This is a genomic window from Parablautia sp. Marseille-Q6255 (assembly GCF_951230155.1).
Classification (GTDB): domain Bacteria; phylum Bacillota; class Clostridia; order Lachnospirales; family Lachnospiraceae; genus Choladousia.
Genome location: NZ_CATNVD010000006.1, coordinates 115343 through 173013, shown reverse-complemented (window position 1 = coordinate 173013; position 57671 = coordinate 115343). Strand labels below are relative to the sequence as shown.

55 protein-coding genes and 1 pseudogene (2 of these 56 running past the window's edge) are annotated in these 57671 nt (G+C 49.2%); 11 read left to right on the top strand and 45 right to left on the bottom strand.

Translation table 11 applies throughout. The features are described 5' to 3' along the window. The 11 genes and pseudogenes from QOX44_RS06350 to QOX44_RS06300 all read right to left on the bottom strand — a co-directional run. Positions 1 to 221, bottom strand: partial view of a SpoVA/SpoVAEb family sporulation membrane protein gene (locus QOX44_RS06350; protein ID WP_283682169.1) — the 5' portion only. It extends 247 nt beyond the left edge of the window; 221 of the gene's 468 nt are visible here — the first part of the coding sequence; the start codon lies at positions 219 to 221; the stop codon falls past the left edge of the window. A gap of 183 nt (positions 222 to 404) precedes the next feature. Next, positions 405 to 665 carry a glyoxalase gene (locus tag QOX44_RS06345; protein WP_283682168.1) on the bottom strand — a complete coding sequence of 87 codons (261 nt, stop codon included), beginning with the start codon at positions 663 to 665 and terminating at the stop codon, positions 405 to 407. Positions 666 to 902: 237 nt separating this feature from the next. Continuing rightward, on the bottom strand, positions 903 to 1208 hold the full coding sequence (trxA, locus tag QOX44_RS06340; RefSeq protein WP_283682167.1) for a thioredoxin: 306 nt from the start codon (positions 1206 to 1208) through the stop codon (positions 903 to 905). A gap of 222 nt (positions 1209 to 1430) precedes the next feature. Beyond that, the gene (locus QOX44_RS06335) at positions 1431 to 3320 is read right to left on the bottom strand and encodes an extracellular solute-binding protein (RefSeq protein WP_283682166.1); all 1890 of its coding nucleotides are present in this window, start codon (positions 3318 to 3320) and stop codon (positions 1431 to 1433) included. A gap of 4 nt (positions 3321 to 3324) precedes the next feature. After that, the gene (locus QOX44_RS06330) at positions 3325 to 4110 is read right to left on the bottom strand and encodes an ABC transporter permease (protein WP_283682165.1); all 786 of its coding nucleotides are present in this window, start codon (positions 4108 to 4110) and stop codon (positions 3325 to 3327) included. A 549-nt stretch (positions 4111 to 4659) separates the two neighbouring features. Next, positions 4660 to 5739, bottom strand: a pseudogene (locus QOX44_RS18075) (ABC transporter ATP-binding protein); the annotation flags it as partial. Positions 5740 to 5765: 26 nt separating this feature from the next. Continuing rightward, on the bottom strand, positions 5766 to 6299 hold the full coding sequence (locus QOX44_RS06320) for a helix-turn-helix domain-containing protein (RefSeq protein WP_283682164.1): 534 nt from the start codon (positions 6297 to 6299) through the stop codon (positions 5766 to 5768). 312 nt (positions 6300 to 6611) lie between these two features. Next, positions 6612 to 8300: a [FeFe] hydrogenase, group A gene (locus QOX44_RS06315; RefSeq protein ID WP_283682163.1), complete on the bottom strand. Its 1689-nt coding sequence runs from the start codon at positions 8298 to 8300 to the stop codon at positions 6612 to 6614. Between the two features lie 14 nt (positions 8301 to 8314). Next, positions 8315 to 10195, bottom strand: coding sequence for an NADH-quinone oxidoreductase subunit NuoF (locus tag QOX44_RS06310; RefSeq protein WP_283682162.1), 1881 nt, complete (start codon positions 10193 to 10195; stop codon positions 8315 to 8317). Further along, entirely contained in the window at positions 10192 to 10674 is a 483-nt protein-coding gene (locus QOX44_RS06305; protein WP_176851272.1) for a complex I 24 kDa subunit family protein, read from the bottom strand. Before QOX44_RS06305 ends, QOX44_RS06310 begins: the two co-directional genes overlap by 4 nt. Positions 10675 to 10955: 281 nt before the next feature. Then, entirely contained in the window at positions 10956 to 11495 is a 540-nt protein-coding gene (locus QOX44_RS06300) for a DUF5104 domain-containing protein (RefSeq protein ID WP_283682161.1), read from the bottom strand. Between the two features lie 295 nt (positions 11496 to 11790). Between QOX44_RS06300 and QOX44_RS06295 the strand changes: the two genes are divergently transcribed. Next, complete coding sequence (locus tag QOX44_RS06295; RefSeq protein ID WP_283682160.1) at positions 11791 to 12369, top strand: TetR/AcrR family transcriptional regulator; 579 nt, start codon at positions 11791 to 11793, stop codon at positions 12367 to 12369. A 211-nt stretch (positions 12370 to 12580) separates the two neighbouring features. Continuing rightward, the gene (locus QOX44_RS06290) at positions 12581 to 13405 is read left to right on the top strand and encodes an MBL fold metallo-hydrolase (RefSeq protein WP_283682159.1); all 825 of its coding nucleotides are present in this window, start codon (positions 12581 to 12583) and stop codon (positions 13403 to 13405) included. A gap of 176 nt (positions 13406 to 13581) precedes the next feature. Here QOX44_RS06290 and QOX44_RS06285 read toward each other — a convergent pair whose 3' ends face one another. The 11 genes from QOX44_RS06285 to QOX44_RS06235 form a co-directional block, all read right to left on the bottom strand. Further along, positions 13582 to 14181 carry a hypothetical protein gene (locus tag QOX44_RS06285; RefSeq protein WP_283682158.1) on the bottom strand — a complete coding sequence of 200 codons (600 nt, stop codon included), beginning with the start codon at positions 14179 to 14181 and terminating at the stop codon, positions 13582 to 13584. Continuing rightward, positions 14169 to 15146, bottom strand: a complete 978-nt coding sequence (locus tag QOX44_RS06280; protein ID WP_283682157.1) for a hypothetical protein — start codon at positions 15144 to 15146, stop codon at positions 14169 to 14171. Before QOX44_RS06280 ends, QOX44_RS06285 begins: the two co-directional genes overlap by 13 nt. Continuing rightward, complete coding sequence (locus QOX44_RS06275; protein ID WP_283682156.1) at positions 15139 to 15846, bottom strand: ABC transporter ATP-binding protein; 708 nt, start codon at positions 15844 to 15846, stop codon at positions 15139 to 15141. The genes QOX44_RS06280 and QOX44_RS06275 overlap by 8 nt, the downstream gene beginning before the upstream one ends. 21 nt (positions 15847 to 15867) lie before the next feature. Next, on the bottom strand, positions 15868 to 17304 hold the full coding sequence (gene glnA, locus QOX44_RS06270) for a type I glutamate--ammonia ligase (protein ID WP_283682155.1): 1437 nt from the start codon (positions 17302 to 17304) through the stop codon (positions 15868 to 15870). Positions 17305 to 17550: 246 nt separating this feature from the next. Beyond that, the gene (locus tag QOX44_RS06265) at positions 17551 to 18042 is read right to left on the bottom strand and encodes a hypothetical protein (RefSeq protein ID WP_283682154.1); all 492 of its coding nucleotides are present in this window, start codon (positions 18040 to 18042) and stop codon (positions 17551 to 17553) included. A gap of 32 nt (positions 18043 to 18074) precedes the next feature. Further along, on the bottom strand, positions 18075 to 18722 hold the full coding sequence (locus QOX44_RS06260; RefSeq protein ID WP_283682153.1) for a DUF3786 domain-containing protein: 648 nt from the start codon (positions 18720 to 18722) through the stop codon (positions 18075 to 18077). 66 nt (positions 18723 to 18788) lie between these two features. Beyond that, positions 18789 to 19349, bottom strand: a complete 561-nt coding sequence (locus QOX44_RS06255) for an FmdE family protein (protein WP_283682152.1) — start codon at positions 19347 to 19349, stop codon at positions 18789 to 18791. Next, positions 19286 to 20107, bottom strand: a complete 822-nt coding sequence (locus QOX44_RS06250; protein WP_283682151.1) for a class I SAM-dependent methyltransferase — start codon at positions 20105 to 20107, stop codon at positions 19286 to 19288. The genes QOX44_RS06255 and QOX44_RS06250 overlap by 64 nt, the downstream gene beginning before the upstream one ends. A 16-nt stretch (positions 20108 to 20123) precedes the next feature. Then, positions 20124 to 20876 (bottom strand): ABC transporter ATP-binding protein, encoded by a 753-nt coding sequence (locus tag QOX44_RS06245; RefSeq protein WP_283682150.1) that lies wholly within the window; start codon positions 20874 to 20876, stop codon positions 20124 to 20126. Continuing rightward, positions 20870 to 21934 carry a FecCD family ABC transporter permease gene (locus QOX44_RS06240; RefSeq protein ID WP_283682149.1) on the bottom strand — a complete coding sequence of 355 codons (1065 nt, stop codon included), beginning with the start codon at positions 21932 to 21934 and terminating at the stop codon, positions 20870 to 20872. The genes QOX44_RS06245 and QOX44_RS06240 overlap by 7 nt, the downstream gene beginning before the upstream one ends. A gap of 15 nt (positions 21935 to 21949) precedes the next feature. Next, a complete protein-coding gene (locus QOX44_RS06235; RefSeq protein WP_283682148.1) occupies positions 21950 to 23035 on the bottom strand; it encodes an iron ABC transporter substrate-binding protein in 1086 nt (361 codons plus the stop codon). Between the two features lie 572 nt (positions 23036 to 23607). On the opposite strand from QOX44_RS06235, the gene QOX44_RS06230 reads away from it, so the two are divergent. Beyond that, entirely contained in the window at positions 23608 to 24330 is a 723-nt protein-coding gene (locus QOX44_RS06230; RefSeq protein ID WP_283682147.1) for a lysozyme family protein, read from the top strand. Here QOX44_RS06230 and QOX44_RS06225 read toward each other — a convergent pair. Continuing rightward, positions 24291 to 25205 carry a LysR family transcriptional regulator gene (locus QOX44_RS06225; RefSeq protein WP_283682146.1) on the bottom strand — a complete coding sequence of 305 codons (915 nt, stop codon included), beginning with the start codon at positions 25203 to 25205 and terminating at the stop codon, positions 24291 to 24293. The two genes, QOX44_RS06230 and QOX44_RS06225, sit on opposite strands and share 40 nt — an antisense overlap. 132 nt (positions 25206 to 25337) lie before the next feature. Between QOX44_RS06225 and QOX44_RS06220 the strand changes: the two genes are divergently transcribed. Then, the gene (locus tag QOX44_RS06220; RefSeq protein WP_283682145.1) at positions 25338 to 25907 is read left to right on the top strand and encodes a chromate transporter; all 570 of its coding nucleotides are present in this window, start codon (positions 25338 to 25340) and stop codon (positions 25905 to 25907) included. Between the two features lie 21 nt (positions 25908 to 25928). Further along, positions 25929 to 26483 carry a chromate transporter gene (locus QOX44_RS06215; RefSeq protein ID WP_283682144.1) on the top strand — a complete coding sequence of 185 codons (555 nt, stop codon included), beginning with the start codon at positions 25929 to 25931 and terminating at the stop codon, positions 26481 to 26483. Positions 26484 to 26515: 32 nt separating this feature from the next. Here QOX44_RS06215 and QOX44_RS06210 read toward each other — a convergent pair whose 3' ends face one another. From QOX44_RS06210 to QOX44_RS06195, 4 genes are all read right to left on the bottom strand, one after another. Further along, positions 26516 to 27304: an HAD family hydrolase gene (locus QOX44_RS06210; protein WP_283682143.1), complete on the bottom strand. Its 789-nt coding sequence runs from the start codon at positions 27302 to 27304 to the stop codon at positions 26516 to 26518. Positions 27305 to 27354: 50 nt separating this feature from the next. After that, complete coding sequence (locus tag QOX44_RS06205) at positions 27355 to 27948, bottom strand: YdcF family protein (RefSeq protein ID WP_283682142.1); 594 nt, start codon at positions 27946 to 27948, stop codon at positions 27355 to 27357. Between the two features lie 35 nt (positions 27949 to 27983). Continuing rightward, entirely contained in the window at positions 27984 to 29384 is a 1401-nt protein-coding gene (gene pdxR, locus QOX44_RS06200; RefSeq protein WP_283682141.1) for a MocR-like pyridoxine biosynthesis transcription factor PdxR, read from the bottom strand. Positions 29385 to 29462: 78 nt separating this feature from the next. Beyond that, entirely contained in the window at positions 29463 to 31127 is a 1665-nt protein-coding gene (locus QOX44_RS06195; protein ID WP_283682178.1) for a glutamine--tRNA ligase/YqeY domain fusion protein, read from the bottom strand. A 176-nt stretch (positions 31128 to 31303) separates the two neighbouring features. Here QOX44_RS06195 and QOX44_RS06190 point away from each other — a divergent pair, with 176 nt between their 5' ends. Continuing rightward, positions 31304 to 32227, top strand: coding sequence for a diacylglycerol/lipid kinase family protein (locus QOX44_RS06190; protein ID WP_283682140.1), 924 nt, complete (start codon positions 31304 to 31306; stop codon positions 32225 to 32227). A 46-nt stretch (positions 32228 to 32273) separates the two neighbouring features. Here the strand turns inward: QOX44_RS06190 and QOX44_RS06185 are convergent, their stop codons facing one another. The 4 genes from QOX44_RS06185 to QOX44_RS06170 form a co-directional block, all read right to left on the bottom strand. Next, the gene (locus QOX44_RS06185) at positions 32274 to 33296 is read right to left on the bottom strand and encodes a glycosyltransferase family 2 protein (protein ID WP_283682139.1); all 1023 of its coding nucleotides are present in this window, start codon (positions 33294 to 33296) and stop codon (positions 32274 to 32276) included. Positions 33297 to 33343: 47 nt separating this feature from the next. Then, complete coding sequence (gene mutY / locus QOX44_RS06180; RefSeq protein ID WP_283682138.1) at positions 33344 to 34447, bottom strand: A/G-specific adenine glycosylase; 1104 nt, start codon at positions 34445 to 34447, stop codon at positions 33344 to 33346. Between the two features lie 112 nt (positions 34448 to 34559). Beyond that, a complete protein-coding gene (locus tag QOX44_RS06175; protein WP_283682137.1) occupies positions 34560 to 35336 on the bottom strand; it encodes an N-acetylmuramoyl-L-alanine amidase in 777 nt (258 codons plus the stop codon). Between the two features lie 67 nt (positions 35337 to 35403). Then, on the bottom strand, positions 35404 to 36888 hold the full coding sequence (locus QOX44_RS06170; RefSeq protein ID WP_283682136.1) for an alanine/glycine:cation symporter family protein: 1485 nt from the start codon (positions 36886 to 36888) through the stop codon (positions 35404 to 35406). A gap of 169 nt (positions 36889 to 37057) precedes the next feature. Between QOX44_RS06170 and QOX44_RS06165 the strand changes: the two genes are divergently transcribed. The 5 genes from QOX44_RS06165 (at position 37058) to QOX44_RS06145 (ending at position 42558) form a co-directional block, all read left to right on the top strand. Next, positions 37058 to 37933, top strand: a complete 876-nt coding sequence (locus tag QOX44_RS06165; RefSeq protein ID WP_283682135.1) for a LysR family transcriptional regulator — start codon at positions 37058 to 37060, stop codon at positions 37931 to 37933. 148 nt (positions 37934 to 38081) lie between these two features. Beyond that, entirely contained in the window at positions 38082 to 39452 is a 1371-nt protein-coding gene (locus QOX44_RS06160; protein ID WP_283682134.1) for an NAD(P)/FAD-dependent oxidoreductase, read from the top strand. A gap of 319 nt (positions 39453 to 39771) precedes the next feature. Beyond that, entirely contained in the window at positions 39772 to 40740 is a 969-nt protein-coding gene (locus tag QOX44_RS06155; RefSeq protein ID WP_283682133.1) for an ABC transporter substrate-binding protein, read from the top strand. A 104-nt stretch (positions 40741 to 40844) separates the two neighbouring features. Next, positions 40845 to 41771 (top strand): ABC transporter permease, encoded by a 927-nt coding sequence (locus QOX44_RS06150; RefSeq protein ID WP_283682132.1) that lies wholly within the window; start codon positions 40845 to 40847, stop codon positions 41769 to 41771. After that, on the top strand, positions 41764 to 42558 hold the full coding sequence (locus QOX44_RS06145; protein ID WP_283682131.1) for an ABC transporter ATP-binding protein: 795 nt from the start codon (positions 41764 to 41766) through the stop codon (positions 42556 to 42558). The genes QOX44_RS06150 and QOX44_RS06145 overlap by 8 nt, the downstream gene beginning before the upstream one ends. 77 nt (positions 42559 to 42635) lie before the next feature. Here the strand turns inward: QOX44_RS06145 and QOX44_RS06140 are convergent, their stop codons facing one another. The 14 genes from QOX44_RS06140 to QOX44_RS06075 all read right to left on the bottom strand — a co-directional run. Next, the gene (locus tag QOX44_RS06140) at positions 42636 to 43235 is read right to left on the bottom strand and encodes an HD domain-containing protein (protein ID WP_283682130.1); all 600 of its coding nucleotides are present in this window, start codon (positions 43233 to 43235) and stop codon (positions 42636 to 42638) included. A 483-nt stretch (positions 43236 to 43718) separates the two neighbouring features. Continuing rightward, positions 43719 to 45374 carry a ribulokinase gene (locus tag QOX44_RS06135; protein WP_283682129.1) on the bottom strand — a complete coding sequence of 552 codons (1656 nt, stop codon included), beginning with the start codon at positions 45372 to 45374 and terminating at the stop codon, positions 43719 to 43721. Positions 45375 to 45401: 27 nt separating this feature from the next. Then, positions 45402 to 46343: a transketolase family protein gene (locus tag QOX44_RS06130; RefSeq protein WP_283682128.1), complete on the bottom strand. Its 942-nt coding sequence runs from the start codon at positions 46341 to 46343 to the stop codon at positions 45402 to 45404. 3 nt (positions 46344 to 46346) lie between these two features. Then, complete coding sequence (locus QOX44_RS06125) at positions 46347 to 47186, bottom strand: transketolase (protein WP_283682127.1); 840 nt, start codon at positions 47184 to 47186, stop codon at positions 46347 to 46349. Between the two features lie 24 nt (positions 47187 to 47210). Then, positions 47211 to 48197, bottom strand: a complete 987-nt coding sequence (locus QOX44_RS06120; protein WP_283682126.1) for an ABC transporter permease — start codon at positions 48195 to 48197, stop codon at positions 47211 to 47213. Continuing rightward, on the bottom strand, positions 48190 to 49689 hold the full coding sequence (locus QOX44_RS06115) for a sugar ABC transporter ATP-binding protein (protein WP_283682125.1): 1500 nt from the start codon (positions 49687 to 49689) through the stop codon (positions 48190 to 48192). The genes QOX44_RS06120 and QOX44_RS06115 overlap by 8 nt, the downstream gene beginning before the upstream one ends. A gap of 111 nt (positions 49690 to 49800) precedes the next feature. Beyond that, complete coding sequence (locus QOX44_RS06110) at positions 49801 to 50748, bottom strand: substrate-binding domain-containing protein (protein WP_283682124.1); 948 nt, start codon at positions 50746 to 50748, stop codon at positions 49801 to 49803. Positions 50749 to 50867: 119 nt separating this feature from the next. Next, complete coding sequence (locus QOX44_RS06105) at positions 50868 to 52106, bottom strand: ROK family transcriptional regulator (protein ID WP_283682123.1); 1239 nt, start codon at positions 52104 to 52106, stop codon at positions 50868 to 50870. Between the two features lie 422 nt (positions 52107 to 52528). Then, on the bottom strand, positions 52529 to 52975 hold the full coding sequence (locus QOX44_RS06100) for a YhcH/YjgK/YiaL family protein (RefSeq protein ID WP_283682122.1): 447 nt from the start codon (positions 52973 to 52975) through the stop codon (positions 52529 to 52531). A 36-nt stretch (positions 52976 to 53011) separates the two neighbouring features. Beyond that, complete coding sequence (locus QOX44_RS06095) at positions 53012 to 54313, bottom strand: TRAP transporter large permease (protein ID WP_283682121.1); 1302 nt, start codon at positions 54311 to 54313, stop codon at positions 53012 to 53014. Further along, complete coding sequence (locus QOX44_RS06090) at positions 54313 to 54909, bottom strand: TRAP transporter small permease (RefSeq protein WP_283682120.1); 597 nt, start codon at positions 54907 to 54909, stop codon at positions 54313 to 54315. Before QOX44_RS06090 ends, QOX44_RS06095 begins: the two co-directional genes overlap by 1 nt. 107 nt (positions 54910 to 55016) lie before the next feature. Next, positions 55017 to 56078, bottom strand: coding sequence for a sialic acid TRAP transporter substrate-binding protein SiaP (locus QOX44_RS06085; protein ID WP_283682119.1), 1062 nt, complete (start codon positions 56076 to 56078; stop codon positions 55017 to 55019). A gap of 44 nt (positions 56079 to 56122) precedes the next feature. Next, a complete protein-coding gene (locus QOX44_RS06080; RefSeq protein WP_283682118.1) occupies positions 56123 to 56881 on the bottom strand; it encodes a FadR/GntR family transcriptional regulator in 759 nt (252 codons plus the stop codon). Further along, a protein-coding gene (locus tag QOX44_RS06075; RefSeq protein WP_283682117.1) for an HpcH/HpaI aldolase family protein crosses the window boundary here: on the bottom strand, positions 56878 to 57671 show its 3' portion. The gene runs 10 nt beyond the window's last position; 794 of the gene's 804 nt are visible here — the last part of the coding sequence; its start codon lies off the right edge, out of view; the stop codon is at positions 56878 to 56880. Before QOX44_RS06075 ends, QOX44_RS06080 begins: the two co-directional genes overlap by 4 nt.

Below are 57671 nucleotides of genomic sequence, written 5' to 3'. Positions count from 1 at the left end.
ACACTGAGTAAAACAAGCCCCAGAGAACACCATGCGCCTGCAGCGTCCTTCTCCAGTCCCATACGTTCACACCAGTTCAGTATAAGCTGACCGAGCACGCAGATCGCCCCGCCCGTCACAAAGGCCTTGACCATATTCAGCAGCAGATTATGCGTCGGCGTAACCCGCTTAACGTATTCCTGATACTCCTGTTGTTTTTTCTGTTTCGCAATATCTGTCATAGGACCACTCTTCCTTCCTTCGCATCAGCGTCCCAAAAGCATGCCGCTTATCTGCGCTGACACTGTCTTCCTGCTGACAGTATGCCCGGATCCGGACAATATGATACATCCGCATCCGGCTATAAAAACAGACGTTTCCGTAAAATGCAGAATTATTGCAGAATATCCTCCGCCTTTGCTGCTTTATCCTTCCACGATCAGATATTTTCCATCCGGCATCTGAAAGACTTCTGCCTGTGACAGGAGCTCTTCCCTGTCCATCTCAGAGGTGTCTGCTCCGTTTTCCTCGAAGTATTCCCTCACATCCTTATATCCAGAAGCAACGTACGCCATACACTCATCCAGAAACTCGTCTGCCTCTTCCAGTGTCTCTGCCACCGGCTCATCAAAAAGCTGTCCCTGATTTTTTAAAAATACTTCTACATACTCTTTTTTGTATACCATCTCAGTTTCTCCTCTCTGTCTGACAAACTCTCTCGCGCGCGATGCGTTCGTATCAGAACATCGCCTTTGTGTTTTCTTCTATTCTAACAGATAACCTTTCTTCCTGCCACCTCTTTTCGCAAACTGCTTCTGTTTTTGTATATGACACCTTTGCAGATAAAAGGAAGCGCCAGAACACAGAAGCTCCTTTTTCCGTGCGCTGACGCTGTCCTTCTATATGCGATTTTTCAAAGCCTTTTACAGCATTGCCAGGATATCCTGCTTGGAGCCTGCGCCCGTTCTCTTTTTGATCACCTCGCCGTTTTTGAGTACAACGAGTGTCGGTATGCTCATGATTCCAAACTGCTCTGCCAGGGCCGGCTGCTCATCTACATTTACCTTCCCGACCTTGACCTGTGTCTGCTCATCGGCGATCTCATCGATCAGCGGGGAGACCATCCTGCACGGACCGCACCAGCTTGCCCAGAAGTCGAGCAATACCGGTTTGCTGCTGTTTACTACCTCTTCCTGATAATTTTCTGCTGTGATCTTATATGCTGCCATATCGTTACCTCCTATATTATCTGCTTTACCGGGCAGCGGTCCGCCTCATCTCATGTGAGGTTCCTGCAACAGCCTTCCTCTGCCCGACTGCTGTCTTTTTTGTTATGACAGGAGCTTACCATATTCTTCTGCATTGTTCTGTGACAAAATCACCAAAGCACTGCAGCGTTTTCCGACATCTCACACAGCCTCCGGAGGACCTTTTACGCAGCACCTGCTATTTTACGCATTGCTCGCGGCTATCTTTACCCGACTCCACAGATTGCTGATGATCTGCTTCGTGTCCTCATTATAGACAAATACCTCATCCATCTCATTGCCTGCGCGCGGAATATAGGAATCAATGCCTTCATAATCGCCGCCCGTTCCATACAGCACATCCATGACCTCCTGATTTGCAGAAGTATACCCTACGTAGCTCGAGTTGTCATATGCACCGTCATATTCTGTGGCAAAATTAATAAATTCATGCGCAAGCTCCGGATTTTTTGCGTTTTTCGGAATGACCATTGCATCTGACCAGAGGTTTGTCCCGCTTTCCGGCAGGTAGTAGCCCATATTTTCATTCTCCGCGATCACATACGTGGCATCTCCAGAGTAGATCAGACCAAGGGCTTTTCTGCCCTGTGCCATATTGTCAATGATCTCATCCGTCACGATCTCCGGCTCCATCGTCTGCACACACTGCAGCAGCCAGTCATACGCCGCATTGATCTCCTGCTCATTTTCCGTATTCATCGAATATCCGAGCGCCTTGAGCGCCATCATAAAGGAATCACGCTCTGAATCATACAGATAAATGTCGCCTTTGTATTTCTCATTCAGGAAAATATTGTAGCCCTGCTCTTCTAAATCTGCCAGATCTACCTTAGTCTTATCATATACGATTCCCACTGTTCCCCAGAAATACGGTACAGAATACTCATTCTGCGGATCATACGGAAGTCCTCTGACCGCATCGCTGAGCAAATCCATACAGTCAAGCCTGGAGTGATCCAGTTTCTGGAGAAGGTCTTCCTCTATCAGCCTCTGGATCATGTAATCGCTCGGCACGAGTATATCATAGGATTCTCCATTTGCCACCTTAATATACATCTGTTCGTTGGAATCAAAATTTTCCATCACGACAGTCGCGCCTGTCTTTTCCTCAAAATCTCTGAGAATATTTTCACCGGTATATTCGCCCCAGTTGTATATATGCAGCGTCTGTCCCGCATATGGCTTTTCCACGCCGCCTCCGCCAAATCGCGCAACAGACACTGCCACGATCAGCACGGCAAAAGCTGCCGCGGCAGCCGGCAGGATCCTTCTTTTCCCTGTCGTCTCGCTCTTTTCTCGCTTTGCGGCGATCACAGGTACAATGTTGATCAGCAGCAGGACGATCGTGATGATCACGACAACAAGCGTTGAGATCGCATTGATGCTTGGGTTGACACGCTTGCTCATCGTATAGACCATGATACTCAGGTTCTTGACTCCGCGCCCCGTCACAAAATACGAAATAATAAAGTCGTCCACAGACATCGTAAAAGCGATCAGCGCTCCCGAAACGATCCCCGGAGTGATCTGCGGAACAACTACCTTTACCAGCGCTTTCCACGGAGTCGCGCCAAGATCCATCGCCGCATCTGCCAGATTCGGATCAAGCGAACGGATCTTCGGCATTACAGAAAGCATCACATACGGAATACAAAATGCGATATGCGCCAGCAGCATGGTCATAAAGCCCTTCTCGATCCGGAACGTGATGAACAGCAGCATCAGGCCGATCGCTGTCACGATCTCCGGATTCATCATCGGCAGATTGTTCACCTGCTCTACAAGCTGCCGGACAAGCTTTTTTGATCTGCTAAGGCCGATCGCCGATATGGTTCCGACCACGGTTGAGACGAGCGTTGCGATCAGCGCCACGCCAAACGTCGTATAAAGCGCCTCCATCATATCGCCGGACTCCAGCATATGCTGATACCAGCGCAGCGAAAAGCCTGTAAATTTTGTCAGAGATTTTCCGTCATTAAAGGAAAATACGATCATATACGCAATGGGAAGGTAAAAAAACACGATCATAAGCGCCATTAAAACCTTCCCGAAGGAACGTTTGCTCTTTTTCATCCTGTCATTCCCCCTTTCCACCCTGATTGCGCACCTCTGCGCGGCGCACTGCCATCATCAAAAGCATCATGATAACCGCCATGATCATCGAGATCGCACTTCCGAAATTCCATTCTCCTACAGTAATAAACTGGTTTTCGATCATATTTCCGATCAGGAAATACTGTCCTCCGCCAAGCAGCTTCGGGATAAAGAACGAGCTGACTGCCGGGAGAAAGACCAGCGTAATGCCGTTTATCACCCCCGGCATAGACAGCGGCAGTGTGACGCGCCGGAAGGTCTGCGCCGGCCTTGCGCCCAGATCTGCACTTGCCTGGAGCAAGGAATGATCCATTTTGCTAAGTGACGTCTGGATCTGCAGGATCATAAATGGCAGAAAATTGTAGACCATGCCAAGCAGAACTGCACCTTCTGTGTACAGCAGCTGCGTATCTCCAAGCCCGAACAGTCCCAAAAAGCGCTGGACCAGACCATCCTCGCTCAAAAGGCCGATCCATGCATACGTCCTTACAAGCATATTGATCCACATAGGAAGCGTAATACACAGGATCAGGATATTCTGCACCTTTTCCCTGCTGCGCGCAATAAAATACGCAGCAGGATACCCCAGAAGCAGACAGATGACTGTTGTTTTCACTGCAATAACGATCGAACGCCAGAGGATCAGCAAAAAGTCACGGTCGGTAAAAAATGTGACGTAATGCTCCAGCGTAAATCGGAACGAAACAATGCTGTTTCCATCCTCCATAAAGGAGTAGACCGCGATCAGCCCCATCGGGAGGAGCAGCATCAGAATCGCCCACACAATATACGGCAGCGCAAGCTGCGAAAATATTTTTCATCAGTATCCCACCCTTGACATAACATGAATATCCTCCGGAAAGAAGGTCAGGCCGACCTCCCGGCCTTCTTCCGAATAATCTGTCGTGTGGATTTTCATTTCGCGGCCTGTCGTCCAGAACGTGATCTTATAAAGCCCCTCCGTCACTTGCTCCGGATCGAAATCATAATCGACGCTCAGATCCACACTCTGGTTTTCATCACTCAGCTTCCAGCCCTGTGCGTTTGCCCATGTTTTCAGATCTGTATCGAGCGCCTGAGACTCCTGGATCTCATCCACTGTCTTCTGAAAATTAAATGCCATGACCGCCTCGTTTGCCTTTTCATTCTTTACAAATGGCTGATCGACGACATAGATCGTCCGTTCAATCTTCGTTCCATTTACAGTCGTAAAGGTAACCGGATACTGCCCTTCCTCCTTTGCCACCTCATACTCTACCTTCGCAATGGAGACGTACTCATCATCTGCGACTCTCCATGCCTGTGCATTGGAAAGTGCGATAACCTCCTTATCATCCAGCTCCTCTACATCATCCACATCCACATAGAAATTGTTGGCGCTGATCTTTTCTGTGCCGTCCTCGCTCGTGACATCCTGGCTGCGGATCACGCGCATATTGACCGTCACACTCGTACCGGGAACCGTCTCTACGATAATCTCATAGTGGACTCCCTTAAACAGAACACTGAGCACCTCTCCTGTCAGTTTTCCGTCCTTTACATCCACAATATCTATGTCCTCCGGGCGGATCACCACATCTACCTGCTCATTCTTTTTAAATCCAAAGTCCACACAGTCAAAGGTCTTATCATCAAACTGCACCTTATAATCCTCCAGCATGATCCCCGGAAGGATATTGCTCTCACCGATAAAGTTGGCGACAAACCGGTTGGCCGGCTCATTATAAATATCCTGCGGAGAACCGACCTGCTGGATCTCTCCATTATTCATAACTACGATCTTGTCCGACATCGTAAGCGCCTCTTCCTGATCATGCGTGACAAAAATAAAGGTGATCCCGACCTCCTGCTGGATGCGCTTGAGCTCATACTGCATCTCCTTTCGCAGCTTCAGGTCAAGCGCCGCCAAAGGCTCGTCAAGCAGAAGCACCTTCGGCTCGTTTACAAGCGCACGCGCGATCGCGACACGCTGCTGCTGTCCGCCGGAAAGCAGCGTTGTATTCTTTTTCTCATATCCCTCTAATCCGATCAGCTTGAGCATCTTCATAACCTTCTGGTCGATAATATCCTTGCTGACCTTCTTAAGCTTGAGGCCAAATGCAATATTCTCATATACATCCAGATGAGGAAACAGCGCATACTTCTGGAATACTGTATTCAGCTCCCTCTCATACGGAGGCTTATGGCTGATCTCCTCTCCGTCAAAGATCACGCTGCCCTCATCCGCATCAAGGAATCCGCCCAGAATGCGCAAAAGTGTTGTCTTGCCGCAGCCGCTTGGTCCCAGCAGCGTCACGAACTCCTTCTCATAAATGTCCAGATTGACCCCTTTTAAAACAATCTGCCCGTCAAAATTTTTCACGATGTTGCGAAACTCAATAATTTTCTTTTCTTCCATACAAAATCGTTTCTCCTTCCTGCCATCTAGAACATCGGCGGCGTCGTGATCCACAGAACCTTCGCGTCACTGCTTCCGTGATTGTACAAATAATGGCTCGTCCGCCCGTCCATGTAGAATGTCTCTCCCGTCCTGACCTTATATTTTTTGCTGCCTTTTACGATGGTTACGGCTCCTTTCATCACATAGCCGAACTCCTCCCCCTGAAAGGCCTGCAGCTCCTGACTCCTCCGGTGAGGATGCAGCGTCAGCACGATTGGCTCCATCTGGTTTTTCTGCGCATTCGGGATCACCCATTCAATCTGATAATCCTCCTGCTCATCCACAAAAAAATCAGCGGTTGAAAAGACGACCTGCCGCTCCTCTTCTTCGCGGAAAAACTCGGAGAGACTGCTCCCGAGCGCCTCGAGGATATCCTCCAGCGTAGCAATACTCGGAGTCGTGAGATTACGCTCTACCTGAGAGAGAAAGCCTTTTGTCAGCTCACTCCTCGACGCCAGATCGCCAAGTGTCAGGTCATTTTGCAGCCGCAGCTCCTTGAGCTTTTTGCCGATATCCACTCCCGCACCTCCTGCTGTTTTCTTATACTAAACTTTTTGTTCCATATGCTTGCTTTTTCCCGTTGTTAGTTTAGTATAGTTAAACTTAAAGTTAAAATTAAGCAAACTGATACTAATTATACATACTTTTTCTTAAAAATCAAGGACAAACATGTATCCGGGCAACTCTCGTGCACCACAAAAAAACTGCCGCAGGACGGGGAACCGGGATATCAAAACCCGGTTTCCGCCCTGCGGCGATCTTCTCATATTTTTATCTTTTTCTATCTGTTTTTGTCTGTCCGGCTAAACGCTTTGTTCGCTTATCTGCATTTAATATGATTCATTATGTAACAGCTCATGCGTCTTGCCCTTTAAGAAGCCCTCATACAGCGACTGCAGCATAGGATTCTCATCCGGCTTTTTGATGATCGACATATTGTCGGCGCTGTAAATACCTCGCGCTCTGGCTGCCTTGGTGCGGTCACCTGCTCTTGGCGGCTGTCCGCCTCCCATAATGCAGCCGCGGCGGCACGCCATGACCTCGATCAGATGATAATTTGCTTCGCCGTTTTTGACGCGCTCCATGACCCTGCGCGCATTTGCAAGACCGCTGACCACACAGATATTTACATCATTTCCCTCATAATTGATCGTAAATTCCTTGATCGGTTCGTCTCCGCGCACGCCGCACTCTGCGATCGCCTCGAGCGCTGCCTTGTTGTGCTCCGGGATCAGCCGGCGCAGCACAGCCTCTGTCACACCGCCTGTCACGCCAAAGAGAACGCCGCCGCCAGAGCCAAATCCAAACGGCACATCGCTCGACTCCGGTTCCAGAGCTGCAAAATCAATGCCGGAATTGTTGATCATACGGATCAGCTCTGTGGTCGTGATCACAAAATCCGTGTCCTGCTCGCCCTTCGTAAAGCTGTTCGGGCGCCTGATCTCCATCTTTTTCGCCGTACACGGCATAAATGATACCATCACCGTCCGCTTCCCATCTGAATGCTTCGGATCGCGGTACCATTCCTTTGTCACCGCAGACATCATCCCCTGCGGAGAACGGCAGGTCGAAAGATTTTGTTTAAATTCCGGATACTGGTCACAGACAAATTTCACCCATGCCGGACAGCAGGAGGTAAGAAGCGGGAACTTTCTGCCGGACTGCAGGCGGTTCAAAAACTCCGCAGACTCCTCCATAACCGTCAGATCCGCGCCAAACGTCGTATCATATACCTCATCAAAGCCCATACGGTGCAGGACATTTACGATCTTGCCCATGACACTTCTGCCCTTCGTCAGTCCGTACGCATCTCCGACTGCCACACGCACCGCCGGAGCGACCTGTGCGATCACGCGGACATCCGGATCTGCCAGGGCATCCCACACCTCTTCCATATTGGTGCGGATACTGATCGCGCCGGTCGGACAGAATACACGGCACTGTCCGCAGCCGACACAGTTTGTCTCCACGATCTTTTTGTTGAACGCCGGCATGACCATAGCATCCGTACCGCGAAATGCAAAGCCAAGCGCGCCGATCCCCTGAAGCTCCTCACACGCGCGCACACAATCCCCGCACAGAATACATTTGTTCGGGTCACGGATGATCGCCGGTGAGCTGTCATCGATCTCGTGGTGCTCTCTCGTATTCTCAAAGCGCACATCAAGGATGCCCATGCGGTGCGCCAGAAGCTGCAGATTACACTCTCCGCTCTTGACACAGGTCGTACAGTCTCTGCAATGTGCCGCGAGCAAAAGCTCTACGATCAGCTTTCTGTATTTCTTTACTTTACCGGAATTTGTATAGATCACCATTCCGTCTCTTGGCTCCTCGGAGCATGACGCAAACGTCCTTCCCCTGTCATCCTCGACCGTACATAAACGGCATGCGCCGAATGTCGACACCTCTGAATGATAGCACAGAGTCGGAATATTGATGCCGGCTTTTCGTATTACGGATAATACATTTTTTTCATCGGTAAATTCTACTTTTCTACCGTCAATCGTCATAAATCCCATAATTCCGCCTCCTCCTAGTCCTCAATATAGATCGCATCAAATGCGCAGTTATCCTTACATGCCCCGCAGTGGATACAAATGTCCGGATTAATGTGGTAGCACTTCTTGATCTGTCCGGAAATCGCTCCGACCGGACAGTTCTTTGCACACTTGGAGCAGCCGCGGCAGAATTCCGGATTGATCACGTAGCGCTTCATTGCCTCGCAGACCTTTGCACGGCACCTGTGCTGCGTGATATGCTCCTCATACTCGCTGCGGAACAGCTTGAGCGTACTGAGCACCGGGAGCGGCGCGCTCTTTCCCAGTCCGCAAAGCGCCATACTTTTTACCATCTCCGCAAGCTCCTGCAGACGGTCAAGATCAGAAAGCTCTCCCTTCCCTGCCACGATCTTTTCGAGGATCTCCAGCATACGCTTCGTACCCTCACGGCAGGGCACGCACTTACCGCAGGACTCGCGCTGCGTAAAGCTCATAAAGAAACGCGCGACCTCTACCATACACGTATGCTCATCCATGACAACAAGTCCGCCGGATCCGACGATCGCCCCATATTTCTTTACAGAGTCAAAGTCAAGCGGCACATCCAGATGCTCCTCCGTCAGACAGCCGCCGGATGGACCACCGATCTGTACTGCCTTGAACGTCCCGCCGTCCTTCATACCGCCGCCTATATCAAAAATGATCTCCCGCAGCGTTGTGCCCATCGGCACCTCGATCAGTCCGGTATTCTCGATCGCTCCGGTGAGCGAGAACGTCTTTGTACCGGGACTGCCGACTGTTCCTATGCTGCGGTACCAGTCCGCTCCATTTAAAATGATCTGGGGCACATTTGCAAATGTCTCGACATTGTTTAACACCGTCGGCTTTTCCCAGAGTCCTTTTTCCACAGTACGCGGCGGCTTTACACGCGGCATGCCGCGGTTGCCTTCAATCGATGCGGTCAGCGCCGAGCCTTCTCCGCAGACAAACGCACCTGCGCCTCTGTTGATATGTAAATGGAAGCAAAAATCAGAGCCCATAATATGGTCGCCCAGAAGACCGCACCGCTCAAGCTCTGCGATCGCATGACGCAGACGCTTTACCGACATCGGATACTCGGCACGTACATAGATGTATCCGTCGGAAGCTTTCACCGCATACGCTGCGATCATCATGCCCTCGATCAGTCGGTACGGATCTCCCTCCATGACAGAGCCGTCCATAAATGCGCCCGGATCACCCTCATCGCCGTTGCAGACCACGTAGCGCACCGTCTCCTTCTGGCGCGCGACCTGTTTCCATTTCTTTCCCGCCGGAAAGCCGCCGCCGCCTCTTCCCCGCAGTCCGGACCGATCGACCTCCTCTATGATCTCATCTTCCGTCATCTCAAAGAGCGCCTTCGTAAATGCTGTAAAACCACCGCTCGCTATATACTCGCTGAGGGATTCTGCATCGAACTTGCCACAGTTTGCAAGCGCGATCCGCGTCTGCTTTGCGATAAAGGGGATCTCCTCCGGAGCCTGATAAGAAATGCCCTTTTGCTTATATAAAAGACTCTCGATCACCTCATCGCCAAGTACGCTGCGCTCAAAAATCTCTGCACAGTCATCCTCCTGCACCTTTGTATACTGGATCACCTTATCCTTTTTCTGGATCCGCACAAGAGGTCCCAGCTCACAGATACCCTGGCAGCCTGTTTTCTTCACTCCCACATGCTCCCCCGTATCATGCGGGGCAAATTCCAGAAATATCCCGGGAGCATCCTTGCAGATCTCCACAAACTTTTCGTAGATCTTTTCTGAGCCGGTCGCAATACAGCCTGTACCGGAACAGACCAGTATCCGGCAGTCATACGAATCCAGCACTTTTTTTGCTTCTTCTCTCGTCTGATGAAGCGCTTCTCTGCTTTCTATCATGCGCCTTCCCCTCCCTTTAATCTGTCGATCAGAGCTTCCGCCGCCTCCGGCGTCATACGCGGATATACCTCGTCATTGACCATCATCGTCGGGGCCAGCCCGCATGCCCCAAGGCAGGAAACCGTTTCTACTGTAAACAGCATGTCGGACGTTGTCTTTCTGTTTTTGCTAAGTCCAAGCTTTTTGTTGATCGCATCCAGCACCGGCATGGACTTTCTCACATGACACGCTGTGCCGTCGCAGACCTTGATCACATATTTTCCCTTTGCCTCAAAAGAAAAATTCTCATAAAATGTAGCAACACTGTATGCCTTCGCCTCGGTCACCCCAATCTGACCGGCTACATACGTCAGCAGCTCACCCGGCAGATAACGGTATTCCTCCTGAATATCCTGCATGATCGGGATCAGCGAGCTGCTCTTTCGCCCGTGGCTGGCAATGATCTCGTCCGCTTTCTGATAATACGACTGATCCAGCATAGAATAAATCCTCCTTCCATATTTACGCCGCACGCACCAGACTCCAGCTCTGGACGGTCCAGATCAAAACAGCGCCAGTATACACAATGCTCACGCTCTGATTCCTGTATACTGACGCTATGGATCACGGGCGTATTTTTATACGATTATATATGAAAAACACCCGAAATACAACATTTTTAAAACTATTATTATGAACTTTTCACAATTTTCATAAATACATCGTTTTCTGTTTTTAAATACATAAAAACGGAGCTGCTGCTCCATAGATGATTACTCATCTATTTTGCAACAGCCCCTTCCCGCACGACAAATATTCCGTTTTCCGATGTATCCCACATAAAGTTTTCCCTGTTTACAGTTTCTTCAGTCGCAATTTCAATTTTGGATAGTCCTATATCTGAGGGAATATCATCAGCTTTATAAACCATATAAAAATTCAAATAATATTCATTTTTAGAAGTTAATATATGATACATTCCGTCTAATTCAACTCGTTTATTTCCATGATCACTTTCACTAGATGATGCACAATCACCATAATATTTCTGTATATCCCCATCAATGAATTTAAAGAAAGCTGAAATTTGTTTATCTATATCTTCTATGCTTTTTAAACTGTTTTTTGAAAACAATTTTTTAAATTCTTTTACATTGCCTTCATTGTATAAATCTATAATTTGTTTTATCATATTATCTGATATTTCTTGTTCAGATTTAAACCAATTAGACATATACCCATTTCTATTTAAACCAGGATTAGAACACCCACATAAACTTAACATCAATATCATACAGAAAATAAATATTATTTGTTTCAATCTTATACCTCTATTTTACGAAAATATTTATACCTATAGCCTATATTTGCATTGTAGCATTTAACTCTAAACTTGTCTTTAACTTTCTCCGTAAAATAAATTATTACTTTTCTAAAACACCATCTTTCTCTTGTGGAACAGCGGTATCTAAAGAGAGTTGTGGTACAGTATGCAAAAGCTGGCTTGTCTTTGAGCAGTATAAAGCCACAAAATACAGCTGGAAATATTGGCAAAGCGACACGAGTGTCTTATAATCAAATAAAGCGACATATATGTCGCAGAATGGAGCGATTAGATGGGAAAAAAAGGGGAAGAAACAAAACAACTTATTAAAGATAAGGCATGTTTCCTGTTTTCACAAAAAGGATACAAGAATGTTACCATGAAAGATATATGTCTGGAAACAAATTTGAGCCGAGGTGGTCTGTATAGACATTATGATAGTACACAACAGATTTTTATGGAAATCATCACTTCTCTTGTGAATAAACAAGATACTGAAATTTCCGAGAAAATAAAACATGGTTATCCCGCACCCCAAATACTTAATGAAATTTTAGAACGGTACAAAATGGAAATGTTGGATAATTCCGCTTCATTGAGCACCGCTATTTACGAATTTTTTAGCATGAATGGTCCAAATGACAAAAACAATATTCTTCTGAAACAATATATTTGCTCTGTCGAAACATGGAAAAATCTAATTACTTATGGCGTTCAGCGTGGGGAATTTAAGAATGTAAATCTCGATGAAATTATTGACATAATAATTTTTTCATATCAGGGAGTGCGAATGTATAGCCAGATAATGCCTTTAGATGAAAAAATACCGCAAAGAATCATCAATCACATTCAAAAAATACTCTTAGTTTAGAAAATGGTTTATGAATAATATTATTATGATTTATTAAATATCGGAAAACATTTATCAAAATTAGTCTATGAATGTGATTCAAGGCTGCAAGGGAGGTTGGTTGAAATTAACGAAAATTGGATTTTATGTCCGATTTGCAGAAATAAAACACGACAATTACATATATCCGTTATTAAAGAGGTAAATAAAATTTATTGCGAGGTAACTAGCTATGAGGCTAAAAATTGTTGGTAGTGGAGGAATGTTTCAGATACCTAATCCTTTCTGTAAATGTCCACTTTGTGAAGAAGCGAGAATTAAAAGAAAAAGATACGAACGCTTAGGTCCCAGCCTTTATATTGAAGATATTAAAATGCTTATTGATACACCAGAAGATATTGGAATAGCTTGTGATAGACAGGGGATTTCTGAGATTGAATATCTTTCTATATCACATAAAGATCCTGACCATACAAGAGGTATGCGTATTGTAGAACCTTTAGGATATGATTGCATTGCTGACAAGGGATCTCCCATCCGGTTTGTTGCACTACCTGAGGTTGTAGATGATATTAACGCCTGGAATGGGGACGGATTGTATTATTACCAGAATGTTCTTCACTGTATTTCAATCAACAAAACGAATTACATTAAAATCGGAGAAATCGAGGTACATTTAGTAAATAATAAGACGCATCGTGGCAATATGACATTTTATGTTATAACTGAAAAGAATAAAAAAGTTATTTATGCTTGTTGTGATGTAAAACCATTTGTTCATAATGAATTATACTTTGACGCAGATGTTCTAATAATTGGTCTTGTGTCTGATGATGGAATACTTAAAGACGGGTCAAGTCTTGAAAATGCACCATTCAAAGATGATCTGTTTACAATAGACGAAATTATGGAACTCAAACATAAGTATCGGATAAAGCGTGTCATTGTTACGCACATTGATGAATATTGGGGAAAATCATACAGGCATTACAAGGAGGTCGAAAGATCTTTAGATAATATATTTTTTGCATATGACGGCATGGAGATTGTTTTATAAGTAAAAGCATCAATGTTATCCGAGAGCCAGACGCACAGATGCAGAGCCGATAACCCATTTAGAACGATGTGGCTATCGGCTCTTTTTATTTATGATATTACCGCCAAACAGATATAAAAAAACCGTTACTAAATTTCTTCATTCAATAACAAAGTCCTTGTTTCATACTGCTGTGTTTATTTCCTCAGCCGGAAGGTCTGCGGCGCAAGCTTGTAGACCAGAAAGCAGGCCACTATACAGTACGTGGTGCAGAATACGATCGTCAAAAGGCCAAATATGCCGATCGGTATGCGAAGCTGCATGACCAGAAAGCAGAGAAAATATGTCGCAGATGATACAATCTGATACGTGCCGCTCTTCATCTGCGTCCCCGCATTGTACGGCTGCAGCAGATAATAGATCGTGAGATAATGTACGGAAAAAAAGATACTCATGCAGATCACAGATACAAGGAGCACCACGTAATCGGTGATCCGGACCGCTCCGCCGGTAGCAAAAAGCAACAGACACAGCCCCGCCCCGATCACAAAGGCCGGAAGCAGATTGATCTTCACCAGTTCTCTTAACCGGATCTGAAACAGCCGCAGGATCTGTTTTGGCTGCTTATAGAACGGATACGTCAAAAGACTGTGATCACAGTTCATGAAGAGCGCCCGCGTAAAATTCGTGCCGCGGTTGATCGCATACATGATGAACACAAAGTAAGGAAGCATCACCAAGATCATCCGGTTTAAGTTTCTGCCCGCCTCCGGCCGTATGGCTGTCATGCCCAGCATACGATACATGCGCAGACAAGTGTGATCCGCACAGAGGTCTTCCAGAGGATCCTGCGGTGTCTCCTGATAAACAGTTCATTGAGATATTCGAATCCGCTGCGGCTGCTTGTGATCTGCGGATCAGCCGAGATCGTTTTTCTTGTCTGATCACGCGTCATTGTACTGGCTGCGGCAGTCTGATTGAGGAAATCAAAAAGGATCTCCCGGTACATTTCATAGTAGCTGTCAAATTTCCCTATCTTCCATGCAGAAAACAGCCCTGTTACGGTCAGCACAGAACAGATTGCCAGGCTGAGGCTTTTCGGGAGCAAAATGCCAAGCGCCGGCAGTCCGTATGCCGCCGCCGCAAGCGCGGCCATCTCTGCCATTCCCACATATCCATCTTTTTTGCTGTCAAGCGCTGTCCCTCTCTTCCGGTACTGCCGAAGGCCATGCTGCATCACCGTAAGCTTTGTGCCAAGTGCAAAAAACACAAGCAAAAGGCACTGCCACAAAGGAAGCCCCGCCCGCCGGCCGAACCAGACTGCCACCGGAATGTAACCGATCACAAATTTTGCAAGCATATATGCATAATTAACCAGCGTATACCGCTTTGCATCCATCCGAAGCAGGATCATGGCATAGTATTTGTCATATGATGGCATAAAAATGTTGCCGTTTAAAAAGCCTCCCAGAATCGTCAGAAATACCAGAAGGTGCAAAAACAGCTGCGTTTCATCTGCTGCATCATACCATGTGGAGACGCCTGAGACCATCAGTGCAAAATACAGGATCTTCCACACGAACATGCTGAACACTTCTCCCAGTGCACTTAGTATGTTGGCAAATATTTTGAGCGCGCGCACCTGATACAGCCCTTCAGGCAGGCATCTTTTGATGATCGGTATCTGCCTGAGCGAATACAGGATCGCATTTACGCGATAGGTATTGCGCAGCTCAAATGAAATCCGAAGTGCTTTATTCATGATCTCCCTCCGCAAGTGCAGCTATGATCTTATCTCTTAAACCGCAGCTGTCCAGATTTTCCCGCTCTACCGACTCCAGCACACCGTGATTGAGAAGCACGATCTCATCGCACAGATCGAGCGCCAGATCCATAATATGCGTAGACAGGATAATGATACAGTCCTGTTTGAGCGCGCGCAGCAGACGCTTCATCTCTTCTGCGACAACGACATCAAGCGAAGTGAGCGGCTCGTCCAGTAAAAGAAGCTTCGGTCTGGCGATCATGTTGATCAGCATCTGCATTTTGTTCTTCATTCCATGAGAATAGTCCTTCATCAGCTTACCGCGATCCTGCGGATCGATCCCGACTGCCTCGAGATATTCCTCCACAGGTCTTGGATCCGGAAGACTATCCGCATGAATATCCAGAAAGAATTTCACAAATTCCCGCCCGCTCAAAAACTCCGGTACTGTCGGCACAGACAGCACATAGCCAATATCCTCTGCCCTTGTCGGACATGCCCCATTGCCATGATCAAAATAGAATTTCCCGCCGTCCATCTTCATATCCCGGTTCAGGCAATTAAACAGCGTTGTCTTTCCTGCTCCGTTGCGCCCGAGAAGCCCGTAAATCTTTCCCTTCTCAAACGTAAAGCTGATATCCCGCAGAACTGTTTTTTTCTCAAAATGTTTTTCCAGATGCTCCACAACAAATTTCATACATTTTCTCCTCTTACTTTTTTACAATGTAAAATACCGCTCAAACTCTGCCGGATGTGGGATCTGAGCGATTTCCCGCGCCTCTTTGCGTTTGTGCTCCAGCCAGATATCGATCAGGCGCTGTGGGAATACGCCGCCCGCTGTCAGATAGCTGTGATCTGCTTCGAGCGCATCAAGCGCCTCCTCCAGATTTTTGGGCAGCGACCGGAGCTTTTTCTTTTCTTCCTCTGGAAGCTCATAGAGGTTGCAGTCGTATGGTCCCCACCCGTGCGCGTGCGGATCGATCTTATTTTTCACGCCGTCGAGTCCTGCCATCAGGATTGCCGCGTATGCATAATACGGATTTGCTGTTGCATCGGGATTTCTCAGCTCAAAGCGTTTCGTCTGAGGAGATTTTGCATACGCGGGGATCCGGATCACAGCGCTTCTGTTTGATGTCGCATAGCCGATCGTAACAGGCGCTTCATAGCCTGGTACAAGGCGCTTAAAGGAATTCGTGGACGGGTTCGTAAATGCGCACAGGGAAGCGATATGCGCCAGCAGGCCTCCCATAAAATAATGCGCCGTTTCACTTAAACCGGAGTATCCCTTCTCATCAAAAAAAACCGGTCTGCCTTCCTTTTTCAGAAGCATATGCACATGCATCCCGTTGCCCGCCTCTTTGTAGATCGGCTTTGGCATAAATGTCGCTGTCCTGCCATCCTGCACCGCTGCGTTGTGGATCACGTATTTTATGATCATAGTCTTATCTGCCATATCGACCATGTCTCCCAGCTCAACCTCGATCTCCATCTGTCCGGAGCCGCCGACCTCATGGTGATGGTATTTCACTGCCACGCCCCATTCTTCGAGCAGCATGCACATTTTGCTGCGCAGGCTGTAGGCAATGTCCTGCGGTGCGGCGATATGATATCCGCCTGCGCCGGGCACCTGGACGCCCGCATTGTCCGCGCTCTCCCGACCGCTGTTCCATGCTGCCTGTCTCGTATCCACTGTGTAAGATGCACGCTGCGGCGTAACCGTGTAGCTCACGTTATCAAGCAGGTGAAATTCAAATTCCGGGCCGATCAGCATCTCATCTGCGATCCCGAGTTCTTTCATATATTCCATTGCCCGCAGACTCACATTTCTCGGATACTGATCAAACGGGCGGTTCGGCTCTCCCACTGCACCGATCATACAGACATCCCCGCACATGGTAAGTGTCGGTATCTCTGTAAACGGATCGACAACTGCCGTCTTTGGATCAGGGATAAATACCATGTCGCTCTTTTCTACCGGAGCATACCCATAATTTGATCCGTCAAAGCCGATCCCGTATGTGAAAATATCCTCGTTAAAGCGCTCGACCGGTATCGTGATATGCCTCCAGCGCCCGTCGAGATCCGTCATCTTAAAATCAATCATACGGATCCCTTTTTCCTGACAAAGTTTTGTGATGTCTTCACTCTTTGACATAAGCTCACCTCCACGTTTATAAAAGTAAAATGGCTTCCTCTTATAAAAGAAACCTCCATACAGGAAAAGACACAGTCAGGCGCTGTTACCTCCGCCCGACCGTGTCTCTCTCCTGCGTTTGTCCGTATAGGCCTGCCGCTCTATATCGGATTTTTCTATTATTATACTTGTTTTTTCTGACAAGTCAATTCTTTTCTTCACGAAAACAGACGCATTTTCGACTTTTATCAAGCCTTCCCCGAAATACTAGTTTCCGTACCCGCCTCCGCACAGCACAACGATTCGCCCCGGCGTCGTCTGCGGCGGAATGCTGCGTGTAGTCGCTGTATAGTAGACGAGCAGCACCCGGTTGCCAGGCTCGCAGCGGAAGTCCTGCCCGTTGATCGTGCCAATCTGTGTGGTCCGTCCGACCGTCAGCCGAAGAGAATCATCCACTGCAGTCAGACTGCTGTCAAAATAATTGAGCATGATCTGCTCATCACGCCCCAGGACTGCGATCAGCTGCGCCCGGTACTGCGGAGGAAAAATAAGCGGCACCGGAAGGCTGCTGTCATAGAAAGCCGCGATCCGCATACCGCGGCGAAGCTGTGTATTATCAACAATAACGGTCTCTGGCGTCACGACAAAATTCACGGTCTCCCTTCCCACCCGCAGCGTCACCATGCGGCTGCAGCAGTCTTCCCCTCTGTCTATATTCATGATTATGCCAATAACCGGCACAAGATTCATAAGCTCCATAAAAAAATCCTTTTTCTTTACTGTATGCGCAGTCACCCCAAATGGTCCTGCAGCTGTGCGCAAAGCCGCTCCAGAAGATCCTGCTGTAAATAGTAGGTGGTCTCAAAATGCAAAAAAGCCATCGCATTTTTATCCCACAGCACAACAATCCTCGGCGCAAACTCCTCGTCTTTATCCCAGAACTGTAAGCGGACCGGGAAATATGGCATTACTGCAAATTCACACATGACGTCCGTCCCTGCTACGCGTTCCAGGAGCACGCCTCCGAGACGTTCGCACGCAGACTTCAATTCTTCCGCCCTCCCTGCAAATATCGTCTCATATGTTTTCGTAAATACCGAAGCCTGCGGACTGGAACCAACGGCAAAATGCGCCGCCGTACACCAGTCTCCAAAAAGAACCGGAGCCGTCTCCCCTTTCGCATGGCACAAAAGATCATAGATCGTCATGACCGTATGAAACCTGCTGCATACACGATATGCGCCATCTGCGGCAGCTTCGATATGCCCGTCGGAGCGGCTGATCCGGCATGGCGTGTGCAGATACTCTGTATAGATCCAGGCTGCATCGGCTTCCAGATGAAACCTCCTGATCATCTTTTCCTGATCATAGGTCAGAAAAAGCTTGCGGGCAGAGTCGGCCTGCAGCTCATAATTGGATACCATCTCCTGATATTTCATAATAATCTCCCCCTCGCCTTTCATCCGCATCTTTTCAGACAAATCTATATGGAACTCTTTCTTTCATCAGACAGAAAATCTATTATATTCTTCGTAGCAGTCAAGACACAGCAGCTCTTCGCCCTGCATCCGCATATGGCTTTCTGCCGCACGCTCCCCGCACCGGCTGCACGTCAGCGACCGGAAGATCCTCGCTTTTTCCGGAAGCCGGATCGTTGTCTCCTTTACGTCAAACATCTGCGACGGCTCACATTTCTGATAATATGCAAAGGACTGTTCGCGCGTCATCGCCGTATCCTGCGGCTTTAATACAAGACGTACAGAGCTTCCTGTTTTTCTGCTGTAAAAAGAAAATGCCTGTTTGCCCCGCATGTGAAACAAAAGATTGCCTTTGCCAATACTGCACCCTAAAAGCACCTGTATGGCGTCGACTCCGCAGGCGTCATTTTCTGCAATACAGACAACCTCCTCATCCGGTGAAATACATCTGTCCTGATCCTGTGTCTCATCTGCAGAAAGCTTTAAAAGCTCGATCGCATACAGCGCCGCTTTAAACCCGATTGTCAGTCCTCCGCATTCATGGCCGTGAAATGCGACACATTTTTCCCAAAGTTTTTTCTGATCCATCCTGTCTCCTCTCCTGATGCCTGACGCATCATTTCTTCCATATTCCAATACATCGTCACAATCTTTGTCGTGACTGTCTCCTCTACATATCCGTTCTCGCTGACCGCTTCCAGATACGATGCTATTCGCTGCTCCTCCTTTTGCGAAAGCCCGCGCACCAACCTGGCGCGGCCTGCACACCACTGCGTCATATCTTCTGTCGACCGTCTGATCTGCCATATTTCATCACGGTAAGTGACTTCCGGGCAAATTCCCGTCATCCAGAGAAACGCAAACGTATTTTGTATCATATCATCCATCTGCGCACGCTGCAAGGGAACGCCTGCCCGCGCAAATGCCTCATCCTGCACCTTATCCGTGCGGCGTGCAGGCTTGACGAGAAAGCAGTGTTTAATTCTCTCCACATCGGCAGCTCCCCAGTCCTCACAAAAAAACTGTACATTGGACAGCCCCAGGCGGTGTGCGCGATCCCCTGCCCCTGCGATCATGCCGGATGAAACATCAGTTCCGACCACCTGACCTGCATGCTTCGCCAATACAAGTGAATATGCTCCCGCTCCGCATCCAATATCCAGAATGGACATTTCTTTATTGATCTGCACCTTTTCTTCCATATACTTTAAAAACGGATCCTTTCGCGGAAGCGGCAGCGGCTTTTCCATGTATTCCTGCGCTCTTGCATCCCAGATCTGTGCCTGCAGCGCCCCCTTTTGTGCAGAGGCACTCACCCATTCCCTTCGCAGCTGCTCCAGATTCATAAAAGCTTTCCCCCTTCTAATCAACAAGGACCAGTTTTCGTCCCTTTACATGGGCGACTTCTCCATGTACGCCATAAACGTTCCAGATCGCCTCACGATCCAGCACGCCCTCATCGCCATACCGATAAACCGCGCCGTCTGCCATGAGTAAAAAGCGGTCACAGAACCGAAGCGCCAGATTCAGATCATGGATCACAACGATCGCAGAAATCCCTGTGTCATGGCAAATATCCTGTACGATCTGGAGCACCTGATACTGATTTTGCAGATCAAGACTGCTTGTCGGCTCATCCAGCAAAAGCAGCCTGGGCTGCTGGGCAAGCGCACGGGCAAGCATGACTTTCTGACGCTCCCCACCGCTTAACTCATTTAAAAAGCGTCCGCGAAGCTCTGTCACTTCAAGCCGGTCCATCGCCTCATGCACTATCCGGTGATCCTCCTGCGTAAATCCCCACTGCATATACGGCCTGCGTCCAAGCATGACCATGTCATGAACTGTCATCTGTGTATTTGGAACCATCTGAGCGACAAACGCGATCCGTTTTGCCACCTCGCGCACCGGCATCTTCTGGATCTCTTCCCCATTTAATACGATGCTGCCTGCATCCGGCGTGATGATCCGGTTAAAACACTTGAGCATCGTACTCTTTCCTGCACCGTTATTTCCGAGGATTGCCAGAAAATGGCCTTCCTCCAGTTCGAAGTTAATCTCCTTTAAAATCTGGGGGCCACCCTGATAATGAAATTTCAGATCTGTGATTTTTAGCATGACCGTCTTCTCCCCTTAAACAGCAGATATAAAAACAGCGGCGCACCAAGGAAGGAAGTGATCGCTCCAATCGGAAGGATCACAGGGCTTACTGCCGTCCTTGCAAACAGATCGCCAAGCAGCAGCAGTGCTGCGCCTGTCAGAATCGATCCCGGTATCAGATACACATGATTATTCCCGACCAGTTTTCTCACAATATGCGGCGCCACCAGACCGATAAAGTTGATCAGACCGATATAAGAGACGATCGTAGAGGCAGTAAAGCAGCTCACGATCATCCCTGTCATGATCAGCCGGCGCACCGGGATGCCGAGGCTGTGAGCCGTCTCCGTTCCTGCCAGCAGTGCGTTAAAATCCCAGCGATGTATAATAAAATATACACAGGCAAGCAGCACTACTACTGCCATAAAACGGATCTGACTCCACGATGCACTGCCAAGATCTCCAAAGGTCCAAAAGGTCAGTGTCGCAAGCTCCACATCGTCTGCAAAGTACTGTAAAAGCGTGGTAGCTCCGGTAAACATAGAGCTGATCGCGACTCCGGCAAGGACGATGGACTCTGATGATACTTTACTGAATTTCGACAGACCCAGGATCACAAAAGCCACTGCCATACTGCCCGCAAATGCACACAGAGAAATAATCACCGTACCGCCCCCGCCTGCCGCAGCTCCCAGTGCGATGATCGCAAAGGCAGCGCCGAACCCCGCGCCCTGCGAAACGCCCAATGTAGAGGAGGATGCCAGAGGATTATTTAAAATCGCCTGCAAGATGCATCCCACAACTCCAAGCCCTGCCCCTGCGACTACTGCCGTGCAGATGCGCGGCAGACGCACGTTGCGCACCACAATATTGATCTTCGGATCATTCGCGCGGTTGACAATCCCCCGCAGCAGCTCTGATACTGGCGTGTCATAGGAGCCTGACCACAGGGACAGCAAAACGGCGATCCCCAAAATACCGCCCAGAATGATCAGACACCAGACGCTCCTCACCTGATTTTTATGATATTCTCCCTCGCGTGCTGTTTTATCTGGATTTATCTTTTCCGTTTTCATACGAGAAGCGTGCTCCTACTCTTCACTAAGCGTGATCTTTCTGAATTCATATCCGTTTTCTTTTAATGTACCGGTGATATCTTCCCCCAGAAAGGTCGTAAAAATTTCACCTGCTTTTTCTTCAACACTGACATCTGCAAACTGTTCCGGATAAAGGATGGATGCTGCATAGTACGTGTCTGCAAGCGCCATATCAAGGTTTGACGCATAAGACCGGAAGGAGATCTGTGAATAAACCTCGCCTTCCTGCACTGCCTTTAACTGATTATAATAATCCGGGTTTGACGCATAGTCTTCTTTGATCAGATCAAGTCCATTAAAATCAATAAAGATCACATCCGGATCCCATGCCAGTACTTTTTCCAGCTCAATATTAAATGCTCCGTTCTGGTCCGTCTCATCTGCAAGATTCTTTGCATGGATGGCAGAAAACGGACCATATCCTGCCTCTGTTCCTTCAAATCCATGTACGCCCTTAAAGCTGACGCCTCCCACATAGACGCTTTTCTTTTCTTCCTCCTGTATATCCGCTGTGCGCTCCTCCAGGTCTTCACGGATTTCATCCATATAATCGGTCAGCTCCTGTGCCCGATCTTCCTTTTCGTAAAGCTCCCCCATAATGCGCAGTGTCTCGTAAGCCTTCTCATCCAGCATACTGTCACTGCCCGGAATGACTACGACCGGGATTCCCGTTGTGTCCTGCAGGGTATCTGCATCCGCATTGCTGTACGCAGACATCACGATCACATCCGGCTCCGCCATGATGATCTCCTCCACATACGGCTCTCCGTTTCCTCCGATCACAGGAAGCTGTGCGAACGCTTCTCCATTTACAATACTGTAGCCCCTCGTCAGCTCTGCCCCCTGCTCATAATCTTCTACTCCGACTACCAGATCCTGTGCCTGCATATAGCATGTATAGCGCAGCGCACCCACGCCTGAGCATACGATGCTCTCCACATGCTGCGGCACCTCGACCTCACGTCCGGCTCCATCTGTGATGGTCCTCATCCCGTCCTCTGCCCCCGCTGCCCCTGCGATACTCATCACCGCCGCAAGCGTCACTGCGCTTAACACTGTCATTTTCATACATCTGGACATAAAAAATCCCCCTTCTCCTGTTCTGTAGGTAATCTGTGTTTTCACACCAATGTTTTTGATTATATCAGAGCATACCTACCACCACAAGCCGGTAGGGGGGATGCAAATTTCAAAAAACAAATGAAAAAAACTGCTGCTGCAGACTTCCCGAATCATCTGCAATGCAACAGTCCCTTTCAAGGTTTATAATGGGCTTTCAAATACTGAAACCTGATATGCCTTTGCCTTCATCCAGTGACCAAAGTCTGAAAGCCTGCTGTAATGTTTTATGGAGGTATACTACAGTCCGCGGCATTTGTTTGAGTATTTATGGGCTGAGTGTACCAGACGTATTTCCTTTGCGCAAGCCCCCCTACCGGTTAAAATTTCATATTTTTTTCTTTCTCAGAATATCCCCAAAAACTGCGCCCTGTGACGGATATTCTCTGTCCCCGTTTCTGCCCTGTATCCCTATGGTGGGGTTATGTGCACGGACAGCCCTCTCCTGTGTACAGGAAAGATACTTGTCAAACAGGGATGGCTTCTTTATAATAAACAGCAAAACAACGCTTCACACAAAAGGAGTCATCCCCATGAAAACCACTACAAAAGCGAAAACCACAAAAACTGCTCCTAAAAAATCCGGCGCTTCTGTCAAAAAAGCGAGTTCCCCTAAAAAACGGACATCAAAAAAACCGCTTTCCCGCGCTATGCGTAAAAAGCAGCTTCGCCTGCGCATCGGGATCGCCTGCGCGGTATTTCTGCTCATCCTCTGCTTCGGCTTCTGGCGGCTTTCATCTACGCGAAATGGAAAAGCGATCCATCTAAGTGACTCGGTCCTGCAATATAAATCCCAGGTCCAGGAGGCCTGCAAAGCCTGTGGCATTCCCGCTTTTTCTGAGATCGCGCTCGCGATCATGCAGCAGGAAAGCGCCGGAATCGTACCCGATGTCATGCAGGCCTCTGAAAGCCCGTTCAATACTCAGTATCCCAACACACCGGGGGCGATCACAGATCCTTCCTACTCGATCCAGGTTGGCATTGAGACGTTTGCCTACTGCCTGGAGGAGGCCGGCTGTGAGTCCCCCACGGATGCAGACCGGCTCAAGCTGGCACTGCAGACCTATAATTACGGCAACTCCTATGCTTCCTGGGCGCTGGAAAACTATGGGGCATACTCAGAAGAAAATGCCGCCATTTTTTCTGAAAACATGAAGGCACGGCTCGGATGGGAAGCGTACGGGGATAAGCAGTATGTGGAGCATGTCCTGCGCTATTACCGTTTCGGTTCGGATGACTTTTTCTCTTTAAAATAAGGCTCCGGCTGTGCCGGCAGCGCATCAAGCACAGCGCGCAGAGACTGTGTGATATACTTATCCTTGCGCAGGACTGCCTGCACTGCATTTTCCATCTCAAGTCCCGCCGTTTCCACCGGACGCAGCGTCCCCCGCACAAAGGAGTCCGCCAAAAGCACATCCGGCAAAACAGTGATCCCAAATCCTGCTTCAGCAGCTTTGACAAGCGCGTGTGAATTCACGCTTTCCCATGTCGGGTATGCTTTTTGCTCCGACAAAGAAAGCATACTGTCAAATGTTTCCCGCACTGCGCTGCCTGGCTCCCGCAGCAAAAGCGGCAGACTGCACAGCTCCTGCGCAGACAGTCTTTTTCCCGGGAGCGCAAATGAGGGCGCGCATGCAGCGCGCAGTCTGTACGAACCAAGCAGCACTGTCACAAACGCTCCCTGCGGTCTGGCTCCCTCCACAAATGCGATATCTGCCTGTGCCTGCTGCAAAATCTCCATTGCCCTGGCTGCACTTACCACCCGGACGTTGATCTGCAGCTGCGGCAGTCTCTCTTTTACCTTTCCTATGATCTGCGGCAGTAAAAAGGTCGCCGCCGTAATACTCGATACGATCGTGACCGGAGCATATTCCTCCAGATGTCCCAGCCGCCTCTCCAGACTGCGGCAGGACGCAAGGATACCTGCCGCCTCATTTTTGAGCACCTCCCCGCACGGAGTCAGACAGACTCCCCTCGGCAGCCGCTCAAAAAGAGCCGTCCCGCTTTGCTGCTCCAGATCTGCCATCGCATGCGAGATCGCCGACTGTGTCAGGTGCAGCTTTTTTGCAGCTCCCGTAAATGATCCCGTCTGTCCGACGGCCTCCAGGATTTCCAGATATCGGATGTTCATTGTCTTCCCCTTTTTATATATGAATTTTATTCATGCATTTTAATAAAATATATCATTTTACAGATTGATTTTCAAGGTGTATCATACCACTTGGAACTTACGAATGAATGGATTTCAGAAAGGAGATTGATCTTGACAGAAAAAAAGAAATTTTATCTGTGGCTGCTGAAGACGAATCTTTTTATCAGCGCCTTTACCTTTGGCGGCGGTTACGTCGTTGTACCTATGGTCCGCCGCTATTTTGTGCAGCAAAAACACCTGTTTACAGAAGATGAGCTTTCTGAAATGGCTGCTGTAGCACAGTCAACTCCGGGAGCGATCGCGATCAACCTGTCCGTTCTCGCCGGATGGCGCACCGCAGGTATGGCAGGAGCCGTCATAAGCTGCACGGCTGCCGTGATCCCTCCGTTTCTCATTCTCTCCTTCGTCTCTGCCTTTTACACTGCATTTATTTCAAATGCTCTTATCGCCGCCATCCTCAGAGGAATGCAGGCAGGCGTTGCCGCACTGATCGTGGATCTGATCGTAGATATGTGCCGCATGATCCTTCGTGAAAACAGTATCTTTCTGACGCTTATGGTGCCCGCTGCTTTCGCCGCAAACTTTGTGTTTGATATCAATGTCGCACTGATCCTAGTCATCTGCTGCCTTTTGTGCCTCGCAAAAACCCTGATTTGCAAACACACCGCCCATCCGTCTTAATCATCAGGAGGAATATAGATCATGGATTTAACACGGCTTTTTTTCACTTTCTTTCAGATCGGTCTGTTCAGTATCGGAGGCGGCTACGCGATCATCCCCTCGATCCAGGAGCAGGTCGTAGAGCGCGCCGGATGGATCAGTGAAAAGATGTTTACTGATATTATCACCATCTCCCAGATGACGCCCGGTCCTCTGGCAGTAAATACTTCCACCTTCGTGGGCCTGCAGATCGCAGGTATCGCAGGTGCAGTGACTGCAACCGTCGGCTGTATCATCAGCGGCGCGGTGCTTTCCCTTTTGCTGTACCGTTTCTTCCAGAAGCACCACGGCTCTGCCTGTATATTTGAAATATTAAACGGACTGAAATCCGCCTCACTTGGCCTGATCATCTCTGCAGCAGCTACCATCGTACTGCTTGCCTTCTGGGGAGATGCATCTCCTGCCTCACTTGCCAGGGCAGATCTGCGCGCAGTCCTCATCTTTGCCGCAGTATTTCTCATCATGCGAACACGCAGATGCAACCCGGTCATCCTCATGACAGTCAGCGGCATCGCAGGCGCTATCTTGTACCTGTAGCCGAAGCTGCCTCCCGCCAGCTGCTGCCGCTGTTATTGTGCCAGCAGTTCCCGGAGCACCTGCAGCACGCCAGCCTCTGACTGCGGCGGCGCGATATGCTTTGCACATTCCTTCAGCTGCGGGTGGGCATTCGCGACTGCATAGCTCTCGCCTGCCCTTTCGAGCATCCCCACATCGTTGCAGTTGTCGCCAAACGCCATCGTTTCTTCTTTTTTGATCTTCATGCGCCTCTGGATCTCTGCAATCGCATTTCCCTTATCTGCATGCAGGCTCATCGTGTCGACCCAGATTGCTCCGGCGATGGCGATATTGAGTCTGTCTGCAAATTTTTCCTGGATCTTTTCATTGAGCTCCTCAATCCCGTACTCTCTGTACGCGCTGATCTTGTTCGTCCTGCCGCACAGGCTGATCAGATCCTCTGTCCGCTCTACCACATTTTGATAACCTGTAAGGAGCGCTTCAAACCCCGGCCTTTTTGATTCAAAATACATTCGTTCCGGCGTAGACAGAATAATCTCTGTGTCCGGCTGCTCGCGCATATAGCGCACCAGATCCTTTGCCACTTCCTCTTCGATATAACAGCTCGAGATGTTCTGTTCCCGGCACATGACATTCGTACCGTTCTCTGCAATAAAAATAATATCATTCGCTACCGGAGCAAACACATGCCTCATGCTGGCATACTGCCGCCCGCTCGCTGCGGCAAACATGACCCCGCGCGCTTTCAGCTCCCGGATGATCTCAAAAAGCTCCGGATCAAGCTGTGTCGTACCTTCTGATAAAAGTGTACCGTCAATATCTGATATTACCAGTTTTATCATAATCTTCTCCTCCTGCACGTTTTGGCCTTTTTCGTAGCTTTGCTCATTTTCTATTCTTTATGCACCCGCATGATCTCATGGAACTGTGCGCCGCAGCGCTCCACCTCACCGAGTACTGTATCGATCCCTTCATCCGTCCGCATCCAGCTTTGACGGCTGATCCCGCGCGTTACGACAGGGCAGACAAAAAACTGTACAGCCGGAAACTGCTCCTGATAATACATCAGACTGCGCCTTGCATGGAATGCCTGACACGACAGGATCGCCCTGTCAACGGAAATGCCCATCCTTTGCAGCGCCTTCCGCGAAAAAATCGCATTCTCATACGTGTACGTTGCCTGGTCTTCCCGGAGGATTGCCTGCGGCGGCACACCTTCTCTTATCAGGACATCCCGCAGGTACTCCCACTCTGTCGCAAAGCTGCACGCAGAGGGCTGCTCCGGGATATACTCAAACCTGCCCCTTGTGATACTGAACCGCCCGGAAGGCATAATATACGGAGCATACCCCTGATGATACAGCTGTGCCGCATGTCTGGCTGCTTCCGGATAATTCCCTCCCGGCACAAATATGATATCCGCGCTGTCCGGCGGATCCTCTATAAAAATAAAGTCTGTAATACAGTCATAAAATCGCGTTTCCATCCGTGCCTCCTGAGCGTTTTGCTGCTGCAGGCATCCTACAGCCATGCCTTTTTCAAAAGAGCTGCTGCCTGCCGTATCTCATCCTCGTGGAGATTCGCATAGCCGAGGATCACCGTAGCCGCCTGCGGCATCTTTGCCTCACCTACAAAATAGCGTGACAGACCGTAAACGGCAACGCCGTACTGCGCCGCCCGCGTGATCGCGTCCTCTTCCCGCATCCCGTTCGTAAAGGTCAGCAAAAGATGTACCCCTGCATTCTCCCCGCTGATGCGGCAGATACCGCGAAATGCCCGCAGCTCCTCCAGGAGGGTATCATGTCTCGCTTTATAAAGCGCACGCATCTTATTCAGGTGCCTCTCATAATAACCTTCATTTAAAAATGCTGCGATCAGCTGCTGATCCACACGGGAGACGGTACACGAGATCGCCCGTCCGCGCTCTTCATACAACGAAAGCAGCCTTTTCGGGAGCACCATATAGCTTACGCGGATCGCCGGAGCGATGGATCGGGAAAAGGTCCCGATATAGATGACCCGTCCGCTCTGATCATATCCCTGCAACGCCGGGATCGGCTTTCCTTTGTAGCGAAACTCGCTGTCATAATCATCCTCTATGATATATCTGTCCGGCGCTCCCTGCGCCCACTCCAGAAGCTGCATCCGGCGCTTCACCGGCATGACTGTGCCAAGCGGGTACTGGTGCGACGGCATCACATACGCTGTCTGCGCCTGCGTCTGCTCCAGCGCATCTATCCTCATACCGGACTCATCCATCCCCACGATACATACCTCATTCGAAAGATTACAAAAAAGATCGTACGCCTTTTTATAGGTCGGACTCTCCATCGCGATATGCTGCCCCGCTCCGAACATCGCGCACAGCAGCAGGAGAAGAAAGTCATTTCCGGCTCCTATGACGATCTGTTCCGGAAGCGCTTCCGCTCCTCTGGCCTGATGCAGATACGCGGCGATCGTACTGCGCAGCTCATAATCTCCCTGCGGATCACCGAGTGCAAACAGCTCCCTGCGCTCCTCCAGCAGGATATTTTTTGACAGCTTTCTCCATGTATTTTGCGGAAAGCTCTCAGGATCTACACCGTTGGGCGAAAAATCATACTGATACTGGCGAATAGGACTGTGTGGTCTGGGCTGTGTCTGCAAAGATTCCCGCCTCAGATGATACAGCCCGTCCAGCTCGCACACAAAATATCCCCTGCACGGGAGCGCCTCGATGTATCCTTCCGCGACAAGCTGATCGTACGCCATATCGACAGTCGTACGGCTCACCTGGAGAAATTTTGCCAGTTTTCTCGTAGAGGGCAGCCTTTTTCCAAAAGGCAGCCCTCCATTTTGAATATCGTTCTTTATATGCTTGTAAATCTGCTCATAGAGCGGTACGGATGACTGTGCATCCAGGCTGATCGCCAATTCGTTCACAATACTGCTCCTTCCCCCTGCTCCACGGCCACTGCACATTCTGTGCGGCCATCCGGCATCCGCGCACTCCGCTGCGCCTTATTTGGGCAGACGGAATGAGCTTTTGAGCGATACGATACGGTTGAATACGAGCGCATCCTCTGTGGAATCCTTTGCGTCTGCACAGAAGAAGCCCTGACGCACAAACTGGAAGCTGTCATACGGCTGTGCCTTCGCAAGCTCCGGCTCCAGCAGACAGTCCTTTAATACAGTCAGAGAATTCGGGTTCAGGTTCAGAGAACCATCCTCGTTGTATACGCCCTTTTCCTCATCAATAATATTCTCGTACAGGCGGACCTCCGCCTTTACTGCTGTCTTTGCAGCTACCCAATGGATCGTTCCTTTTACCTTGCGTCCTGTAAAGCCGCTGCCGCACTTTGTCTCCGGATCATACGTACAGTGGATTTCTGTCACATTGCCGTTCTCATCCTTCTCAAAGCCTGTGCACGTCACAAAGTACGCTCCCATCAGGCGCACCTCGTTCCCCGGGAAGAGACGGAAATACTTCTTCGGCGGATTCTCCATAAAGTCCTCGCGGTCAATATAAAGCTCTCTGCCAAACGGCACCTTTCTCATGCCAAGCTCCGGATTTTCGAGATTCATCTCCACATCGAGATACTCAAGCTGATCCTCCGGATAGTTGTTAATGATAAGCTTCACCGGATCAAGCACTGCCATCAGACGCGGGCGCTTCAGCTTCAGATCCTCGCGGATGCAGTATTCCAGCATTGCATAATCCACAGAGCTGTTTGCCTTGCTGACTCCGCACAGCTCCACAAACTTCTGAATGGACTCCGGCGTAAAGCCGCGGCGGCGAAGCGCTGCGATCGATACGAGACGCGGATCATCCCAGCCGTCCACGATTCCCTCTTCTACAAGACGCTTGATATAACGCTTTCCTGTCACGACATTCGTCAGGTACAGCTTCGCAAATTCGATCTGCTTCGGAGGCATCTCATACTCCAGCTCTCTCACCACCCAGTCATAGAGCGGACGGTGATCCTCAAACTCCAGCGTACAGATCGAATGTGTGATGCCCTCGATCGCATCCTCGATCGGATGTGCAAAATCATACATCGGGTAGATACACCACTTGTCACCTGTATTGTGATGGCTCATACGCGCCACGCGGTAAATGACCGGATCACGCATATTGATGTTGGAGGACGCCATGTCGATCTTTGCGCGCAGTACCTTTGCGCCGTCCTCATACATCCCGTTTTTCATATTCTCAAACAGCTCCAGGTTCTCCTCGATGCTGCGGTTCCGGTACGGGCTCTCTTTGCCCGGCTCTGTCAGTGTACCGCGGTACTCCCGGATCTCCTCTGCTGAAAGGTCGCAGACATACGCCTTGCCCTTTTTGATCAGCTTTATGGCAGCCTCATACATGGCGTCAAAGTAATCAGAGGCAAAGAAGAGCCGGTCCTCAAAATCAGCTCCCAGCCATTTTACGTCTGCAAGAATGGATTCCACGAACTCGCTCTTTTCCTTGGTCGGATTCGTGTCATCGAAACGAAGATTGAATTTACCATTGTATTTTTTAGCCAGTCCGTAGTTTAAAAGGATGGACTTGGCATGTCCGATATGCAGATATCCGTTTGGCTCCGGCGGGAAACGCGTATGCACCGTCGTACAGTGCCCCTCCGATAAGTCCTTGTCAATGATCTGCTCAATAAAATTCTTTGATACTACTTCCTTTTCCAGTTCCATTTTCTCCTCCTGTACCGCATAATAACTTTTTTCATAATAGCACAGCTCCTGCAAAAAAACAATAAGCGATAAACCCGGATATTGTCGAATTACGAAAAAGCTGATAAAATAGCAGCAAAACGCAGTGCGGTCTGAGGCCGCTTCTGCGCACCGCAACGAGGGAGGAGCTTATGTATTACTTTATTGTCAATCCTGCATCCGGCTCAAACCACGGGCGCACCATATGGAAAACGATCCATCAGCAGCTCGACAAAAGCCAGGTCGAATATAAAGCCTTTGTACTGTCAAAGCGCGGGGAGGCGCGGACGCTCGCAGCCTCACTCGCCGAATCAAAGCAGCCTGCCACAGTCATTGTAGTAGGCGGTGACGGTACGATCAATGAGACGATCGACGGTCTCTTTACCGGATCCTGCGCGCACATTACCTTTGGCTGTATTCCAACAGGGTCCGGCAATGATTTCGTACGGGGACTCGGCCTTGCCAGGGATCCATCCAAGGCGCTGCATACAATTTTGCACCCAAAAGAGATCCGTCCTGTCAATATCGGAACTACACAGTGCGGCACGGCTTCGCGTTCCTTCGCCGTCAGTTCGGGCATCGGTTTTGATGCTGCAGTATGCCACAGTGTACTCGACTCCAGGCTGAAGACGGCGCTGAACCGTTTCCACTCCGGAAAGCTGGTCTATCTGTTTACTGCCCCCTGGCTCCTTTGCACTATGAAACGCCAGACCTTTCGGCTTACCGTCGATGACTGTGCGCCTCAGACATTCGAAAAATGTTATTTTGCCGCAGCGATGAACCTGTGCTATGAAGGCGGCGGCTTCCAGTTCTGTCCCGATGCCAGACCGGACGACGACTGTCTGGATCTGCTCATCGTAAACGGGATCTCCCGCCTGCGTGCGGTATCCGTCCTGCCTCTTGCTTTTTTCGGAAAGCATACGCGCAAAAAAGGGATCCATATCATCCGCTGCAAAAAAGCAAGGCTGCAAACAGACCAACCTGCCTGCGTGCATACGGATGGAGAGATCCCCGGCTTCTGTCAGGAAGCTGTTTTTTCTCTCCATGAAAAAAAGCTGGCTGTCATCCTGCGATGACAGCCGTTTTTGTGTCTGCCCGTACGGGCAGCTTCTTTTCCTGGTCTTAATTAAATCCAACGAATTTCTGTGCAAGCTTGTATGCACCTATGGAAAGCTTACGTCCCACTGCTCCCGGAAGGTTCATGGCCGTGCCAAAGAGACTGTGACGTATGCCGCGGTAAAGCTTTGCATCCTTTTCTTTGAGGTATGCCCATATGTCATCCTTCTTCGCAAGCGCTTCCTGCGTGCCGGACAGGATCAGCATAATAGACGTAACCGTCATGATCTTTGTCAGATAAATATTCATATATCGCTTCAGCCGCGCGCTCTTGTCCGAAAAATCCTCGGCTGCCATTACGTCGATCATGATCTTGTTGACCCGGATCTGCTGATCGATCCTTCCGATCATCACATGCTCATTGACAGACTGATCCTCGCGTCCGATAAAGTAATGATACAAATTCACATCCATATAGTACATGCGCTTCACATAGGGGAGCGGCTGGAATGCAAAGATATTGTCTACATAGAAGATATGCTTCGGAAGCTCAAGTCCACAGTCCCGCAGAAGCTGGGTGCGGTAAAAAATATTGTGCATCAGAATATACTGCGTCTGACGCATATGACGCATCGCATCCCATTCAAACACTTCATCTACCGGAAAAACATTGGCGAAGCGCATCAGCTTTTTGTGCTTTGCCCCCACCTTATCATACACAAAATTGGCGAGCAGCATATCTACGCCGCCCTGCTCCTCAAGCTCTTTCATCCTGCGGATGATCTTTACAAGTCCTTTTGTATTTACCCAGTCATCGCTGTCTACTACCTTATAATATAATCCTGTCGCATTGCGAAGTCCCGTATTGACGGCTTCTCCATGCCCCCCGTTTTCCTGATGGATCGCCTTTACGATCCCCGGATATCTGGCTGCATACTGGTCGGCGATCTCCGGAGTGCGGTCCTTTACCGAACCGTCGTCCACGATCAGTATCTCCACATCCTCCCCGACCGCGAGGATTGATTTAATGCATTTTTCCATATACTCTTCTGAATTGTAGCAAGGAATCGCTACTGATAAAATTTTCATAGCCCATCTCCTGTTTTTGTTTTCCTGTATTTCTGTATTTCCGACACCTACAGATCCGTGTATTTCTCCTGCCCCAGACGGATGCTCAGATATTTTGTATACGCCGCAAACGCCGCCGGCACCGGATACTCCTGTTCCGTGCGCTCCGGCTCGATAAAGAGCAGCATCTGGTCAGACGGCATATCCTGCGTCTTTGCCTTTCTGTCCTCAACGAGTACCATATAGCCCTGCATCTTCCATTCCACATGACTGAAAATATGCTTCGCCGCAGGCAGTTTCTGTATACGGATCGGTGAAAACTGAAGCCCCCTGACATACGCAAGCGCTTCCTCCTGCGACAGATAGCCCGGGACGTTGGGAAGCTCATACAGGCCCGCGAGCAGTCCCTTATCCGAACGTCTGCCGATCAGAGCGCGCTCACTGTCCCTGACGACGAGTACCGTCCGCTTTTCAATACGGCGCGCTTTTTTCTCTGCTTTTACCGGAAGCTCCGTCTGGCAGCCATTTTCACGGGCGTAGCACACGTTCCGAAGCGGACACGCGCTGCAGTCCGGCTGTCCGTTCGGCAGACATACGGTAGCTCCAAGCTCCATCAGAGCCTGATTAAATGCTCCTGCCTGATCCGGCGGGATGATCTTCCCGACAATGCGCTCAAACTCCTTTTTGACAGACTGCTTCCCGATATCCTGTCTGCTGCCGCAGATACGGCTGATCACACGCAGGACATTTCCATCGACTGCCGGTACAGCCTGTCCATACGCGATAGACGCCACCGCACCTGCCGTATAGCTGCCGATCCCCGGAAGGAGAAGCAGCTCCTCACAGGTATGAGGCAGCTCCCCTGCATACCGATCAACCGCGATCTGCGCTGCCTTTTGCATATTGCGCACCCGGTTATAGTAGCCCAGTCCCTCCCACAGCTTGAGGAGCTGATCCTCCGGACAGGCAGCCAGCGCAGCCACATCCGGAAGTGCTCTGATAAAACGTGCAAAAAATGGCTTTACCGCCTCCACTCTGGTCTGCTGCAGCATGATCTCCGACACCCACACATAATAGGGTCTGGGATCGTCACGCCATGGAAGCCTGCGTGCATGCGCGCGAAACCATGTAAGAAGCGGTTCACTTATCCCGTCAAGTCTCTCCGCATCCATATATGATTCCCTTCTGTTTTTTCATATGTGTATCATACCACTGTTTCTCCTAAAACAAAAGGAGAATTTTAGTAACCGTTCAGCGATCCGCTCGAATAAGCCGCTGCCAGTTTCACATGGTAATAAAGGTCGCATATCCCTGGCGGCGCAGCGCCTCCTCCATACGCACCGCATTATCAAGCTGCCGGAAGGCTCCGACTTGTACTTTATAATAATCATCTTCCCGCAAAATGTAAGCCGGGAAATTCTGGCTAAGCAGCCGGTACAGCAGATCCTCCGCATATTCGCGCCGCTTAAACGCCCCGGTCTGAACACGGTAAAGACGCTCCTGGGACTGGGACTGCATCTGATCCTCCGTTCCCTGCCCGATGGTCTCAAGCACACCGTCTGCGATTGCCTGCGCGATCGCTTCAAACTGGCTGTCAAACAGCTCATTGTCCGCCTGTGTATTCAAAAATCCTGCCTCTACAAGAACAGCAGGCATTCTGGTCCGGCGCAGGATCACAAGCCCGGGACGCTCCTTTACCCCCAGATCCCGAAATCCCGCCTGCTCCAGATTGCGGTTGATGTTCTCTGCCAGCTCTACCTTCTTCCCCGAGCGGTCATACACAAGTGTCTCTGCCCCGGAATACTGATTCGCCTGCGGACTTGAATTTCTGTGAAACGAGATCAGAAAATCTCCGCCCTCCTGGTTTGCGATCTGAGCCTTCTCAAACGGTGTGTCATATACATCCTCCGTCCTCGTATATGCCACCTCCACGCCATTGTTCTTCAGTATTTCCCCCACTGCAAGCGCAAGGCGCAGCGTATCGTCCTTCTCCTGTCTTCCATTAAATACAGCGCCCGGTTCCTGCCCGCCGTGCCCGGCATCCAAAATCACCTTCGCCATACAAAAATCCCTCCGGCTGGTTTCATTCATATTATTATATGCCCCGCCGGAGGGATTGTGTCTGAAATTATTTTTTTACTCTGCGGCTGTCCTCATAGGACCGAAGAGCCGCAAGCGCCTTTTTTGACATCGGGAACAGTATAAAAATATTAAACAGTGTCATCAGCCCGACGCCGACATCGCCAAGGTCCCACACGACCGTATAGGCAGCCAGCCCTCCGATGAAAAGCATCACGAGCGCAAGCACCTTATAGGCTGTCTGAGAAAACCAGTTATCCCCAAAGAGGTACGCCACATTCGACCTCGCATAGTAGAGGATCCCCAGAAACGTGGAAAAACTGAACAGCCACAGGACGATCGCGATAAAGATCACGCCGAATGTACCGAGATGGTAATCCATGGCTGCCTGCAGATAATCCATTCCGGTCAGTCCTTCTGTCAGAGACGCCGGAGTCAGGAGCATAATAAAGGCTGTACAGCTGCAGATCAGGATCGTGTCAATAAATACGCCGAGCGCCTGTACAAGTCCGACCTTCGCCGGATGATCCGTATTCGCTGCCGCAGCTGCACACGGAGCAGATCCGGACCCCGCCTCATTTGAAAACAGGCCGCGCTTGACGCCGTTCATCAGCACAGCTCCAAAACCGCCTGCTACTACCTGCCTCAGTCCGAACGCCTCTGAGAAAATGCGTCCGAATACGTCCGGGATCTGACGGAAATTGAGTGCGATCAGCACAACCGTCAGCAGAAAATAGCAGCCTGCCATGATCGGCACAAGCACATCGAGCACCTTCACTGTCGCATGCTTGCGAAGCACGATAAATGCTGCCAGTACCACAAGCAGGATCGTCGTGTAAAGCGGCGGGATATGAAATGCATTTTCAAAAGAGGACGCCACAGAATTGCTGATCACCTGACTGATCCCGCACCAGCAGATCAGACCGGAAAGGGCAAACAGCACAGAAAGCAGTACGTAGCGCCGCGGTTTTCCTCCCCGCTTCTCTTCTATATATTTGTGGATATAGTATGCCGGACCGCCGCGGTATCCCCCGTACAGCGGATCCTTTTCCTTGTAGATCTGTGCGAGTGTCGCCTCCACAAATGCCGTCGATGAGCCGATCAGGGCCGTAACCCACATCCAGAACACCGCTCCTGCGCCTCCTGCGGAAATCGCAGCAACGACTCCGACCAGATTTCCCATACCGACCCTTGTAGCGGTAGAGACAACCAGCGTCTGGCAGGCAGAAAGGGCGCTCCCTTTTCCTGCATGCCGTTTTTTTTGTCCCTGGCTCTTTTCCTTTGCTGCATCGCTTCTTTCGCCCTGAGGCTGTGAGCTCTTCTCAAGAGTTGCCCGGATCATATCCGGGAAAAGCCGTATCGGCAGGAAACGTGTGCGGATCGTAAAATAAATCCCGGAAGGGATCAAAATGATCACGAGCAGAGACAGCGGCAGCGTCCCTCCCCCCGGTAATGGGATATGGATCAGATCCCCCCATAAAAATCCATATACGGCCTCGATCAGCCCTACTATTGCCCCTGTTATTTTGTCCATCGCTTTTCCCTGCAACCTTTCTTTCTCTTTCCTTTATTCCTTCATTTCTCGTAACTATCCCGGAAGCTGCTGCTTGCCAGAATCCAGGTAATAGTATACAATAGCACTATGGATTTGTAAAATTAATAGAAATTCTAATAAGCATAAAAATTTTCAATGGGGTGATGTTATGGAAATCAGAAATCTGGAAAGCTTTATCCAGACGGCAGAGCAGGGAAGCTTTACAAAGGCTGCCGCGAAGCTCGGTTATACGCAGTCCTCCGTCTCCCTGCAGATCAAGCAGCTGGAACGCGAGCTGGGCGTCTCCCTCTTTGACCGGGTGAACCACACGGTCCGCCTGACTGCCAAGGGGCTTGAGATCCTCGAGCTCGCCCATCAGGTTATACGCACAGCCGATGCGATGAAGGCCGCGGCTGAAAGCCCGCAGAGCATAAGAGGAAGTATCCGTATCGCAATGGCCTCCTCTATCAGCCATGTACTTTTTAAAAACAGGTTCGACGAATTTCGCAGTCTTTTTCCCCATCTGTCCCTGCAGGTTTTTCAGACCAGTACAGAAGAAATGTTCCGCATGCTCAACCGCAATGAAGCAGATCTTGTCTACACGCTGGATTATCATATTTATGACAGAAACTACGTGATCGCCTCGGAGGAACCTGTGACATGCCACTTCGTAGCCTCCGCCTGCCATCCGCTCTCCGCTCACCGCAGCGTCTCCGTTGATGAGCTGCTCGAATGGCCATTTATCCTCACAGAAAAAGGCATGAGCTACCGACGCATCCTGGACGAATCCCTGGCAAGCAGGTCCATGGCTGTTGATCCGGTCCTGGAGATCGGCGACACAGCGCTTATCAGCGCCATGCTGGAAAATGGCAGAGCACTTTCTTTTCTGCCGGATTACGTGACCGATGAGGACGTGCGCCTTGGCAGGCTGTTCCGTCTCGATACGCCGGATATCCAGATCACGATCTGGAAACAGCTTCTTTATCACCGCAACAAATGGGTGCCGCCGGAAATGCAGGCAGTCATTGACTATCTCTCAAGGTAACTCAAGGTAAATGCATCCGACAAGCCGTGTTTTCCTTGACGCAGCATTTCCAAGACAGTATACTGAAAATAGTATGCTTCCTGTCGGTGCGTCTGCTGCAGCATGCGGCACAGACAGCTGCTATATAATGTAAAGGAGAGACAAGTATATGAAATATGATGTGATTATCGTCGGTGCAGGGCCTGGAGGGATTTTTTCCGCATATGAGCTGATCCAGAAAAATCCAAAGCTGCGGATCGCCGTATATGAATCCGGCTTCCCGCTCGAAAAGCGGCATTGCCCGATCGACGGACAAAAAGTAAAAAGCTGTATCAAATGTAAAACCTGCGCGATCATGAGCGGTTTTGGCGGAGCCGGTGCATTTTCTGACGGAAAATACAATATCACCAACGATTTCGGCGGAACGCTGCATGAGCATATCGGACGCTCACAGGCGATCAGCCTTATGAAATATGTCGATGAGATCAATATTGCCCACGGCGGCGAGGGGACACGCATGTACTCAACCGCAGGCACAAAATTTAAAAAGCTCTGCCTGCAAAACAAGCTAAAGCTCCTCGATGCTTCTGTCCGCCATCTGGGCACGGATATTAATTATATTGTTCTGGAAAATATCTATAATGAGCTGAAGGACAAAATGGACTTTTTCTTCCAGACCCCGATCGACAGCATCGAGATCCTTTCGGATGGCTACCGCGTCCACTACGGATCAGATTTTGCCGACTGCACGCGCTGTATTGTCTCTGTAGGCCGAAGCGGGAGCAAATGGATGGAGTCCATCTGCCGCAGCCTGGATATCCCTACAAAATCAAACCGTGTAGACCTCGGCGTACGCGTAGAACTCCCTGCTGTGATCTTCTCTCACCTGACCGATGAGCTGTACGAAAGCAAGATCGTATACCGTACCGAAAAATTTGAGGATAATGTGCGTACCTTCTGTATGAATCCGAACGGCATTGTTGTCAATGAAAATACAAACGGTATCGTCACAGTCAACGGACACAGCTACGAGGGTGCAGAAAAACAGACGGAAAATACCAATTTCGCGCTGCTTGTGGCAAAGCATTTTTCTGAGCCATTTAAAGACAGCAACGGATACGGAGAAAGCATCGCAAAGCTTTCCAATATGCTCGGCGGCGGAGTGATCGTCCAGCGCTTTGGAGACCTTGTGCGCGGCCGCAGGAGCAACGCAAAGCGCATTGAGGAAGGACTGGTTGTTCCGACGCTGGCTGCTACCCCCGGAGATTTAAGTCTCGTACTGCCAAAGCGTATTCTGGACGGGATCATCGAAATGATCTATGCCCTTGACAAGATCGCTCCCGGTACAGCAAACGATGATACGCTCCTGTATGGTGTAGAAGTGAAATTCTATAACATGGAAGTAGATATTGATGAAAATCTGGAAACAAAATACAAAGGACTTTACATCATCGGCGACGGCAGCGGAGTGACCCACTCTCTGTCCCATGCTTCTGCAAGCGGCGTTTACGTAGCACGCAAAATCGCAGAGGAAATGTAACGCGCCTGCATCGGGCGCCGCCCCTCTGGCGTCTCCACATCTTTTACCAGAATATTTGTAACAGTTTGGCCATGTACAAAGCTGCAAAAATCTGAGTGCAATCAGGCAGACGGCTGAACTGTTACGAATCTTTCGCTCTGACAGCCAGAGTTTTATCAGAACGGACGACTTAAAAAGAATGTATCAGAACACATTCTTTTTTCTTATCGCGCTTGACTTTTTCGCTTTAAAGTGATATATTGATGTAGTTCAATAAAATGATGCCGGAAGCAAATGATTCCTGACATCATGATATATTATGATCAGGGAGGATTTTATTATGAAAAAACAGATGTTAACTACTGTGATCCTGGCAGCCGCAGCCACAAGTCTGATCGGCACGACAGCGCTTGCCGAAGAATCACAGTCTTATACCGTAGGTATCTGCCAGCTCGTACAGCATGAGGCGCTCGATGCTGCCACACAGGGATTTAAGGATGTGCTGTCAGAGGAGCTTGGCGATGCAGTGACCTTTGATGAACAGAATGCGCAGGGGGATTCTAATACGTGTTCCACCATCATCAACAGCTTCGTCTCCAATGGCGTAGACCTGATCCTCGCAAATGCGACAGCCTCCTTGCAGGCAGCGGTGGCCGGTACAAACGAGATCCCGATCCTCGGCACTTCGATCACCGAGTACGGCGTCGCTTTGGAGCTTGAAGATTTTGACGGAACTGTAGGCGGCAATGTCTCCGGTACCTCCGACCTCGCTCCGCTCGATGAGCAGGCAGCCATGCTCCATGAGCTGTTTCCGGATGCCAAAAATGTCGGCCTTTTGTACTGCTCCGCAGAGGCAAATTCTCAGTATCAGGTAGATACCGTAAAAGCAGAGCTGGAAGAACTGGGGTATTCCTGTGAATACTACGCGTTCTCCGATTCCAATGATCTGTCCTCTGTCGTAACGACAGCTTCTTCTGAATGCGATGTCATCTATGTTCCGACAGACAACACAGCCGCTTCTAATACAGAGATCATCAACAATATCTGCCAGCCGGCAGGTATCCCGATCATTGCCGGCGAAGAGGGCATCTGCGCTGGCTGCGGTGTTGCCACACTTTCTATCAGCTACTACGATATCGGACGCACCACAGGTGAGATGGCCGTAAAGATCCTTACCGGAGAATCCGATATCTCTGAAATGCCGATCGAATATGCGCCGACCTTTGTGAAAAAATACAATCCGGATATCTGTGAAGCCCTCGGCATCAAGATCCCGGAAGGCTATGAAGCGATCGAAGCAGCAGAATAATACAGAAAAACAGACATTTTTCAATCACATATCAGGATTACCAGCGGACAGCGGGAAAGAACACTTCTCTCGCTGTTCCTTTTGGCAATTAGGAGGAACTTCAAATGGAGATTATGAATCTTATCAACGCACTTCCGGGCGCAGCCGCACAGGGGCTTATCTGGGGAGTCATGGCGATCGGCGTCTACCTGACCTACCGGATCCTCGATGTCGCTGATCTGACCGTAGACGGGACCATGTGTACCGGAGGCGCCGTGTGCATCATGCTGATGCTCAGCGGCTGCAACGTCTGGGTGGCAATGCTCGCGGCTACCGGAGCCGGCATGCTCGCCGGACTGGTGACAGGCATTTTCCATACCTTTATGGGTATCCCTGCCATCCTCGCCGGCATCCTGACTCAGCTGTCTTTATACTCTGTCAACCTGAAGATCATGGGCAAAGCGAACCAGGCGATCAACGTAGACAAATACGATCTGCTCGTCTCTTTGCGCTATATCAAAAACGTCCCCGTATGGCAGAATACGATCCTGATCGTCGCTGTTATCATACTCGTACTGATCGCCCTTTTGTACTGGTTTTTCGGCACAGAGCTCGGCTGTTCTCTGCGCGCTACCGGCTGCAACCCAAACATGTCCCGCGCACAGGGCATTAATACCGCGCGCAATACCGTGATCGGTCTGATGCTCTCCAACGGTCTCGTCGCCTTTTCAAGCGCGCTCCTGGCACAGTATCAGGGCTTCTCCGACGTCAATATGGGGCGCGGCGCGATCGTCATCGGTCTCGCAGCTGTGATCATCGGCGAAGCTGTATTTGGAAAGATCTTCCGCAACTTTGGCTTTAAGCTCCTTGGCGTTGTGCTTGGCTCGATCCTCTACTACCTTGTGCTCCAGACCGTTATCTGGCTCGGCATCGACACGGATCTGCTCAAGCTCCTGTCTGCGCTCGTCGTAGCCGTATTCCTCGCCTTCCCGTACTGGAAAGGAAAATATTTTTCAAAGCCGGCAAAGAAAGGAGGCAGTACGAATGCTTGAGCTCAAGAACCTTTATAAGACCTTTAATCCTGGCACGATCAACGAAAAGACTGCGCTAAACGGGCTTTCTCTCAAATTAAACGACGGCGATTTTGTCACTGTGATCGGAGGGAACGGAGCCGGAAAGTCGACCATGCTCAATGCCGTGGCCGGTACATGGTTCGTCGACGAAGGGCAGATCCTCATCGATGGCGTCGACGTCACAAAGCTGCCGGAATACAAACGCGCCGCATATCTGGGCAGGGTATTTCAGGACCCGATGACAGGTACCGCCGCCACAATGGAGATACAGGAAAATCTGGCGCTTGCAAAACGCCGAGGAAAAACGCGTTTCCTGCGCCCCGGCATCTCAAAATCAGAAAGCGCCGAATACCGTGAGCTGTTAAAAGTCCTCGGTCTCGGACTTGAAGACCGCCTGACCTCAAAGGTAGGGCTCCTCTCCGGAGGACAACGTCAGGCACTGACGCTTCTGATGGCAACACTCCAGAAACCAAAGCTTCTGCTTCTCGATGAGCATACCGCGGCACTCGATCCCAAGACGGCTGCCAAAGTTCTGGAGATCACCGATATGATCGTCAACCGCGACCATCTGACCACCTTAATGATCACCCACAACATGAAAGATGCGATCCAGCACGGCAACCGTCTGATCATGATGATGAACGGACAGATCATTCTCGATATCGCAGGCGAGGATAAGAAAAAGCTGACCGTCCGCGACCTGCTTGACCAGTTCGAGCATGCAAGCGGCGAAGCGTTTACGAATGATTCCGCACTGCTTGGATAAAAGAAGCGGCTATAAAAAGGAGCGTACCATCTGAAAAGATAGATCGCTCCTTTTTCTTCATTTTTTCATCCTTCCTTCTAACAAAAGCTGTTCTCCACAACGCCGGGAAGCAGGCTGTAGATCGAACAGCCGATCTGCTTTTCAAATAAATCCTTTATCTCTAATATCTTTTTCCAGCGATCGACCGTTGAGGGATGAACGCCATACCGAAGCGTCACATCCACAAATCTCTTTTCCAGCAGACAAAAGCCTGTCGGCAGAGCCAGTGAGTCGCACAGCTGCACCAGACGATCATAATCGTCATAGACCGCATTTGCTACAAATCCCTTCATAAACTGATAGTCCTCTTCGCTCACATCAAACGTACCGATCGAGGTACTGACATCCTGTATCATAAAGGCATGCGAAATGCAGATCTGCGCCGCCTTCTCCCATCCACGCTCCATGCAGTACCGGTAACCATCAATCAGATGCTTTTCCGAGCTCACGCCGGGATAACGCCCGATATCATGCAGCAGCCCATACAGATACGCCTTTTCTGTTGACAGATGTCCGCACCGCGCAGCTATGTTCTCGCAGGCTTGCGCCACATAACGGGAGTGCTCCGTCCACGGTCCCGGATTTGTCTCAGACGCCATTTGCAGCGCTGCCTGTGCATTCTGTCTGTTCAGTTCCATTTTTACCTCCACTCATATTGTATTTGTGCAAGCAATATATTAACAGGTTGCTAAAATGATCTGCCACTTCCTGCCGATACGTTTGAATCCTTAACCGGCTTACTCGTTGCACCGGCACTTACGATTTTCCTGACCTCAGGAAAATTGTTCGCAATAATATGACCACTGTTTTCACAAGCAATCTTTAGCTTTTAGTTGACTCATTATAAACTCCCACCTTTACTTTCTTCCAACTTCAATATTTCATCTTTTATTTTACAACCACTTCTAATATATTTCTACTAATTTCTCTCAAATCCAAGTCGTTTCAACCCTCCTCATTTTATCATATTTATAGTTTGCATATTTTAATTATATTTTTTAAATTAGAAGCTTCTTGCAGTTGGTGCGTCTGTAGCGCATCCTATGCTGCAAAAGCTTCTGATCCCTTTCCATCACTGCCCTGTTCCCTGTCTTCTTCTAACCAGTCATGCCTTGTAAATTTTATTTCTTCTGACTGCTCCTTTCGGCAAGGCGAAGATATTCCGCGTAACGCGCGCGGTAGAATTCATACTTCCCGACATCCGGGTGAAAGATATGTGTCACCTTAGCTGCCATATGCGCGCTGGCCTCCTGCTCATCTGCATAGACTCCGCTGCCGACTGCGGCATATATAGCCGCCCCCAGTGCACAGGTCTGATCTGCATCTACGATAGCGATATCTTTTTCCAGAACATCTGCCATCATCTGCATCACATACTCGGATTTTTTAGAAATCCCTCCTACGGCGATAACATTTGATATCTCAATCTTCTGTTCCTCGAACCCTCTTATGATCCGCTTTAATCCACAGACTGCCCCAAACACCAGAGAACGATACAGCACGGGCGCTTCCATACCAAGACGCAGTCCGCTGATCACTGCTGTCTGAAAATCATCCGTATCCGGATAGCGCCGTCCATTAAACCAGTCCAGAGAAATAGGAAATGGCGTATCCGCAAGCTGCCGGGCATATGTCTGAAGCATTGGCAGCAGATTTTCATCCAGAGTTCCCCACAGACTTTCGTACTGTTCCGGTGGCAGTATCTCCTTAAAACACTGAATGGGCCACATCAGCAACTTTTTAAACCAAGCAAAAATATCTCCAAATGCAGCCTGTCCAGTCTCCACACCAACCAGATCCGGCAGGATTGAATTTTCTGCCTGTCCGCAAAAACGTTTGATGTCCTTCCCGTCCAGATTTTCTGCTTTTTCTACGATCATGTCCACCGCAGAAGTCCCCATTGTACAGACCATGGTCTTTTCCCGGATACCGGCGCCTACAGCGCCGGCATGTGCGTCAAAAGAGCTTCCTGAAATAACCACGCCTTCATCGAGCCCCAGACGCTTCGCCCATTCCGGACATAAATGTCCCGCCTTTACCACTGCCGGCTGCGGCTTCCTGCCATAGCGTTCCCGCACTCGCACCAGATACGGATCCAGACGCTCCAGAAGCTCTGCTGCCGGAAGGCCGCCCCACTCGCTATGCCAGTATGCCTTATGGCCCGCAGCACAGGCGCCGTGATAAAGATGCTCAGGACGAGTTTCCCCGCACAGCACGCCTACGATCCAGTCGCTGTGCTCTTCCCAGGTATAGGCGGCAGCCAAAATCTGCTCATCTGTCCGTATTGTATGCAATATTTTCGCCCAGAACCACTCTGCACAGTAATTCCCCTGGTATTTCGTATAATCCGTATCACTTCCATGCAAAAAAAGTTCGTTGATCTCCTCTGCCTCAGCAAACGCAGAATGATCCTTCCACAAATGAAACATGGCATTTTCATTTTCTTCAAAGCCGGGAAGAAGCGCCAGCGGTGTGCCGTTTTCGTCAACCGGAGCCGGCGTAGAGCCTGTAGTATCAATACCGATCCCTGCGATCAATGCCCTTTCTTCTTCACACAAAGACTGTATTGCCCCTTTTATACACAGCTCAAGCGATTCCAGATAATCCAGCGGGTGCTGCCGGAAAATCCCCTGTTCCGGGTGCTGATACAAGCCCTGGTTCCATCTGGTATAAAAGACTGTCTTGCTCCCTGCCGTATCTCCGCTGTGCGTATCTACTACTACCGCACGGACGGAATCACTTCCAAAATCCACACCTATTACGTACTTTTTTTCCATATAGCATCGTTCCATTCTGTTTCCCGATTATTTTCTGGCAATTGCCCTCTTTGCCTTTTCTGCGATATTTTCCGGCGTCAGTCCATATTTCTCCAGCAGAACCTTCGGCGCTGCGGAGTGGCCAAATACGTCCTCTACACCTACAAACTCAACCGGAACATTTTCTGTCGCAACTACCACCTCAGAGACAGCTGCTCCGAGCCCACCAATGATATTGTGCTCTTCCGCCGTAACAATGGCTCCTGTTTCCTTTGCCGCTCTGATGATGATATCCCGGTCGATCGGCTTGATCGTATGCATGTCGATCACTCTTGCACGGATTCCCTCTTTTTCCAAGAGCTTTCCGGCTTTCAATGCCTCCTGTACCATAAGGCCGCATGCAATGATCGTTACATCCTTCCCATCGGTCAGCTGCACACCTTTTCCAATTTCAAATTTATAATCTTCAAAGGTATCTGTGACACACTCCACTGCCGGACGCCCTGTACGGAAATAGCACGGTCCCTCGTATTCAAGCATCGCTTTTGTCGCAAGGCGTACCTCATTGGAATCACACGGAACGATTACCGTCATCCCCGGTATCGTGCGCATCAGGCTGATATCCTCAATACACTGATGCGTCGCTCCATCCTCTCCCACCGTAAGTCCTGCATGACTCCCGATCACCTTTACGTTCAGTCCCGGATAGGCTACATCATTTCTCACCTGGTCATACACACGGCCTGCTGCGAAAATCGCGAATGTATGTACCAGTGCCGTTGCACCGCAGGTTGCAAAACCTGCTGCAACGTCTACCATATTTGCCTCTGCAATACCGATATTAAAAAAACGCTCCGGATACTTGTCTGCAAAGTAAGTTGTCATGGTACATTTCTTCAGATCTGCATCAAATACATAAATTTTTTCATTGTTTCCAAACTCCACAAGCGCGCGGCCATATGCCTCTCTTGTTGAAATATTCTCGCCCATTTTTTATCCCTCCAGTTCTGCAATTTTCGCATCCAGTTCTGCAAAGCAGACTGGCCACTCATCCGTTTTCGGCTGTCCGCCATGAAAATCTACGTTATTTTCAAACAGGGATACACCTTTTCCTTTCACTGTATCCGCTACGATCACCGTTGGCTTTCCCTTCACAACCTTCGCAAGCTCGACAGCATCTGCGATCTGTTCCACATCATGTCCGTCTACCTCCAGGACATTCCAGCCAAAAGCCTTAAACTTTTCTCCGATCGGATACGGCGACATAACCTCTTCCAGGCTGCCATCCAGCTGCAGCTTATTATTGTCTACAAACGCGATCAGATTATCTGTTTTATAAAAGCCTGCGCACATGGCAGCCTCCCATACCTGTCCTTCCTGGATCTCGCCGTCTCCCAGGATACAAAACGCGCGGTTCCCGGTACCTGACGCTTTGCTGTACATCGCCATGCCGACCGCTACTGAAAGCCCCTGTCCCAGAGAGCCTGCCGACATATCTACACCCGGTACATGGATCTCTACGTGCCCGGAAAGATCACTGTCAATCTGGCGGAAGGTAGACAGATGCTCAACCGGGAAAAATCCCCGCAGCGCCAAAGCTGCATACAATGCCGGAGAACAATGTCCCTTAGAAAGTACGAGCCTGTCACGGTCCGCTTTCCGTGGATCTGCCGGATCAATATTCATTTTATCAAAATATAATACGGAAAGAATTTCTCCCAGAGAAAACGATCCTCCGATATGGCCTGAGCCTGCTGTCTGAATTGTCTGCAGTGCAGTCTTGCGGATGCGGGCTGCCCACAGCTCTAATTCTTTTTTCTTATTACTGTTCATAATCATTCTCCTTTTCCATAAAAATTATTTTGCAGAATTTTGTTTTCTCTGCTTCATCATATCAACATACACAGCTGCAATGATAATGATACCCTTTAATACAAACTGCCAGTAGGAGTTTACATGCATCAGGTTCAGTCCATTAGAGATCAGTCCAATGATCAGAACACCTATCAGCAGACCGCCTACCGATCCGGTTCCTCCAAAGAAGGAAGTGCCGCCCAGCACTGCCGCTGCGATCGCATCGGTTTCATATCCTTCACCAGTTGCCGGCTGACCGGATGCCAGACGGGATGCCAGCACAACGCCGCAAAAGCCTGCAAGGATACCGCTGATCGTCCAGACCAGAATTTTTATTTTCTTTACATTGATACCGGAAAAGCGGGCAGAAACTTCATTTCCGCCAACTGCATATATGTAACGTCCCGTTTTGGTTTTATTCAGAAACAGGAAATCCAGTACCAGGAAGATGATCATATAAATGACAGGAAGCGGAACCGGTCCTAATGATCCCTGTCCGATCACGGCAAAAGCATCGTTTCCGTAGGCTGTTACCGGAGAGCCATTTGCTACCAGATACGCAGTACCACGACAGATCGACTGCATAGCCAGAGTGACTACAAACGGATGGATACCTGTATATGCTACAATAAAACCATTTAAAAAACCGATCACAAGACCGATCAAAACGCCGAGCACAACTGCGATCTGCACCGGCATTCCCCACCACTGGAAAGCAGCTACCGTCATAACACCGCTCAATGCAGCCAACGCGCCGCCTGTCAGATCAATTCCTGCCAGAATGATAGCCATCTGCACACCGATCGCCAGATAGCAGTTCGTCGCACACGTTCTCAGCAGGTTCAGCAGATTCTTCTGTGTCAGGAAATTATTTCCGAAAATCGAAAAAACGATAATCAAAATCCCCAATCCTGCTAAAATACCCCAGTTTTGGCTAAAGTAATCCTTGACTGCCCGCCCGGCAGCACTCTGTGATTTATTCTTATTCATCGTCTGATACCCCCATCGCATATTTCAGTATTTTTTCCTGATCCATTTCTTCATGTGAAAGCTCGCCGGTAATATACCCTTCCTTCATAACAATAATGCGGTCGCTCATATTCATAGCCTCCGGCATTTCAGAAGAAATCAGAATAATTGCCAGGCCTTCTTTTGCCAGATTGTTGATAATCGTATAAATCTCCGCCTTCGCACCTACGTCAATACCTCTGGTCGGTTCATCCAGAATCAAGATCTTGGGATCTGTCGCCAGCCATTTTGCCAGCAATACCTTTTGCTGATTACCTCCGGACAGGGTTGAACAATTTACGTTTGAAGAGGGCGCCTTTATACGCAGCGCTTTCATGCCGTGTTCCACAATCTCATCCTGCCTGCTGCTGTTTACCCGCAAGGCTTTGATAAAGCGATATAATACGGGAAGCGTAATATTAAACCGGATCGTATTATTCAAAAGCAGTCCCTCTGTTTTCCGGTTTTCCGGAACCAGCGCAACGCCCTGCTGCTGCATAAAAACAGGATTGTGCTTTGTGACCTTTTTCCCTTCCAGATAGATTTCTCCGGAATCCATAGGATCAAGCCCCATGATCGCTTTCATCAGCTCCGAGCGGCCTGCTCCTACCAGTCCATAGAAACCAACGATCTCGCCGCTGCGTACCTGAAAGCTGCAATTCACTGCCCGTTTCCCCGCATTGATATTTTTTGCTTCCAGCATCACCCTTCCCGGCTCATTAAACGTGCGTACATAGTAGTTTCCAAGGTCCCGTCCCACCATCATGGAGATCAATTCACTCTCTGAACACTCCGAAGATCTGCGGGAGCCCATAAATTCACCATCCCGCATAATCGTAACTGCATCGCACAGCTGAAATACCTCTGCCATCTTGTGAGTAATAAAAATAATTCCCATCCCCTGTTTTTTCAGGTCTCTTACAGTCCGAAACAGGATCTCCACTTCTTTCTCCGAAAGAGACGAGGTCGGTTCATCCAAAATCAGAATCTTTGCATTTAAGGAAAAGGATTTGGCGATCTCTACCATCTGCTGCTGGCCCAGAGACAACTGCCGGACGTACTGATTCGGATCAACATCCAGACCTACCCGCTGCAAATACGGTCTTGCCGCTTCCGCCATCTTATCCTTGCTGACCATACCCAGGGAGTTCCTGATCTCACGTCCCAGAAAAATATTTTCTGCAATAGTAAGATACGGCTCCAGAGCCAGCTCCTGATGGATAAATGCAACACCAAGAGCCTGAGATTCATGGATAGAATGGATCTCCACCTTTTTTCCTTCGATATATATATCACCGGAATCTGCCGGGAAAACACCTCCCAGTACATTCATTAAGGTGGATTTTCCGGCTCCGTTTTCTCCCATGAAGCCCATTACTTCCCCCGCATGTACCGTAATCGCAGCGCGGTTAAGCGCTTTAACCCCCGGAAAAGTCTTTACAATATTCTCCATACGTAAAAGTTCTTTTTGCATTTTGTCACTCCTCTTACATAAAAAGCTGCCGGAGAACTACTTTCGTAAACCCCGGCAGCTTTTTTGTATTTTACATTATTTCAACACCCTCCGGAAACAATGCAATCTTATTTACTGCCAATCTGAAATATCGAATTCCGCAATATTCTCTCCTGTGATCAGCTCCACATCAACCACCTGATCATGCTCCACTTCTTCTCCATTCAGCGTAGCGATCGCTGTCTCAACCGCATTTGCACCGATCACGGACGGCTGCTGTGCTGCAGAAGCAGTAGCAGAACCATCTTCTACATACCCCATAAAATCCGGATTTCCGTCAACACCATAGATCAGGATGTCTTCTTTTCCTGCTGCAGAGCAGGCCTGTACACAGCCAAGCGCTCCCATATCATTGATGCAGAAGAATGCTGCCAGATCATCATCCGCAGTCAGGACATCTTCTGCTGCAGTCATCGTCTTTGCTGTATCGCCTTCTGTATCGGTAGTTGAAACGATTTCAAAGTAGTCGCCAACGGTGTCAATAAATCCCTTCTCACGCTCTACGCAGGCAGTACCAGACGGCTGATTCATAACTGCTACCTTTGATCCTTCTTCCAGCTTGCTCATCATATCTTCTGCACACACAACACCAGCCTTATAGTTGTCAGAAGCAATGACTGCTGCCACCTTATCCACCGCATCAACGGCCGTATCGACATTCACTACCGGAATACCAGCTTCCTCACATGCCAGAAGCGCCTCTGTCACTGCTGTACAGTCCATAGGTGCAAGGATGATGGCGTCTACCTCCTGTGCGATCAGATCATTTACATAGTTGTTCATCGTTGCCTGATCGCTGTTGGCATCTACCGTTACCAGCTGACTGTCCGGATCCATCCCAAGCTCTTCCATTTTCTCTGTAATACCGCCCATCATAGCAGACCAGAAAGGATTGTTCATTGTGGTCGGTACATAAGCCAGTGTAATATCTTTTACATCTACCTCTTCGGCAAGAGCGGTCATTCCCATACTGCCTGCCATTACAGCTGTCATCATCAAAACTCCTAATCTTTTTTTCATGTTGATTATCTCCTTTATTTCTTTATTTTTTACTCCTGCGCTATCCTGCGTATCACGGTCCTCTGGTCCTAGGCTCCATGCTCCCGCTTCCCGGGACAGCTCGGAGAATATTTACATATTTACTTCATCTGCTGTGAAGCTCTGGCCTGACTGATCAGTCCAAAAATGTCCTCTTTTACCAGACGCCCCAATGTATAATAGTAACCCCCCAGTAAAAATGAATCCTCATTCAGATGTGAGAAACGGATCACGGCACATTCTTCCACATACGGAGGAACGCATTTGCGTACAGATTCTTTTACTTTAGAAAGAAAATGCTCTGTTTCCGGATAATCAGATCCTATAATAATGCAGTCCGGATTTACGGTATAGATAATATTGGCAATGCCATATCCCAGCATCCATGCCATTTTCTCTACCGCCCACACAGCCAGCGGATCGCCTTTTCGATACTCCTCCAAAACTTCCTGATAACTGCTGTTTTCTGTCAGCGGACTATCTGGAAACTCTGTCAGTCTCTGTGCAACATAGCGAACAGCGCTTTCTGATCCGGCGCAGTACTCATATGTACCAGCTCTCTCATAGCCCAGACGATTGCCATTATAGTTAATCCCCATATAACCAACCTCGCCTGCAATTCCGAGATGTCCGTTCATGATCGCTCCATTTACGACAAATCCTGCACCAATACCATATCCTCTTGACCGTATGACCGCCAGGCTTGCCCTTTCAATCCCCTGGATCTCCTCTGCGCATCTCCACTCTGCATAGGCTGACAGCTTTGCATCGTGTTTGATCAGCACTCTCTTATGGAGTACCTGCTCCAGCTCTTCCCGGATATTCACCTGACTAAGCTCTTCAAACTCAGAAACCATAAAGATTTCTTCCTTCTTCTCCGGGCGGTTGATAAACAGTCCCGGCACAGCCAGGCAAACACCAATGATCCTGTCGTTCCCAAACAGCGAAGCCAGTTTTGCTGCATCCTCCTTCATTTTTTCAACGATCTGAAAAATGGTTTCATCCTTTTTAAAGCTGTATCTGAGATACTTTTCATGCTTTCCTCCAAGTGTAAAAACACTGAACTGATAGTCCTTACGTGTAATCCCTACCGACATCAGATAAATGTCGTCCAGCTGTAAACAGATTTTTTCCCCCCGGCGCCCTGCTGCTGTATCGCCATCTACCCCCACAATGTTCATCTCATAAAACTCGTTAATGATATTCGTGATCGTGGCTTTTTGCAGATTCAAGGTTGATGCCAGCTCTGTTCTCGTCATACTTCCCTTTTCCAGAAGAGTACGGAACACCAGGACTCTGTTATTCTTTTGCATCTCAGCACTGTTCATACCTTTTTTCATAAGTTTTTCCTCCAAACTTTGTATTAAATAAATAAATCTTCTTAAATGACTTTTTGGTATTGTGTTTATCGAAAAAACTTATTTCTCTTTACACTCACAATTTTAATCACTTTCTCCCGCAAAGTCAATCCTTTTCTGTTAAATTAATGAACAAAATTTCCTTTTTATATTTGTTTAATATTCACAAAAATACACTTTTTCCTATGTTTTGATCATTTTATATCTTTTAAACACATTTTTGTGTTTTTCTCTCCCTGATCAGTATACACCTTTTTCTTTTTCTGTTCAAAGAATAAACTCTAATTAACATAAAATCCTGTTAAAAAAACAGCCCCGGCACGCCTTCCCGTGCCAGAGCTGTTTTTTGTCTGTTCAGTCTTTTCGTTTTTCAATCTGGTTATTCTTCCGATTTTCCCGGTCTTTTATACAAGAACCTTCAGAACGATCTTGCGGAATCTCCCCGGACCGTCCAGATAACGGCTCGGAAGATGGCCGTCATGCGGGAGTACAAGGTAGAACATCCCTTTTTCAATCCGTGCAGGCTGTCCTGCTTTCTCATAAAAAACAATATCATCCTTGTACGGAACGGTCTCAGTCAGACCGTCAATGTCTGCGTAGTACACAGTCTCGCCGCCCTCGAGCATGATCTGCACATCCAGATACCTGCGGTGCGCCTCGATCATACCGTCCTCATACGGCTGCGTCTCGCCCTCCTGGACCATGGCAAAAGCGGTCCCTGCCGGAAGCGTATCACACTCATATCTCCCCGCAGGCTTATCAGCCAGGCCAAGCGCAAATGCCACAGCCTCCTGAAAACCCGGCACGATCCCATTGTAGCAGTTAATCCGTTCAATCTTGTCAACTATCATATCAGACGCCTCCTTTTATTAGAAGCCCGCTTCCTGTCAGCCTGCGTATCCCATCAGCATTCTCGGCAGGAACAGTACGACATCAGGTACATATGTAATAATACCAAGTACGATCAGCATCGTCAACAGAGGCAGCCATATTTCTTTTATGACATCCTTCAGCGGAGTGCCTGAAATACCGCTGGTGATAAACAAAAGCATACCAAACGGCGGTGTGGACAGACCGATCATCATGTTGAAGATAACAACCAGACCAAAATGTACGAGGTCGATCCCAAATGCCTTTGCGATCGGCAGAAGGATCGGGATAAATACAACCTGGATAACAGAAGTATCAATAAACATACCAAGTACGAGAATTGCAAGGTTCACGATCAGAAAGAATACGTACTTGTTGTCTGTGAAACCTGTCAGCCATGTAGCGACTGTCGCAGCTACCTGCTCCTTTGCAACGATGTAGGAGATCGTTGTGGCAGCACCGATCATGATAGACGTTGTGCCCGTTGCCTTTACCGTATCGATGAGTACCTGCTTGAAGCCTTCCCATTTCAGTACACGGTAGCCGAATACAGCTACGATCAGTGCGTACAGACCAGCTACAGCGCCTGCCTCTGTCGGTGTCATAACGCCTGTGTAGATACCTACCAGAAGGATGACCGGAGTCAGGATCGCCGGGATCGCATTAAAGGTATATCTCAGGAATGCGCGGAGCTTTACCTTCTCACTGATCGGGTAATTTCTCTTGTGCGCAATAAAGAAAATATAGATCATCAGGGCGATCGCAAGCAGTACGCCAGGAACCATACCTCCCATAAACAGCGCGCCTACAGAAGCGCCGGAAAGCATCGAGTAAATAACCATCGGGATACTTGGCGGGAAGATCGGCCCGATCGTAGCGGATGCCGCTGTGATCGCACAGCTGAATCCATCATCATAGCCTTCTGCACGCATTGCATCGATCTCCATTTTTCCAAGACCGCTGGCATCTGCGATCGCAGAACCTGTCATTCCGGAGAATACGAGAGAAGCCAGTACGTTTACGTGACCCAGACCGCCCTTGAAGCGACCTACAAAGCCCATCGCAAAACCAAATACCTTTTCTGTTACTTTTCCGCTGTTCATAACGTTCGCTGCAAAGATAAACAGCGGCACAGCGATGATCGTGTAGTTTGTATAGAATGTTTTCAGTGTCTGCTGCGCAACCATTTTCGGGCTCTCACCAGATACCAGGAAATAAAAGACACATGCAGTCATCATTCCCATCGGGATCGGCATACGCAGAACGAAGATCAGTACAAACATCAGCAAAAAGATAAGTAAAGCTGTACTTATATCCATTATTTTCCTTCCTCCTTCTTCATAGCCTCTTCCATTGCCTCAGCAGCCTCGATCGCTTCCTGAGTCTCATTCTTTGTCTCATCAAGCATCTTCTGTACTGCAGCCTCGCCGCCGATGCCTGTCATAACTTTCAGCTCCAGGATCATATCGCTGACAATATAGATCAGGATAATGATCATAAATACAATGAACGGGCTGTATACAACATTCAGACCGATCTTCAGTACGCTCGTCTCCTGCATTTTCATCTTACCGATCATCTCGCACGCCGGAACAAACATTGCCACAAATGCGATCGCCATCAGAAGATTTCCAAGAAATGCACATACTGCCTTTCCCTTTACCGGGAGCTTATCATAAATAAGCGTAAATGTTACGTGAGATCTGTCGCGGTATGCATAGCAGGCGCCCAGGACTACCATCCACAGATAACCGATTACCGTCACTTCATATGCCCACTGTACCGGGCTGTTAAACACATATCTCGCAACGATCTGGATCACGAACACACTGAACATGATCAGAAACGATGCCACCGGAATGTAAAGCTCCACGCAGTTGCGCAGGAACTTTCCGACCTTTTTCAATCCTTCCATAGCCTTACTCCTTCCCAAAATTTTCAAAAAAATCCCCGCATCTAAGCCCCGGCAGGGCTGTAAATGCGGGGAACCACTTCTTTCACTATAAAGAGATCGTCAGATAATTACTCTGTCATAGCCTCTGTCTCAGACTCAGCTTCAACAGCGCCGCCAAGGTCAGCGCCGATTGCTGCTACCTTGTCATACATCTCCATATCCCAGTCAGCAGAGATCTCGTCGTTCAGGTAGTAGTTCAGTACGTGCTCCTGGAATGCCGGGATATCAGCTTCGTAGATAGACAGACCCTGCTCCTCAAAGAAGGAGATCAGCTCTTCCTCTTTCTGAAGGTTTGTGCTGTCGCAGAAATCTCTTCCTGCCTCAACACCCTGAAGGATGATGTCTTTCTGAGCATCTGTCAGAGAGTTCCATTTTTCTGTGTTGATTGCCGGCCATACAGAGTCTACCAGATGATGTGTCAGAGTGATGGACTTCTGTACCTCGTAGAATTTTGCACTTTCTACAGAGCCAAGCGGGTTGTCCTGTCCGTCAACAGCACCTGTCTGCAGTGCAAGATACAGCTCTGAGAAGGACATCGGTGTCGGGTTTGCTCCAAGAGCCTCGCCGAGGAACAGCCATGCTTCGGAGTTCGGCATTCTCAAGTTTACGCCATTGAGATCTTCCGGAGTCTTTATTGCTCTGTCCTCAGACAGTGAGATCTCACGGGAACCAAGGTACCATGCGCCAAGCGGAAGCAGTCCCTGCTCGTCAGAGATCTTCTGGAATACTTCCTGACCAACCTCTCCGTTTAATGTTGCTGTCATGTGATCATAGCTGTTGAACAGGTAGCCTGCTGTGAACATGGATACCCACGGAGAACCTGTTGTCAGCCAGGATGCGCTTGTCAGCGTCATGTCAGCGTCCCCCATAACGACTGCAGCTACTTCCTCTTCCTGAGAGAAAAGCTGTGCATCTGTATAAACCTCTACTGTGATATTTCCGCCAGAGAGCTCTTCTACTGTTTTCTTAAACTCCTGCATTGCCTGAGCGTGTGTGTCTGTCGATACAGCTGTCAGTGTGACTGTCAGAGTAACCGGATCGCCCAGATCTTCTGCCTGTGTCGTGAAGCCTGCAAGCATGGAACCTGCCATTGCTGCAGCAAGTGCTGTTGCTAATACTCTCTTTTTCATTTTCTTTTTCCTCCTGAAAATTTTTTACATGTATCTCTACGCCGTTACGACGAAGGAACCTGCTCATCAGACAGCCGCTGCCCGGCAGCTTGCTGTCCCTGCATATATGCCTCCACATTCTTTCTGGAAAATTCCAGATGCTCGCGCATCGCCTGCTCGGCGGCGGCTGCGTCATGCTGCATCAGCGCCTGCATGATGCTGTTGTGACGTTTGATTGCATCATCAATCCCGCCTGATATGAAAATACCTTTTTCTATCATTTCTATAAAGATATTTTTCATTGCCTGTACCAGTATCACAAGCAGCGGGTTGTCTGTCGCCTGTGCGATCGCGATGTGGAAAGCAAAATCCATCTCTCTGCGTTCTTCGACCGATATACTGCGGTCCTTCAGTTTTTCCAGCAGCTCCTGCATCTGCGCAAGCTGCTCCTGTGTAGCGATCTGCGCTGCCTTTTGGCACGCAGCAGTCTCCAGTATACTTCTTATCTCGTAGATTGCCAGATAATCAATGTGATCCATCGCCACCATGCGGCTGATAACATCGGAAAGGTTTTCTGCCGCCGGCTTTGTGATATAGGAGCCGGTACCGTTCCTCGACTCTACCAGTCCTCTTTCCTTTAGCAGCTTGAGTGCCTCGCGGATCACGTTGCGGCTGACTCCAAACTCATCGGCAAGCGCCTGCTCAGACGGGAGTTTGCCATCCTCTGTATAACCATTTGCGAGGATCCAGGATTCCAGCGTATCTGCGATCTGCTCGTAAAGATTTGCCCTTGACAGCGCAAACCCTTCCTCCGGCAACTTCATGCTCCATCCTCCCCGATACATCTGTGTACAAACTCCATGGTAGACCGGCAACCCATGCTGATATAGCTGATATCATCTCCGCACCCGATAAAGGTCGCGCCCTTCTGGATCCAGTAGCGGATCGCCTCATGATCCCCTGCGCCCAGAGAGACGCCAAACGGACGCTTCATCTCCTTGCAGACCGCAACGATCTCCTCGCACAGCGCACGCACCTGCGGATGCTTTGTATCGCCAAGATGTCCGATGGATGCAGACAGGTCGTTCGCTCCGATCAGCGGAAAATCAATCCCCTCCACAGCCAGAATATCTTTTAGATTATGTACCGCCTCTACATGCTCGATCTGGACAATGCGCAGAAATGACTCCTCCGGATGATCCAGATACGCTTCATTTGTCATTGCGCCATATCGGTTCGCTCTCCTCGGCCCGAATCCGCGCACTCCGTACGGCGGATACATACACGCCGCAACAGCCTTTTTGGCTTCCTCGGCGGTGCAGACCATAGGAAAGATAATGCCGTCCGGCCCCATCTCCAGAACAGGCTTCACAAGTACCGGATCGTTCCACGCAACCCTGACAACCGATGCAGTATCTGCTGCAGCCGCCGCCATGATATGCGCCAGCGTACTTCCACGGTCAAATGCCGAATGCTCTCCGTCAATCCATACAAAATCAAACCCGTGAGCCCCGAGCGCTTCTGTGATCGATGGATCAAGATAAAAAGTATGAGCTCCAATGACTCTCTCGCCCCGCTGCATTTTTTCGCGGATGATCTGCGCCTTACTTCTTT

Excerpts from the sequence above, each read along its gene's own strand:
- QOX44_RS06085 (WP_283682119.1), bottom strand. The coding sequence starts at position 56,078 with ATGAAAAAGAGAGTATTAGCAACAGCACTTGCTGCAGCAATGGCAGGT.
- QOX44_RS06260 (WP_283682153.1), bottom strand. The coding sequence starts at position 18,722 with ATGAAATATCAGGAGATGGTATCCAATTATGAGCTGCAGGCCGACTCT.
- QOX44_RS06280 (WP_283682157.1), bottom strand. The coding sequence starts at position 15,146 with ATGAATAAAGCACTTCGGATTTCATTTGAGCTGCGCAATACCTATCGC.
- QOX44_RS06250 (WP_283682151.1), bottom strand. The coding sequence starts at position 20,107 with ATGAATCTGGAGCAGCTGCGAAGGGAATGGGTGAGTGCCTCTGCACAA.
- QOX44_RS06165 (WP_283682135.1), top strand. The coding sequence starts at position 37,058 with ATGGAAATCAGAAATCTGGAAAGCTTTATCCAGACGGCAGAGCAGGGA.
- trxA (WP_283682167.1), bottom strand. The coding sequence starts at position 1,208 with ATGGCAGCATATAAGATCACAGCAGAAAATTATCAGGAAGAGGTAGTA.
- QOX44_RS06285 (WP_283682158.1), bottom strand. The coding sequence starts at position 14,181 with ATGCTGGGCATGACAGCCATACGGCCGGAGGCGGGCAGAAACTTAAAC.
- QOX44_RS06295 (WP_283682160.1), top strand. The coding sequence starts at position 11,791 with ATGGGAAAAAAAGGGGAAGAAACAAAACAACTTATTAAAGATAAGGCA.
- QOX44_RS06335 (WP_283682166.1), bottom strand. The coding sequence starts at position 3,320 with ATGAAAAAGAGCAAACGTTCCTTCGGGAAGGTTTTAATGGCGCTTATG.
- QOX44_RS06330 (WP_283682165.1), bottom strand. The coding sequence starts at position 4,110 with ATGCTGCTCCTCCCGATGGGGCTGATCGCGGTCTACTCCTTTATGGAG.
- QOX44_RS06135 (WP_283682129.1), bottom strand. The coding sequence starts at position 45,374 with ATGGAAAAAAAGTACGTAATAGGTGTGGATTTTGGAAGTGATTCCGTC.
- QOX44_RS06145 (WP_283682131.1), top strand. The coding sequence starts at position 41,764 with ATGCTTGAGCTCAAGAACCTTTATAAGACCTTTAATCCTGGCACGATC.
- QOX44_RS06080 (WP_283682118.1), bottom strand. The coding sequence starts at position 56,881 with ATGAAGTTGCCGGAGGAAGGGTTTGCGCTGTCAAGGGCAAATCTTTAC.
- QOX44_RS06225 (WP_283682146.1), bottom strand. The coding sequence starts at position 25,205 with ATGAACATCCGATATCTGGAAATCCTGGAGGCCGTCGGACAGACGGGA.
- QOX44_RS06290 (WP_283682159.1), top strand. The coding sequence starts at position 12,581 with ATGAGGCTAAAAATTGTTGGTAGTGGAGGAATGTTTCAGATACCTAAT.
- QOX44_RS06305 (WP_176851272.1), bottom strand. The coding sequence starts at position 10,674 with ATGCTGGATCAGTCGTATTATCAGAAAGCGGACGAGATCATTGCCAGC.
- QOX44_RS06240 (WP_283682149.1), bottom strand. The coding sequence starts at position 21,934 with ATGAAAACGGAAAAGATAAATCCAGATAAAACAGCACGCGAGGGAGAA.
- QOX44_RS06095 (WP_283682121.1), bottom strand. The coding sequence starts at position 54,313 with ATGGATATAAGTACAGCTTTACTTATCTTTTTGCTGATGTTTGTACTG.
- QOX44_RS06210 (WP_283682143.1), bottom strand. The coding sequence starts at position 27,304 with ATGATAAAACTGGTAATATCAGATATTGACGGTACACTTTTATCAGAA.
- QOX44_RS06160 (WP_283682134.1), top strand. The coding sequence starts at position 38,082 with ATGAAATATGATGTGATTATCGTCGGTGCAGGGCCTGGAGGGATTTTT.
- QOX44_RS06130 (WP_283682128.1), bottom strand. The coding sequence starts at position 46,343 with ATGGGCGAGAATATTTCAACAAGAGAGGCATATGGCCGCGCGCTTGTG.
- QOX44_RS06310 (WP_283682162.1), bottom strand. The coding sequence starts at position 10,195 with ATGATAGAAAGCAGAGAAGCGCTTCATCAGACGAGAGAAGAAGCAAAA.
- QOX44_RS06105 (WP_283682123.1), bottom strand. The coding sequence starts at position 52,106 with ATGAAAAAAGGTATGAACAGTGCTGAGATGCAAAAGAATAACAGAGTC.
- QOX44_RS06185 (WP_283682139.1), bottom strand. The coding sequence starts at position 33,296 with ATGAAAATTTTATCAGTAGCGATTCCTTGCTACAATTCAGAAGAGTAT.
- QOX44_RS06120 (WP_283682126.1), bottom strand. The coding sequence starts at position 48,197 with ATGAATAAGAATAAATCACAGAGTGCTGCCGGGCGGGCAGTCAAGGAT.
- QOX44_RS06155 (WP_283682133.1), top strand. The coding sequence starts at position 39,772 with ATGAAAAAACAGATGTTAACTACTGTGATCCTGGCAGCCGCAGCCACA.
- QOX44_RS06170 (WP_283682136.1), bottom strand. The coding sequence starts at position 36,888 with ATGGACAAAATAACAGGGGCAATAGTAGGGCTGATCGAGGCCGTATAT.
- QOX44_RS06110 (WP_283682124.1), bottom strand. The coding sequence starts at position 50,748 with ATGAAAAAAAGATTAGGAGTTTTGATGATGACAGCTGTAATGGCAGGC.
- QOX44_RS06100 (WP_283682122.1), bottom strand. The coding sequence starts at position 52,975 with ATGATAGTTGACAAGATTGAACGGATTAACTGCTACAATGGGATCGTG.
- QOX44_RS06090 (WP_283682120.1), bottom strand. The coding sequence starts at position 54,909 with ATGGAAGGATTGAAAAAGGTCGGAAAGTTCCTGCGCAACTGCGTGGAG.
- QOX44_RS06230 (WP_283682147.1), top strand. The coding sequence starts at position 23,608 with ATGAAAACCACTACAAAAGCGAAAACCACAAAAACTGCTCCTAAAAAA.
- QOX44_RS06255 (WP_283682152.1), bottom strand. The coding sequence starts at position 19,349 with ATGGATCAGAAAAAACTTTGGGAAAAATGTGTCGCATTTCACGGCCAT.
- QOX44_RS06275 (WP_283682156.1), bottom strand. The coding sequence starts at position 15,846 with ATGAAATTTGTTGTGGAGCATCTGGAAAAACATTTTGAGAAAAAAACA.
- QOX44_RS06190 (WP_283682140.1), top strand. The coding sequence starts at position 31,304 with ATGTATTACTTTATTGTCAATCCTGCATCCGGCTCAAACCACGGGCGC.
- QOX44_RS06215 (WP_283682144.1), top strand. The coding sequence starts at position 25,929 with ATGGATTTAACACGGCTTTTTTTCACTTTCTTTCAGATCGGTCTGTTC.
- QOX44_RS06140 (WP_283682130.1), bottom strand. The coding sequence starts at position 43,235 with ATGGAACTGAACAGACAGAATGCACAGGCAGCGCTGCAAATGGCGTCT.
- QOX44_RS06265 (WP_283682154.1), bottom strand. The coding sequence starts at position 18,042 with ATGGAGCTTATGAATCTTGTGCCGGTTATTGGCATAATCATGAATATA.
- QOX44_RS06115 (WP_283682125.1), bottom strand. The coding sequence starts at position 49,689 with ATGCAAAAAGAACTTTTACGTATGGAGAATATTGTAAAGACTTTTCCG.
- QOX44_RS06150 (WP_283682132.1), top strand. The coding sequence starts at position 40,845 with ATGGAGATTATGAATCTTATCAACGCACTTCCGGGCGCAGCCGCACAG.
- QOX44_RS06235 (WP_283682148.1), bottom strand. The coding sequence starts at position 23,035 with ATGTCCAGATGTATGAAAATGACAGTGTTAAGCGCAGTGACGCTTGCG.
- QOX44_RS06175 (WP_283682137.1), bottom strand. The coding sequence starts at position 35,336 with ATGGCGAAGGTGATTTTGGATGCCGGGCACGGCGGGCAGGAACCGGGC.
- glnA (WP_283682155.1), bottom strand. The coding sequence starts at position 17,304 with ATGTCAAAGAGTGAAGACATCACAAAACTTTGTCAGGAAAAAGGGATC.
- QOX44_RS06245 (WP_283682150.1), bottom strand. The coding sequence starts at position 20,876 with ATGCTAAAAATCACAGATCTGAAATTTCATTATCAGGGTGGCCCCCAG.
- QOX44_RS06125 (WP_283682127.1), bottom strand. The coding sequence starts at position 47,186 with ATGAACAGTAATAAGAAAAAAGAATTAGAGCTGTGGGCAGCCCGCATC.
- QOX44_RS06315 (WP_283682163.1), bottom strand. The coding sequence starts at position 8,300 with ATGGGATTTATGACGATTGACGGTAGAAAAGTAGAATTTACCGATGAA.
- QOX44_RS06205 (WP_283682142.1), bottom strand. The coding sequence starts at position 27,948 with ATGGAAACGCGATTTTATGACTGTATTACAGACTTTATTTTTATAGAG.
- QOX44_RS06345 (WP_283682168.1), bottom strand. The coding sequence starts at position 665 with ATGGTATACAAAAAAGAGTATGTAGAAGTATTTTTAAAAAATCAGGGA.
- mutY (WP_283682138.1), bottom strand. The coding sequence starts at position 34,447 with ATGGATGCGGAGAGACTTGACGGGATAAGTGAACCGCTTCTTACATGG.